Raw genomic sequence first — 56,081 nt, forward strand, 5'->3', positions numbered from 1 at the left:
GGCCCGCACCAGCGCCCAGCCGAGGAACGCCCCGAGACCGAGCCCACCGACCGTCCCGAAGGCCGCCACCAGGACGGACTCCCAGCGCACCATGCCCCGCAGCTGCGCCCTGGTCTGGCCGACCGCCCGGAGCAGCCCCAGCTCCCTGGTCCGCTCGTGCACGGCGAGGGTCAGGGTGTTGGCGATGCCGAGCAGGGCGATCAGCACCGCCAGGGCCAGCAGCGCGTAGACCACCGAGAGCATCATGTCGACCCCGCCGGCCGCGCTCGCCGCGTACTGCGCCCGGTCCTGCACCCGAGGGTTCCCGAAGGGGGCGGCGGCTTTCTCGACGGCGGCCCGGCCCGCAGCGAGCGGCACGGAGGCCTTGAGCCCGACGGCGACCATGGTGTCCGCGTCCTGCCCGCGGTGCGGCGCCCAGGCCTGGCGGGTGATCAGGTAGTCCCCGGCCAGACCGCTCTCGTCGTACAGGGCGCGGATCGTGAAGGGGCCGCTCGCGCCGTCCGTGAAGGCGACGGTCACGCTCTGGCCGAGCCGCCAGCCGCGCTGCTCCGCCTCGCTGCGAGCCACCGCCAGGCCGTCGGTGCCGAGCGCGTCGAGGGCGCCGTCGACGCGACCGAGGTCGACGATCCCCGCCAGTCGCGCCGGGTCGGTGACGTCCAGGACTCGCCCGTGACCGTCGATCCGCGCCACGCCCCGGCCGAGGCCCACCGTCTGCCGCACCTCCGGCAGTTGGGCGAGCGCGTCCGCCAGCTTGGGGCTGACCCCGCTGCCGCCCGCACCGAAGGAGGGCGCGGTGACGGCGAGGTCACCGGCGAAGGACGAGCTCACCGTGGAATCCAGGGTGGCCTTGACCGAGGCGCCGAACACCGTGAACAGCGTGACCACCGCGACGCCGATCATCAGGGCACTCGCCGTGGCCGCCGTGCGGCGCGGGTTGCGGGCCGCGTTGCGCCGGGCGAGCGTGCCGGACACCCCGCGCAGCCGTGGCAGCGGCGCGCCCAGCGCCCGGACGGCGAGTGCCGCGGCGACCGGACCGAGCACCACCACACCGGCCAGGACGGCCAGCCCACCCCCGGTGGTCAGGGCGACCGACGGCCCGTCCGTCGCGCCGAGAACGGTGACCGGGACACCCGCCGCTACCAGCAGGCCGCCGAGCCCGACCCGGGCCCTGCCGGACCACCCCTCGGCCGCTCGGTCCACTCCCGTCTCGCGCAGCGCCGCCAGCGGCGCGGTGCGCCCGGCCCGGACGGCCGGCAGGAGCGCCGAGCCGACCGCGACCAGCGTGCCCACGAGCAGCGGCAGCACGACCGCGGCCGTACTGATCACCATGCCGCCCGTCGGCAGCGAGAAGCCGAGTGCCGAGAACAGTGCCTTGAGCCCTGCGGCCACGCCGATCCCGGCGAGCAGCCCGCCGAGCGAGGCGAGCGCACCGACGACCAGCGCCTCCGCCAGGGTCGCCCCCAGCACTTGGCCCCGCACCGCCCCGAGCGCCCGCAGCAGGGCGTTCTCCCTCGTCCGCTGGGCGACCACGATCGCGAAGGTGTTGTGGATGGTGAAGGTCGCGACCAGCAGGGCGATCCCGGCGAAGACCAGCAGCAGGGTGGTGAACATCGTCAGGAACCGCCCCGAGACCATCGCGGTGCTCTCCTGGGTGGCCGCCGTACCGGTGATCGCCTCCACCCCGCCTGGCAGCTCCGGGGCGATCCTCCTCACCAGCTCCTGCTGGGAGATCCCGTCCGCCGCCCGGACCTGGATCGAGCCGGCCTGACCGGCGCCCTTGGGAGTGAGGTGGCGTTCGGCGTCGGCCAGCGTGAGTGCGGTGAAGGTGCTCGGGCCCATCCCGTCCGCGCTGTCCCCGAAGGTGGCGATGCCGACGACGGTGACGGTCACCGGGTCGGGGGTGCGCAGCACGGTGGTGGAGCCGATGTGCAGCCCGCCGGCCTTCGCCGCGCCGCGGTTGACCACGGCCTCGCCGGGCGCCTGCGGCGGGTGTCCCTCGGCGAGCCGGTAGGGGTTGAGCCGGCTGTCGGTGAGCCAGTTCCCGGCCAGGGTCGGCGGCCCCTGGCCGCCGACCGGCTTGCCGTCACTGCCGACCAGCTGGCCGGCGCCCTGGACCGACGCCTCGGCGGCGGCCACCCCGGGGACGGCCCGCAGCCGCTCGGTGAGCGCCGTGTCGACGGGTGCCCGGACACCTCCGGGCGTCCCGGGGGAGTCCAGGACGTCGGCGCTGCGGACCACCACGTCGGTACCGGCGTTGGCGTCGGCGAACAGCGTGTCGAAGTTGGAGCGCAGGGTGTCGCCGAGCACCATCGTCCCGGCCAGGAAGGCGACCCCGAGCAGGATCGAGAGGAAGGTGCCGACCAGGCGCCGCTTGTGCGCTCCCAGGGAGCGCAGGCTGAGCCGGGCGGCAGCGGTCGCGGCGGCCGTCGTGGAACTCATGACCGCCCCCGTTCGAAGGCCTTCATACGGTCCAGCACCCGGTCGGCGCTCGGCTGTTCCATCCGGTCGACCAGCCGGCCGTCGGCGAGGAACAGGGCCTGGTCGGCGTACCCCGCCGCGGTCGGGTCGTGGGTGACCATGACGACGGCCTGCCCCATCTCGTCGACCGCCCGGCGCAGCAGGCCGAGCACCTCGCCGCCGGTGCGGGAGTCGAGGTTGCCGGTCGGCTCGTCGGCGAAGACCACCTGGGGCCGCCCGGCGAGCGCCCGGGCCACGGCGACGCGCTGCTGCTGGCCACCGGAGAGTTCGCTCGGGCGGTGGTGCAGCCGGTCGCCGAGGCCGACGATGTCGATCAGCGCGTCCAGCCAGCCCCGGTCAGGTGCGGCGCCGGCCAGGTCGAGCGGGAGGGTGATGTTCTCCCGGACGGTCAGTGTGGGTACCAGGTTGAACGCCTGGAAGACGAAGCCGATCCGCTCCCGGCGCAGCAGGGTGAGGCGCCGGTCGCCGAGCGGGCCGAGCTCGGTACCGCCGATGTAGGCCCGGCCCGCGGTGAGGGTGTCGAGGCCCGCCGCGCAGTGCATCAGGGTGGACTTGCCCGAACCGGACGGCCCCATGATCGCGGTGAACCCCCCGGCCGGGAAGTCGACCGTGACGTGGTCCAGCGCCCGGACCACGGTGTCGCCGACGCCGTAGACCTTCACGGCGTCGACGACCCGCGCGGCGGTGTCGCGTACGACATCGAGTGTGCTCACTTCCCCGCGCCCCCTCGGCCCTGCTCGCGCCCGCGCCGGCTCTCGGTGAGGACGGCCCGCTTGGCGCGGTACTCCTCCGCGTCGATGGCGCCCTCGGCGTACCGGCGGCCGAGGACGGCCAGCGGGTGGTCCGCCCCGGCACCGCAGCCGCGGCGCCAGACCGTCCGGCGCAGCACGACGATCACAAGGAACACCACGGCGGCCCAGGCGAGCGGGATCAGCAGGATCCAGGGGCCGGGCCAATGCCCGTCGTGGTCGGCCAGCAGCGTGTACATGGTGGTTCATCTCCTCGGCGGTGGGCTTCAGCCGCTTCGGGGTGCGTCCCGAAACGCCTAGAGCGTCCCGCCGGGGAGCCTGCTCCCGCGTCCTCCGGGCAGCGGCCGTTGAAGTACTCCCGCAGGAGTACGGACGGCCCGGCAGCCGCGCGTGGGAAGTAGCGGACAGGCACGCGGAAGGGGTGTACGACGTACCGGCCCAGGGCGTGCGGGACGGCCCAGGGCATACGAGAAGGCCCGGGTCGGGACGTCGTCCAGACCCGGGCCCCCACCCGCCGGAAGCCGCGCTCAGCCCAGCCAGCCGGGCCGGACCAGCCCCGACTCGTAGGCCAGCACGACGAGTTGCGCCCGGTCCCGCACACCGAGCTTCACCATCGCCCGGCTGACGTGCGTCTTGACGGTCAGCGGGCTGACCACCAGTCGGCGGGCGATGTCCGCGTTGGACAGCCCCAGACCCACCAGCGCCAGCACCTCCCGCTCCCGCTCGGTGAGCGCCGAGACGTCCGAGAGCCCCGCCGGGGTCTGCTCCGGCGCCTTGGAGCGGGCGGCGAACTCGCCGATCAGACGGCGCGTCACCCCCGGCGAGAGCAGCGCGTCCCCCGCGGCCGCGACCCGGACGGCACGCAGCAGCTCGGCCGGCTCGGTGTCCTTGACCAGGAAGCCGGCCGCCCCCGATCGCAGGGCCTCGAAGACGTACTCGTCCAGCTCGAAGGTGGTCAGCACGACCACCCGCACCTCGGTCAGGGCCGGATCGGCGGCGATCCGCCGGGTCGCCTCCAGCCCGTCCGTGCGAGGCATCCGGATGTCCATCAGGACGACGTCCGGGCGGAGTTCGCGGGCGAGCCGGACGGCGGCGTCGCCGTCGTCCGCCTCACCGACCACCGTGAGGTCGTCCTGCTGGTCGAGCAGCGCCCGGAAGCCCGCCCGCACCAGCAACTGGTCGTCCGCCAGCAGTACCCGAATCACTCGTCCTCCGCCAGCAGTACCCGGATCACTCGTCCTCCGCACCGGTCGTGGGCAGCGTCGCCCGGACCCGGAATCCGCCGCCGACCAGCGGCCCCGCCGTGATGGCTCCGCCGAACGCGGCGGCCCGCTCCCGCATGCCGATGAGCCCGCTGCCGGTGCCACCCGCGTCGCCGACCGCGGCCGGACCGGGGTCGTCGACCGTGACGACCAGCGCGGTCGGGTCCGACCAGTCCAGACCGACCGTGGCCCGCCGGGCCACCGAGTGCCGGATCACGTTGGTCAACGCCTCCTGGACGATCCGGAACGCCGTGAGGTCGACGCCGGCGGCCGGTGCGCGCCGGTCGCCCGTCTCGCGCACCTCGACGGCCAGCCCGGCCCGCTGCGCCTGCTCGGTCAGCTCGTCGAGCCGGGCCAGCCCGGGCGCCGGACCGCGCGGCGCGGCCGTACCCGGCCCGCGCAGCGTCCCCAGCACCTGGCGGACCTCGCCGAGGGCCTCCTTGCTGGTCGCCTTGATCGTCGTGAGCGCCGTACGGGCCTGCTCCGGCCTGCTGTCGATCAGTTCCAGCGCGACCCCGGCCTGGACCGTGATCAGCGACAGGCTGTGCGCCAGGATGTCGTGCAACTCGCGCGCCATCCGCAGCCGTTCCTCGTCGGCCCGGCGCTGCTCCTGCTGCTGGCGGTACTCGCGGTGGGCGGCGAGCTGCTCCCGCCGGAACCGGACGATCTCGGCCACCGACAGCACCAGCAGCAGCCAGGCCACCAGCCCGAGCTCCTGCCACCAGGCGATCTGCTGCGGCTCCGTACGCAGCCAGTCGGCCGGCACCACGAAGGTGATCAGCACATGGGCGAGGTAGACCCCGCCGAGGCCCGCCCAGGCGGCCTGCCGGTGCCCGGAGGCGACCGCCACGCAGCAGGCGATCACCCAGCTGGCGAAGACCGGCCCGTACGGATAGCCGGCGGCCAGGTACAGCACCGTGACGGCCGAGCTCCCCGCCACCGCCGCCACCGGCCGCCGGCGGCGCAGCACCAGCAACGCCGGCCCGAGGAGCAGCAGCAGGTAGCCGAACGGGTCCAGCTGGACCCGTCCGCTCTGGTGGCCGGCGGCCGCTGTGGACCCCACCACCTGCACCGCCGCGACGACCAGCGCGGTGGCGACCGGCCAGCCGGCCTTCGCCGCCCGCACCCACGGCGGGCGCCAGGGCTCGGCCCGCCCGCCCTCGGGCATGGCGGACCCCGGCCGGGGATGCTCTCCCGCCCCAGGGGGCATTCCCGACACGGGCGGCTCCTCCGACGACGACGGCCCGGGGTGCGCCCGCGACGGCTTGGGTGTACGCGGCGTCATGCCCGGAAGGCTAGACCCCGGGCCCGGCCCACCGCGTCACCCCGGGGTGGCGTTCGGGCGTACTCCCGCGGGAGTACGCCCGAACCTCGCTGACCGGTCCGACCTGGTCCGCACCGGCACAGCCGACCGCACCGCTACTGCGGATCGGCGGCCTTCGCCCAGGCGTCCTCCGCCTTCGCCGAGGGCTCCGGCCGGGCCAGCGCCACCACCAGCTCGCCCCCGTCCACCTCCGCGATCAGCGTGTCCCCCTCCCGCACCGTGCCGTCCAGCAGCAGGTTGGAGATCCGGTTGTCCAGCTCGGACTGGATGGTGCGGCGCAGCGGCCGCGCCCCGAACTCCGGCTGGTAGCCCCGGTTGACCAGCCACTCCTTGGCCCCGTCGGTGATCTCCAGGTCGATGTTCTGCGCCTTCAGCCGGCGCCGGCTCCGCTCCAGCATCAGGTCGACCACCTTCAGGAGGTCCTTGCGGGAGAGCGCGTGGAAGACGATCACCTCGTCGATCCGGTTGAGGAACTCCGGCCGGAAGTGCGTCCGCAGGTCCCCCATCAGGTCGTCCCTGATCTCGTCCACGTCGCCCGCGTGCTCCAGGATCCGCTGCGAGCCGATGTTGCTGGTCATGATCACCACGGTGTTGCGGAAGTCGACCGTACGCCCCTGGGCGTCCGTCAGCCGCCCGTCGTCCAGCACCTGGAGCAGCAGGTTGAAGACGTCCGGATGCGCCTTCTCCACCTCGTCGAAGAGCAGCACGCTGTACGGCTTGCGGCGGACCGCCTCGGTGAGCTGCCCCGCCTCGTCGTAGCCGACGTACCCGGGCGGCGAGCCGACCAGCCGGGAGACGGTGTGCTTCTCCTGGAACTCGCTCATGTCGAAGCGGATCATGCGGTCCGGGTCACCGAACAGCAGCTCGGCCAGCGCCTTCGCGAGTTCGGTCTTGCCGACGCCGGTCGGCCCGAGGAACAGGAAGGACCCGGTCGGCCGCTCCGGGTCGCCCATCCCGGCCCGGCCGCGCCGCACCGCCTGGGCGACCGCCGTGACGGCCTGGTCCTGCCCGATCACCTTCCGGTGCAGGTGCTCCTCCAGTTGGAGCAGCCGCTCGCGCTCGGTCGCGTTCAGCTCCGCGACCGGGATGCCCGTCCGGCCCGAGAGCACCTGCGCGATGTCCTCCGCGGTGACCGCGACGACCTCCTCGCGCGACTCCCTGACCGCGGCCAGCTCGTCCTCGGTCTGCCGCAGCTCGGTCTTGAGGTTGGCGGCCCGCACGAACTCCTCGTCCGCGACGGCCTCCTCCAGCTCCCGGCGCAGCTTGGTGATCCGGTCCTGCACCGGCATCGCCTCGGTGGAGCCGCTCAGGCTGCGCAGCCGCACCCGCGCACCGGCCTGGTCCAGCAGGTCGATCGCCTTGTCGGGCAGGAAACGGTCACTCACGTAGCGGTCGGAGAGGCTCGCGGCGGCGTCCAGCGCCTCGTCGGTGAACCGCACCTGGTGGTGCGCCTCGTAGGCGTCACGCAGCCCGTGCAGGATCTCGACCGTCTCCTCGACGCTCGGCTCCGGCACCAGCACCGGCTGGAAGCGGCGCTCCAACGCGGCGTCCTTCTCCACGTGCTTGCGGTACTCGTCGAGGGTGGTGGCGCCCACCACGCTCAGTTCGCCGCGGGCCAGCGCCGGCTTGAGGATGTTGCCCGCGTCCATCGAACCCTCGCCGCCACCGCCGGCGCCGACCACGGTGTGCAGCTCGTCCAGGAAGAGGATCACGCTCTTCTCGGCCGCCGTGACCTCGTCGATCACGCTCTTCAGCCGCTCCTCGAACTCGCCCCGGTACTTGGAACCCGCCACCAGCCCGGTGAGGTCGAGGGCGACCACCCGCTTCTCCCGCAGGCTCTGCGGCACGTCCCCGGAGACGATCCGCTGCGCCAGACCCTCCACGATGGCGGTCTTGCCGACGCCGGGCTCGCCGATCAGCACCGGGTTGTTCTTGGTCCGGCGGGAGAGGATCTCGACGGTCTGCTCGATCTCCTCGGCCCGGCCGACCACCGGATCCAGCCTGCCCGCCCGCGCCTCCTCGGTCAGGTCCCGGCCGTACTCGTCCAGCGTGGGCGTCTGGCTCGGGCGCGCGCCGGTGCCGCTGCGCTCACCACCCGTCCCGCGCCCTTCCATCACCGTGCGCAGCGCCTCCGGCGAGGGCGCCGCGTTGCGCAGCGCCGTGCCGGCGCCGGAGCGCTCCTCGTCCAGCAGCGCGCCGAGGATGTGCTCCGGCCCGATGTACGACGCGCCGGCCTCCTGGGAACGGGCGTGCGCGGCGAGCAGCGCGCGCTTGGCGGACGGCGTGAGCGCCGGGCGGCCGCCCGGCGTCTGCGCCCCGCCCCCGGACGGCAGTTCCCTGCCCAGGTCCTCGGCGAGCTGCTCGGGGTCGATGCCGGCACGCTCCAGCATCCGCCGCGAGGCCTCCACCTTGGTGGCGGCCCAGACCAGATGAGCGGTGTCGAGGTCGCTGCTCCCGTCCTCGGTGGCGCGTCGCGCGGCGAGCGCCAGCAACTCCTGCGAGGACTCGCTCAGCAGCCGCCCGATCGGCACCCGCTGCACGGCGGGCGGGGAGGCCGTCGGACTCATGCCGAAGAACCGGCTGAGCAGGTCGGAGAACGGATCGCTCGATCCGAACGGGGGCATGGTCACCGTGGTTCACCTCTCCCAAGCAGTCTGCGCTCACACAAACACAGCCTCCCTGGCCCCGCACCCGCTCGGACGCCGGTCAGGTGCCGGTCAGCCGCCCGTCACCCGGTCGAGCAGGACACCGCCGCTGTAGGTGACGACCATCGCCAGCGAGCCGCCCGCCACGTTCCGCAGCACTGCCCGCAGCGGCCCCGCGCCGCCCAGCCGGGCGCTCACCCAGCCCGACGCGGTGAGCGCCAGCAGGACGGCCGCCACCGTCACGCCCAGCCGCCAGGACTCCGGCGGCAACAGCACGGCGAGCAACGGCACCAGCGCCCCCAGCGTGAACGCGGCGGCGCTGGCGAACGCCGCCTGCCAGGGGTTGGTGAGCGCCTCCGGGTCGATCCCCAGCTCGGTGTGCGCGTGCGCCGCCAGCGCGTCCCGCTCGGTGAGCTCCACGGCCACCCGACGGGCCAGGCCGTCGTCGAGCCCGGCGCCCCGGAAGAAGTCGGTCAACTCGTCCAGCTCCCCCTCCGGATCCTCCGCCAGCTCGCGCCGCTCCTTCGCCAACGCGGCCTGCTCGGTGTCACGTTGCGTGCTGACCGAGACGTACTCTCCGGCCGCCATCGACATCGCCCCGGCCAGCAGACCCGCCACCCCCGCCACCACCAGCGCCGTCCGCGAACCCGACGCCCCGGCGACACCGGTCACGATTCCCGCCGTCGAGACCACACCGTCATTGGCCCCGAGCACGGCCGCCCGCAACCAGTTCAGCCGCGACGACAGCTCGGCCCGACTCTCACCCTGCGCCGGCCCGTCGGCCTCCCCGGCCACCTCGGCCGAAGTCTGTCCGCCCATCAGCGATCACCTCCGATCATGCCCCGGGGCTACCCGCTCCCCCGATGATCAATCCGCCCACCCGCCCCCTCCCCGCAAACGCCTGCGGCCCAGACCAGAACAACCGTCCCGACCTGGGCCGACGATCGTCCCGGGCCCACCACGAGTCGTCCGGACTGGCCGCGAGAGCCGTACTCGGCCGCTCCGGGGGCGGGTTGAGCAGCAAGGTCCGTGCCGCTGTCGACTCCGCGGGCCGACCGGTGGATTGCGACATCTGCACCGGCGACCAGAAAGGCCTTGGCAGGGACTCTACGATGACGTCGCTTCCCTCTGAAGCCGCGCTGGTGGAGGAGTACTCCGTCGCCCGCACCACGGTGAAGCGCGCGCTCGATGTTCTGGCTGCCAAGGGCCTGATCCGATCGCAGCCCGGTGTCAGTTGGGTCGTCGCGGGCGCCGAGCCCGAGGTACCCCGGTGCTCGACCGACTCACCGCGATCGCTCAGACGCTCGACTCGCCCAGAGGACTGGTGCCGCTCGGGAAACTGTCCGGCGCGCGCTCGCGCAGCTGGAAGGGGCCGGCGTTCTCGATGTACGCATGGGAAGGGCGGACGGGACCGGGCTCTTCCCGCCAACCTCACCTGATCACGTGGCCCAGGACACCCAGCGCGAGGCGCTCGGGAACATGGACCGACTGCTCAAGCGTCGTCACTGATGTCGGTCTGAGATGTCAAATGCCCCGGACCATGATCGGTCCGGGGCATTTGGGCTGGTGGGCGCGGACGGTTTCGAACCGCCGACATCTGCTTTGTAAGGCTTGGCGTGGTGCACCCGCGCCGACCTGCTACCCGGTAGGCCTGGCCATCCGCCCGCCTCCACACCGCCAGCACCCCCGGCTTACCGCCACGTACCGCCCGATCTGGCGCGGCTACGGCACGGCCTGGAGACGGTGTGCGGATGCCAGCAGATCTGCAGTCTGCCAAGCGCAGCCCGTCCAGCTGGCATTTCCCGGATCGCTACGCCCCCGGTTCACTACTGAACTGTTCCACACACGAGGCAAGAAGCCTCCGCCACAATCGCGGTCACGTTACCGCAAACCACCCAAATGGGTGATAGAAGACGATTCAGCATATCTCCACCTGGCGAATCAGACTACAGTGCCTGCATCAGTCACCCCTTCGGTCACACAGGGCCATCGAGCCAGTGGTTGTGGTCACTATTGAAGAACGGTTGGGCCGCGCAGCTTCCTGCACCCCCCACCCTCCCCCAAGATCGGACGAGACCGCGTTGTCAGTGCAGTAGGCAACACTTGCTTGCGTCGGCTGTTGGGGGTTGTTCTTGGAGACTTGGCCCGAAAGCTTCCCTGAGGCTTGCCCCCCGATGGACGCCGTGCCGGCGACTGGGCACTTCTATCGGCTGGTCGACGGAAACCCCCCCACACGGGAGGACTTCCTCAACCATCATGAGATGCTCGCAGCTGGGCGCGTACGCTCTCGGTTCTGGCCTGACGACTGCACGGCCGCAGGGCTGAGTGTCTTCGCCGACGCTGCAGATGCGGAGAGCACAAGAGCGGCTGTAGGGCCCCTCAGGAAGAAGAAGATCGCAGTCGGAGATATCACCGGATCGGGAAGGCTGAAGCATACGCCGCGACATGCAAAGTGCACTCATCACACTTGGTGGCGCACATTGAATGATGCGTCGTGGGAGGGGTTCGAGGTAACGCCATGAATTGGATGCCAGACAAAACATTGCTTGGCGATCTCAAGATCCTAGAGACCTATGTCTTCTATGACGGACCCCGCGTCTTCAGTTGCATTTCACTCACCGATCAAATCTACCTCGCACTCTGGGCGGCCGAGGGCGAGGATGGGGATGACTGGCTCTATCTTCCGATCTCCAAATCTCGCCTGGAAATGGTCAGATCCGGAGGAATCCCGCTCAGGTCAGCTGTCGAGTCGCCAGAAGGATTCGTATTTCGCGCATTCCTTCCACACGACCCAGTCAACCGGGATTCAGTGACGCCAATTTCCCCTGCAGAAATCCCGGACGATTGGCTCCCTGAAAAGGGGCACTGCCTAGACCTAGCTACCCACACTCTGCCGCTTGCCGACCCCGAGAGCACCATCGAGACCAAAGCCCGGCAAGAGAGCCGGACCAGGCTGCGCTTGCGTGTGAAGCTACCTAAATTCTCCCGCAGCGAGGCGCCTGCGCGTTCGATCGGCTCTCTACTCATTCAGACCCAGGCCGTGTATGACAATCTCGGCTATGCACTGCGAGAGATCAATCCGGCCCAGCGAGGAAAGATCCCAGCGGACGTCACAGGTCAGACCGCGATCTCCGTGGTTGGGGCTTCTGCGGCCAGTTTTATGCTCGAAATGGCATCCAATGAACTCGACGACCTCCTGGGGGATTCTCTCTTTGTTCAGGTCACAGAGAAGCTCATCGAGCTTTTGGATACGAATCTGGAGTACTCAGAACTCTCGGGGAAGCTGACCGAGATCAAGCCTCGCGCAGCCAAGAGCTTTAGGGTTCTAATCGAGAAGTTTGTAGAAACCGGCGGCGACGTCACGGTTGCTGCAGCTGGCGCACATATCCCCTACGCCAAGAGGGAGCTCTCCTGGGAAAAGCTTCAGGAGTTCTCCAAGACTCTCAAACGCCTCGTGCCCGAAGATCAGGTAATCGAGATCCGACGCCGGATGATGCTATATAAGATCGACACCGAGCGCCGCACCTTCGGCTTTCGCGACGAATCATCAATCCCCGCATCCGACTACGAGGGAAAGATTGACGATCTCGCCTGGCCTCAAGCCTCACACGCGACCGTTCAAGACCACTACGACGTTCTCATCGTCGGTACGACGATAATCGACGAGACGGTGGGAGAACGGCGGACGAAGTATCGACTGATGCAGGTCTCCCACATAAGCGGGGAAGCGCACTAGGGCCGCCCAGGCACACTGCTCGCTCGGGCGGTGGAGCGGTTTTGGCCGGTGTCCTGTCTGGTCTGGGGTCGAGCATGATCGGGGGGCCGTAAGCTGTTGCGACTCGGTCAGGGCTTTTGGGCCTGACCGCAATTTGGCCGAGTGGCCCCCCGGTCTTGCTCGACGCGGGTCCCGGTCCTGGCAGGTGGGTAAAACCGTGGAGCCGCCCGTCACCAGCCACGGCCGGTAGTGACCTGTACCCATGTCCTCCCGCCTGGCGCGGCCAGCCGCCGCCGTCGTGGGGCGCAGACAGGAGCGGCGGCGAGCGGCAAGGCCGCGCGCTGGCGCGCCGCGCGCGCCCTTGAACCCGTAGAGAAGAGTTTTACGCACCCCTCCGCCCCTTCATCCCACCCCTCCTACCTCCCCCTCCCCTGCTCCTGGGCCCGCTGGCCGCCTATGATCGGCAAGCTCTGAACTGACGGTTCTTCACCATCCTGCGCGGGGGACATGGATACGATCACCCAGCTTGTGACCATCGCGGCCGTGGTTCTCGGTGGGCTCACGACGTACCTGACGAACAGCCTGATGGAGCGGAGCAGGCGCAAGGACGGGCTGCGGCTCCGCTGGGACGAGAAGAAGCTGGACGCCTACGCCGACTACGTCGGGCAGGTCCGAACCACGATCCACATCTCGGTCCTCCTGTACGAAGTCCGGGAAGAGATCCGGCAGATGCCTCGCACTGAACACGAGCTGTCGATGGAGCTGACCGAAGCAGGTGGGGACCAGGCCAAGGCGTTCGAGCGGGTCATGCTGCTCGCCGGCGACGAGGTGATCGAGGCAGCTCACGCGATCCAGGAGACCCTTGCAGCGATCGGCTGGCAGGCTCGTGGGATGGTCGACGGCTCTCTTGCCGACTGGCGGGCCTTGCACACCGAGGCGTTCAAGGCGATCAACCGGTTCCATGAGGCCGCTCGCGCCGACCTTGGTGTCGGGGGCCGCTTTGAGGGTGATCGACACACCGCTCGTGGGCTCCTGCTGCCTGGCGCCCGGACCGCTGGCGAGTCGACCGACCGAGCCTGAGCCCGGGCAGCAAAACGGCCCCAGCGAACTGCCAGGGCCGGTCCTGCCGCATCGCGCTCAGCCGGCGTCGATCCGCCAGTTCTCCAGCGCCAACAGCGCCTCCGCCCGGGCCTGGACGACAGCCATGCGAGCCGCTCGCTCCACCTCCTGGCTGTGCGCCGCCTGGTGGGTGCTCTGTCCGGGCCACTTCCGGTACAGCAGCCCGGTGTCCTCGATGAACCACCCGCGGCTGACCGCGTTGAGCGCCAGCAGCAGCCCGGTGTCCTCGGATGCCGGAAGCGCCATCCATCCGCCGAGCGCGAGCAGCAGGTCCCGCCGAACACACAGCGTCGCCGGGTGCACCTGGGCGCGGAAGTCGTGCGCCTTCCAGTGCTCCAGCACCTCGCCGCGCTCTACCGGTCCGGCCGGCGGGTCCTGGTCGAAGCCCACCATGCTGCCGTCCGGCAACAGGTCGAGCACGCGGGACGTCGTCCACGCCACGTCCGGCCGGCTGGTGAGCACGGCAAGATCCCGAGCCAGCGTCCCCGGCGGCAACATGTCGTCGGCGTCGAGCACCTTCACGAACTGCCCGGTGGCCCGGGACAGCCCCATCGTGCGCGCCATGCCCGCCCGCCCGTGTCGGCCCTGGCCGAAGCTGATCCGAGCGTCGTCCGGGACATGCGGGGCAACGTCGTCCGTCTCGCTGTCTTCCTGGATCACCCACTGCCAGTCCCAGCCGTCCGGCAAGTCCTGCTCCAGCAAAGACTTGTAGGCGTCCGCCAGATACTCGGCGCTCGGGCCGTGGACAGCCGTGATGACGGTAACGAGGTTGGTCATGCTCACCACCTGTTCAGCTTGGTTGTGTAGACCATTTCGGTACGGTCACCCGGGAGCACCACATCGGCGACCTCGACCACGCGGTCTGTCGTGTCGATGCAAGTCTTCCGGAGGACGATCACGGACACACCCATCGGCAGGCCGAGTTCTTCGGTTTCCTCCGGCGTCGGGGGCCGGGCACGGAAGGTCTCGACGATGCGGTCCAGCTCGATGCCGACGCTGAAGAGCTGGTTCTGCGTGCCGCCCGGCCACGGCTCCTGGTCCTCGCTGAGCAGGTCCGGATTCCCCGCGATCATGTCCAGCACGAGGTAGGACCGGGCGACGTTGAACGGTGCGCGCTCCTCGCTGTAGCGGGTGCGGTAGGTGCGCTGGAGCAGGATGGTCCCCTCGGGGACGCCGAACACGGCGGCGAGGTCGGCATCCGCCGGCATCTGCTCGTACTTGGCCGCGAACACGAGATCGTTCACGGTGAGCCCGGTGTCGTGCTCGGTGGCGCCGGTCTTCAGCCGCTCCGTCTCCGACTCTCGGGCACGATCCTTCTCCCACTGGTGCCGCAGATTGTCGCGCGTGACCGGGGTCGGCTGCCGGCGGACGAACGTGCCCCGGCCGTGCTGCTTGTCGACCAGCCCTTGCGCCTGGAGCACTCCGACCGCCTGGCGCACGGTCGGGACGCTCACCTCGTAGATGTCGGCCAGCTCAGTCTCAGCGGGGAGCCGCTCGCCCGGGGGCAGGCTTCCGTCATCGATCTGGGCCGTGAGCTTGGCCGCGATCTGCTCGTAGCGCTTCGCCATGGTGCTGGTCACCGTCCTGTCGGGGTCTCCCGCTCATCCTAAGTCCTAAAGAGGTGTTGACGACTAGCTGATGAGCCGTCATAGTCATGAGGACAGCAACTCCTAATGAGGACTTGAAGACAAGATCTCATGAGGTGCTGATGACACCCGGTATCTGCCGTGGTGAGGCTGCTCCGAGGGTCGATAGCTCCCCCCGGACCAGATGAAGGAGCCCAGCTCATGCGCTTCATCCCCGTCGACACGACCGCCGCGCTGGTGATGGTCGCCCAGGCGCCCCGCCCGAAGCTCAAGGACCGCCGTACCGGCGAGATGGCTATGGACACCGAAACCGGCGCGCCGCTGGTCACCCTGGACGTCACCTTCGTGGCCAACGGCGAGGCTGACATCCTGTCCCTGACCGTCCCGCAGCCGGGCATCCCGGACGGTCTGGCGCCCGGCATGCTGGTCAGTGTCACCCGGCTCATCGCGCGGCCGTGGGAGAACGAGTTCAACGGTCAGAAGCGCTCGGGCATCGCGTTCCGCGCCGACGCCGTGACCGTCACTTCCGCTCCGGCCTTCGCCGGCGCGAGCGCCTGATCGCCATGGACGCCTTGACGACGGCGCTCCTGGAGCTGGGTGTCCCCGCCGCGGCTCTCGGCTCCGGCGCCCTCTACGCGAGGGCCAAGCTCCCGCGCACCTACTGGGCGACCATCGGTCTGCCGCTGACCGTCCACCGCATCCGGCGCGACTACGAGAACGTGATGGAGGCGTGCGGCCTCACCGTCGAGCCCTCGTTCTGGCGGGCGATGGCCTCCTCGGCCACCAACCGACCGGCGCGCCCCGCGATGCCCAAGATCCGCAGCATCACCGCCAGCTCGACCGGTCTCCGGATACGGCTCCGGCTCGCCCGCGGCCAGGAGACGGCCGACATGCTGAACGCCACCGAGCGTCTGCGGCACGCCTGGGGCGTCCACGCGGTGTACGCCTCGGAGGTCAAGCCCGGTGTGGTGGACCTGCGGGTGGTCGGCTTCGACGTACTGCGCAACGTCCGCATGCCGCGCCGGGCCACCGCCAAGTCCGCCGGCCTGCTGCGGGTCCCGGTCGCAGTCCGGGCCGACGGCACCGTCCACTACCGAGACTTCCGGCAGGTGCCCAACGGGCTCAACCTCGGCGCCAACCAGTCCGGCAAGTCGATGTACACCCGGAACCTGGTCCATGGCCTTGCCGCTCAGCCAGTCGCCCTGGTGGGCATCGACTGCAAGCGCGGCGTGGAACAGCGCCCCTTCGCCCCGCGGCTGTCCGCCCTGGCTACCGATCCGGGCGAAGCGCTCGGACTGCTGCTGGCGCTGCTGGTCGAGATGGACGACCGTTACGACCTGATCCGCGCTCATCAGGGTGTCCCCGGCTCGGTAGCTGCTGAGGATGTGACCGCCGACATCTGGGGCCTGCCCGCCAAGGTCCGACCGGTGCCGATCGTGGTCTTGGTGGACGAGATCGCCGAACTCTTCCTCGCCGCTGGCAAGGCCGATGAGGAACGCCGGAATCAGATCGTCATCGCGCTCATCCGGCTCGCCCAACTCGCCCGCGCCGCCGGCATCTACCTGGAGATCTCAGGTCAGCGCTTCGGCTCGGAGTTGGGCAAGGGCGCGACGCTGCTCCGTTCCCAGCTCACCGGCCGCACTGTCCACCGGGTCAACGACCTGGAGACCGCCCGCATGGGACTCGGCGACATCTCCGAGACCGCCATGCTCGCCGCTACCCGGATCAGCCCCGACATGCCCGGGGTTGCTGTCGCCGGCGACACCTCGGGCCGCTGGTCCGAGATCCGCACGCCGTACCGCTCGCTCTCCGAAGTCGCTGACCGCTGCGCGAACTTCGTTCACTTGGTGCCGAACCTGCCGCGCCTGGCGGCCTTCCGCCCGCTGGTCGCGCCGCCTGCCACCGCAGTGAGCATCCCGCCGGTGCCCTCGGCGCCGCCGGTCTTCGCGCCGGTCCCGGCCTCCGAGTAGCTCCCCGCCCACGGTCGGCGCGACCGCCTCGCGCCAAGTCCCTACCCCCACCATGCCTCGAACCGAAGGAGAACGTCCGTGTCCCACAAGCCCTCCATCGCCGAGATCGGCGCCTTCATCGGCCGGCTCAAGGCCAACGCCGAGAGCGGCGCCAACCCCGGTCCGCTGCTTGCTGAGAAGGCCGACCTGTTGGAGCGCATCGCCAAGGCCAACCCGGGCGACCGCGACGCCGCCGAGGTCGCCCGCGACGCCCGTACCGCCGCCCGCGCCCAGCGCGTGAACCGGTGACTTCCGTGGCCGCCCGCAAGCGCGCGTCGGCGACCAAGCCCGCGCCCTGCCAGCCCTGCGAGGGCACCGGTCAGATCACCGAGGTCGTCTACACCGGCCGCGGCCCGCACCACCGCCGACTCGCCGAGCAGGAAGCCACGTGCCTCGACTGCCTCGGCTCCGGGGTCGCGCTGGAGGTGCACCAGTGATCCGGATCCGCGTGACCTGCGACATCGACTCCGTGGCCGCTGTGGTCGCCGACCTGTGCCGCCTCTGGACGGTGCACGACGTCAAGAAGTACCCCGCCCGGGACCCCGGCCAGCGCCGCGTCTACATCGCCGCGTCCCGCCGCACGACCCGCACCAGGTAGCACCCACTCGCCGAGTCCGGGCGGTCAACCACTGGCTCGCCCGGTCTCCAACCCGCCGAACTGGAGGTGAACCGACATGCGCCGACTCCCCAAACTGGACGCCGTCCTGGCGCAAGCCGTGATCGCTGCCGCACTGTCCTTCGCCCACCTGCACGACCTCGCCGCGTCCGCCGGCCAAGCCGGCTGGAAGTCCTGGGCCTACCCGGTGTCCGTCGACCTGCTGCTCGTCGCCGGCTGGCGCCGGCTGCGGTCCGGGGCCTCGGTCCGGCTCGCCTGGTGCTGGTTCGTCATAGCCCTGGCCGCCTCACTCGGCGCCAACATCGGCACCGCCGGACTGCTCGACCTTGGCAATGCCCCGGCCTGGCTCCGCGTGCTCGTCGCCGGCTGGCCCGCTGCCGCATTCCTGGGCGGGACCCTGCTGGCCCACTCGACCGCCGTGCCCACGCCGGACGCCGCACCGGTTGAACCGGAGCAGGACGGCCCCGCGGCTGACGAACTGCCGCCGCTCTACTCCCCGACCGCCGAGCCGGTGACCGAGCCGCCCCAAGTCCTCCCGCCGCCTCCCGTCCCGGAGCTCGCGCCAGTTCCTGCACCGGACCCGGCTCCGGAACCAGCTCCCGCTGCGGCCCCGGCCGTCCCGTCCTTCCTCCTCGACCACGCCCGGAAGGTCGCCGACGACCACCGCATCCGTACCGGCAACCCGATCGACGCCGCGACGCTCCGTATCCGGCTCGGCATCAAAGATCCGCTCGCCTCGGCCCTCGTCGCCGAACTCGTCTGAAGGAACGGCCTGATGAACATCTCGCTGCACCTCCTCCCGGTGCTCGCGCTCGCCGCCTGGTTCATCGTGCGGAATCTCCGCCTGCGCTGGTGGGCCGTCGCCGCGCTCGTCCTCCTCGGCTTCCACCTCGCCAGCTCCTCGGCCGGCCCGCTGATCGACAAGACCACCCGCGACGGTGTCGAGGTCATCAACAAGACCGGCACCAAGTAGCCGACCAGATCGGAGAGTTCCGCATGAACATCACCCTTCTGAACCTGCCGCCGCTGGTCACGGTCGACGGCTCCGGCCTGGTCGCTGAGATCGAGGCGTACTTGGCCACGCTGCCCGCCCCGGTCCGCGTCCAAGTCCCGTACATCTCGCCGCTCGGCTCCACCGTGCAGCCCTGGAACGCCGGGTACCCGCTTCCGCACGCCACTCTGCTCGACCGTCTCACCCGGCGCCCTGCTCGTCCGGTCCCGGTGACTGCCAGCGACCACCTGCGGCTCGTCTCCCGGTACATCACCGCCGTGGGCTGGTTGCAGGGCGCCATGTGGGACTCCACCGGCCGGGTCTGCCTCCTCGGCGCCCAGACCGCCGTCCTCGTCCACGGCTACGGCACCCCGACCACCGTCCAGACCGCCCGGGTGCAGCTCATGGAGACCCTGCACGCCACCGGTCGCCCCGTGCGCTCCCCGGACGAGTTCAACGACCGGCCCACCACCCGGCAGGCCGACATCCACCACCTGCTCGACCGCGCCGCCGCCCGCGCTCTGTCGCTCGGCCTCTGACCTCCCCGGGGACGGCCAACACGCCGCCAGCATCCCGCCGCCCCGGAGATCGCAACCCTCCACAACCCATCACGAAGGACCGCTCATGGATCTGCCCACGATCTTTGCCGCCGGTGCGCCGCTGATCGGATGGACCACTCACAGCGCCTGGCTGAACCGCCGCCTGGCCACCGCCCGCCACGACCCGCTCACCGGGCTCCACACCCGCGCCGGCTTCACCGCCCGCGCCCACCGACTGATCGCGCACCACCCGGACCGCGCATCGGTGCTGCTGATCGACCTGGACGACTTCAAGGCCACCAACGACACCCACGGCCACGCCGCCGGCGACGCGGTACTCACTGCCACCGCCGAACGCCTCTCCATCTGGGTCGGCCGCTCCGGCATCGCCGCCCGCCTCGGCGGGGACGAGTTCGCTGCCGTCGTCCTGGACGGCCCCGGCCGCCTGCCCGGCCTGCTCGCGGCCCTCCACCGACCGGTCGCCTACGCGGGCTTCTCGCTTCTGGCCGCCGCCTCGGTGGGCATCTGCCCCGTCGCGGAGCTGCCGGTCGTCTCGCTCACGGACGCGCTCGCCGCCGCCGACCGGGACATGTACGCGCACAAGCGCGACGGCCGTACCTCCCGCCGCCGCTGACCTCAAGACCAGCCTCGGGGCGGCAACACGCCGCCAAGCATCCCGCCGCCCCGAGGCCGCAACCCCTTCCCGAACCGAAGCCCACGAAGGAGAGCACCATCATGCCCCAGCACAGTCACGCCCCGACTCGGATCTGCCCGGACTGCTCGGGTCACGCCACGGCGCACATCGCCACGGGCGTGCGCCTCCGCGACGGCTCCCGCGCGACCGTCCCGGTCACCTGCCCGACCTGCCACGGCGCCGGCACCGTCGCCCGCCTGCTGGCCCTGGTCGCGAGGTCCGTCTGACATGGCCCTCCTCGACTGGCGCGATTCCCGCCACTGGGCCCAGAAGCCCGCCCCCTGTGGCGTCTGCGACAAGCCGACCAACCTGCGCTCCGACCGCGACAAGCCCGTCCACAAGGCGTGCGCGGAGCAGTGGACCGAGCAGCACCAGAAGCCCGCCGACCAGTCCTGACCAGCACTGGCCCCGGGACTTGTGCCACCGCTCTGGTCCCGGGGCCTCCCCGGAGGTGATCCCCGTGTTCTTTCAGCTCCCCAACCGACCCGCCAATGGCCTGCGCGTCCTTGACCTCTTCTGCTGCCAAGGCGGTGCCGGCATGGGCTACTACCTCGCCGGATTCGACGTGACCGGCGTCGACTTCGCGCCGCAGCCCCGCTACCCCTTTGACTTCCATCAGTCCGACGCCCTCGCCTACCTTGCCGACAACGGCCAGGGCTTCGACCTGATCCACGCCTCCCCGCCGTGCCAGCGCTACACCAACGCCCAGAAGATCCGCGGCAACAACCACCCCGACCTCGTGGAACCGTTGCGCGATCTGCTCTCCATGCTCGGCCGCCCCTATGTCATCGAGAACGTGCCCGGGGCTCCGCTCCTGACCTCGGTGGAACTGTGCGGATCGATGTTTGGCCTCCGCACTTACCGGCACCGCCTCTTCGAGACCTCGTTCCCCGTGCCGGCCTTGCATCACCCGCGCCACCTCGCCCCGAACGCCAAGATGGGCCGCCCCGTGCGCGAGGGCGAGTTCATGCACATCGTGGGCAACTTCTCGAATGTTCCGCTCGCCCGAGAGGTTATGGGCATGCCCTGGGCCACCCGGGACGGCCTGCGCGAAGCCATACCGCCGGCCTACACCTCCCACGTCGCAGACGCCTACCTCACCAGCACCCTTCTGGTGGTGGCCGCTTGACCGCCACCACGTCCGCCCCGGTCGCCGAGCTGATCGGCCTCGCCCAGCTCGGCAGCATGCCCGCTCTCATGCGCCAGCTCTCCGGCCTCGCCGGCTGCACCTCGCCCATCCGGCTCGCCGGCTGGCGCACCGAGATCAACGAGACGACCGGGCAGGTGCTCCACCACCTGGAGTCCACCGACCTGCCCGCCGGGAACCTGCTCGTACGCTGCGGCAACCGCCGTGTCACTCGCTGCCCGTCCTGTGCCGAAACGTATCGCCGCGACACGTACCACCTGATCACCGCCGGACTCGTCGGCGGCAAGGGCACTCCCGAGACGGTCTCCACCCACCCCCGGGTGTTCGCCACCTTCACCGCCCCGTCATTCGGGCCCGTTCACAACCGGCCCGCCTCCGGTCGCTGCCGCTGCGGCACCGTCCACGCGGCTGACGATCCGACGCTCGGCTCACCGCTCGCCCCGGAGACGTACGACTACGAGGGCGCCGTCCTGTGGAACGCCCATGCGGGCAAGCTTTGGGCCCGCTTCTCGATCCACCTCCGTCGGGAAGTCGCCAAGCGGGCCGGGCTGACGCAGCGGGAGTTCCGTGACTTCGCCCGCATCTCCTTCGGCAAGGTCGCCGAGTACCAGAAGCGCGGTGCAATCCACTTCCACGCGGTCATTCGCCTCGACGGCCCCGAGGGTGGAAGCGACCGCCCGCCGGGTTGGGCCTCCGCCGAGCTGCTGACCGACGCCATCGGCGCCGCAGTCCGCCGGACCGAGATCCCCGGCCCGCTGATCGACGGCCGCGAGCACCGGTTCGCCTTCGGCAGGCAGCTCGACATCCGCACGATCCGCAATGCCGACTTCGCCGGGCCCGCCCCGATCACCGAACGGGCCGTCGCCGCCTACATCGCCAAGTACGCCACCAAGGGCGCCGAGACCGCTACCGGCACCCTGGACCGCCCGGTGCGCCTGCTCGCCGAGATCGCCCAGTACGACATCCCCGAACACGCCCGCCGGCTCATCCGAACCTGTTGGAACCTCGGCGCTCGGCCCGACTTGGCCGGTCTCCGACTCCGTGCCTGGGCGCACATGCTCGGCTTCCGCGGCCACTTCTCCACGAAGACCCGCAAGTACTCGACCACCCTCGGTGCGCTCCGCGGCGCCCGAACGGCCTGGCGCCGCGCTCAGACGCTCGAACGCCTTCACGGTCCCGATGCCCTAGCCGCTGAGGACACCACGCTCGTCCTCGCGCACTGGGTCTTCGCCGGCCACGGCCTCACCCGCGGCGAACAGTGGCTCGCCGCCGCTATCCAACCCGCACCCGGCACGGAAGGAGAACCAACCCATGCCTGACCCACTACTCGACGTCAACCAAGTCGCCGAACTCCTCGGCACCACAACCCGGTTCGCCCGCCGTCTCGTCGCCGAGCGGCGGATCGAGTTCATCAAGGTCGGTCGACACGTCCGCATCCGTCCCGCCGTCGTCGCCGACTACCTCGCCACCAACACCGTGCAGCCTGTCCGCGCCCGCCGGTCCACACTCAGGAAGGCGGCCTGATGGCCAACAGCAAGGGCAACCGCCGCCGCTTCGGCTCCATCCGCCAACTAGGCTCTGGCCGCTGGCAGATCCGCTACCCGGACCCGGTCACCGGGTTGACGCGCAAGGGTGAGGAGACCTACCCGACCAAGACGGACGCCGAGGTGGCACTCACGCTCATCGAGGCCGACATCAAGCGGGACAAGTGGACCGACCCGGACGCCGGGAAGGTGAAGCTTGGCGACTTCGCCTCGACCTGGCTCCGGGACCGGAAGCTGGAGGAGAGCACCCGGGAGCGGTACGCCATCACGCTCCGCAAGTACATCCAGCCCGGCCTGGGACGCCGAACGCTCTCCGAGATCACTCCGGCGCGGGTCCGCTCCTGGCGGTCGGGGCTTCTGGGCGACGGGGCGGGCGAGCCCTCGGTGGTCAAGGCGTACCAACTGCTGCGCGCCATCATGAACACCGCCGTGGACGACGAGCTGATCCAGCGCAACCCGTGCCGGATCAAGGGCGCCGACACATACGACGTCCCGGAGCGTCCCGTGCTCTCGGTCACCGAGGTGTTCGCCGTGGCCGAGGCGATCGGCCCGCGCTGGCGGGCCCTGGTGCTGCTGACCGCGTTCACTACGCTGCGCTTCGGTGAGCTGGCCGCACTCCGCCGTAGGCACGTCGATCTGGATGGCCGGTTCGTCCGGGTGCAGCGCAACCAGGCGGAGCTGAACACGGGACGGTTGTACGACAAGGCACCGAAGAGCCGTGCCGGCTTCCGCCCGGTGGCCTTCCCCGCCGAGATCGTGGCCGACATGGCAACCCACCTCGACCACTTCGCCGGCCCCGGCCCAGACGGCCACCTGTTCATCGGCCCCCGCGGCGGCAAGCTCCGCCGGAGCAACTTCCGGGACGACTGGATCCGGGCCCGCACCGCGGCTGGGGTGAGCGCGGAAGCCCACTTCCACGACCTCCGGCACACCGGGAACACCCTCGCCTCACAGAACGGGGCCAGCACCCGGGAGCTCATGACCAGGATGGGGCACAGCAGCACCCGGGCCGCGCTGATCTACCAGCACATGACCAGCGACCGGGACCGCGCCATCGCCGACCGCATGGGTGCAGCCGTCCGGAAGGCACTTCAGGGCGACGAAGAGCCCCCGGAAACCAGTGAGTAGGCGCGGAAGGCAGTGAGGCCGGTCCGATCTCCCGGGCCGGCCTCACTCGTGCCTCCTCTCCCGCCAGAACTGCCCCGGTGTCAGCGCTTGATCACGCACGCGAAAGACTCCCTGTTCGCACAGACGTACTGCCCGCCGAGCAGAAACGAGCCCGAGCACGTGCCCGCCCCCAGCACACCGTCACCACAGATCGAGCAGCACGCCGCAGCCTTCGAGGAGCTGGGCGGCGTCGACCTCCAGCTCGACGCCTTCTATCCGGGCGGCACGAGAGGTAACAGCTCGGACGACCCCATCAACCGGCTGATCCCCGGCGTAGGCAACCAAGGCGGCTTCCGCATGGCTGGCTCACCGTGGAAGCAGACCGTACGCCTGGCCGTCCTCTACACGACCGGACGCCAGCCTGACTGGCCGGACACGCTCGACGCCCAGACCGGCGCCTTCACCTACTACGGGGACAACCGGACTCCCGGCCACGAGCTGCACGAAACCCCGCGGGGCGGGAACCACCTGCTGCGGGACACCTTCGAGGCCTCTCATGCAGGGCCCGCGGAGCGGCGCCTGATCCCGCCGTTCCTCCTCTTCGAGAAGGCTGGCTCCAGCGGCCGCGGCGTGCGGTTCCGCGGGCTGGTCGCACCGGGCGGCCCGGCGCTGACCTCTGATGACGAACTTGCCGCTATCTGGCGTACAACCAGCGGCCGACGCTTCCAGAACTACCGGTCCCGCTTCACCGTCCTGGACCAGGCCGTCATTCCCCGAGGCTGGATCCAGCACGTCCTCGGCGGCGGCGACCCGCTGGACGGCGGATGCCCCGATGTCTGGCGGACGTGGGTCGAGGCCCGCGCTTACGTACCGCTCACCGCCCCGGCGACAACGGTCATCCGCACGCAGGCCGAGCAGTTGCCGGGCGACCCCGCATCCCAGGCCGTCCTGGAGGCAGTCCGCGAGCACTTCCGGGGCCGCGAGCACGACTTCGAAGCGTGCGCGGTCGAGCTGTGGCGGCTGCTTGCGCCGGCAACCGGGCAGGTGGAGGTGACCCGCCGCACCAGCGACGGCGGCCGCGATGCAGTCGGCCAGTACCACCTGGGCCCGCCCACCGACCGAATAGCGATCGACTTCGCCCTCGAAGCCAAGTGCTACTCCCCCAGCCACTCCGTAGGCGTCAAGGAGGGCAGCCGGCTGATCTCACGCCTGCGCCACCGCAACTTCGGTGTGCTCGTCACCACGTCGTACTTCCACCGCCAGATGCAGGAGGAGATCCGGGACGACCAGCATCCCGTCGTGCTGATAAGCGGGCGGGACATCGTCGACCTGCTCCGGGAGCACGGCTACGTCTCAAAGGAGGCAGTCGAGGCCTGGCTGGCCCAGCGGTTCCCAGCACCGGGATCTGGCACGCCGGTGGCACAGCCCGACTGAGACCCCGAAAACGATCAAGGGCCAGTTCGTGAGGATCGCTCCTCCGAACTGGCCCTTCTCGTCTGTGGGCGCGGACGGTTTCGAACCGCCGACATCTGCTTTGTAAGAGCAGCGCTCTACCACTGAGCTACGCGCCCCCCGTCGCGGCCCGGTGGGGGCACGACGACTGCCTAGAGTACCTGGTCCCGGGGGGTGGTGTGGTGCGGGCGCTCGGGGAGTGGGACGGGTGGGGGTGCCGGTGTGGTGGGGCGATCGGGAACAATGGGCAGTGGATCAGCGGTCGGAACAGGGAGCGCGCAGTGAGGGTGGCCGACGGGAGTGGGTGGGGGCGGCGGCCGGGGAGTGCGGTGGCCGAGGCCCTGGTGTTGCCGCTGGTGATCGCGGGCGCGCTGGGCGCCGCCGGGGCGGCGTCGTTCGGTACGGGCGGGGGCTGGTGGGGCCGGCGCGGCGGCGAGGGGGTGCGGGCGGACGCGAAGGCGGCCCGGGACGCGGCGCAGCAGGCGTTCTACGAGTTGGACTCCACCCAGCGCGAGGTGCGGCTGGCGGTGGAGACGGTGCGGGCGGCGGAGGACGGCGCGACGGCGCAGCGGGCGGCGGCGGATTTCGAGGCGATCTCCGGCCGGGTGGACCAGGTGACCGTGAACTACCTGGCGGCGCTGGACGCGCACGATCTGGATGCCGAGGAGCTGGAGTCCGGTGCCGCGGCGCGGGCCCGGCACCAGTTGCAGGACGTGAAGGGGCAGCTCGGGTCGGCGCAGGCTGAGCTGGACGGCTTCCTGCAGCGGTTGCAGCCGGTGCTGCAGCACGCCGAGTCGCAGCTGATGCGGGTGACCCCGGCGGTGGAGGGGGCGAAGCGGTCGTTGCTGACCGCGACCACCACGCTGGAGGCGGTGCGCGGCGCGGGGCTGAAGGCGGACGACCTGGCGGCCCGGTTGGCGGAGCTGAGCCCGGAGTTGGGCCGGCTGAACGAGGGCGCGGGCCGGCACGGGGTGGCGGCGACGCTGCAGCGCGCGGAGCGGGTGAAGGAGCGGGCCGACGCGATCACGGCGGACGCGGAGCACCTGCCGGAGCGGGCCCGGGAGATCGACCGGCGGGTGGCCAGCCTGCGGACCCGGATCCAGGCGCTGGAGACCAAGGCCGGCACGGTGGAGCCGGCCCTGAGCGAGCTTCGGCGGCGGTTCGCCACGGCGTGCTGGCAGGACCTCCAACGAGTGCCGGACCAGGTGGCGGAGGCGGGGCGGGCGGCGGAGCAGAAGCTCGCCGAGGCGGCGCGGGCGCGCGACGAGCAGCGCTGGCCGGACGCGACCGGCGCGCTCGGCACGGTGCGCGCGCTGCTGGACACCGCGGACGGCTCGGTGGTCGCCGTGAACGAGCGGCTGCGGCAGCTGAACGAGGTGCAGCACGATCCGAACCGGGAGATCGAGCGGACCCGCTTCGCGCTCCGGGACGCCCAGCGGCTCGCGATGGCGGGGCGGCAGGCGCCGGACCCGCGGCACGCGGCTCCGCTGGACGCGGCGGTCGGCCGGCTGGACCGGGCGGTCGAGGCGCTGGAGACGGCCGGCCGGCACCCCGACTACTGGCACTTCCTGACCGAGCTGGCGGCGGTGCGGGAGACGGCGGCGCAGGTGGTGGAGCTGATCCGCGAGGACCTGGGCGGCCACCGGTAGCGCGAGCCGCCCCCGGCCACCCCGCCAGCAGCCCCGGGGACCCCGGCGACCTTGGCGGCCCCCCACGGATCGTGCGGGCCCCCTGCACCGCCGGCCCGCGCCGGGCTACCCTGCGGGTATGCCACGCTACGACTTCCGCTGCCGCTCCTGCGGGGCCACCTTCGAACTCCGCCGCACGATGGCGCAGGCCAACGACCCCGCGGTCTGCCCGCAGGGGCACGAGGACACCGTGAAGCTGCTGTCGGCCGTCGCCGTCACCGGCGGCGCGTCCGGCGGCGCCGCGCAGCAGGCCCCGTCCGGTGGCGGGGGCGGCTGCTGCGGCGGCGGTTGCTGCGGCTGACCTGAGCGCGGAACGGCCGGCGGGCACGGGGAGCGGCTGACCTGAGCGCGGAACGGCCGGCGGCGCCGGCCTCAGCCCTTGGCCACGGACTCCAGCGAGCCGGCCGCCGGCCCGCCGTCCGAGTCGGCGGTCCGCGGGCCCTCCGTACCGACGGCCCGCGAGACCTCCGTACCGACGGCCCGCGGAACCTCCGGGCCCGCACCCACACCCACGCCTGCCCCGCCCCGGACACGGGCCAGGAACTGACGGATGATCTCCTCCCCCGCCGCCACGCCCACCTGGTCGAGCGCGGTGACCCCGGGGGCCGTCCAGCCGCTGTCGGCGAGTTCCCCGTGCCCGGGGCGCCAGGCCGCGTCGGCGGCCAGCAGCAGGTCCGCGTCGAGCAGCGAGTCGCCGGCGGCCAGCACGGTGGCGCCGCCGACGCGCCGCTCGACCTCGGCCAGCGCCGCGCTCTTGCTCAGCGGCGCCGGGACGGCGTAGACCTTGCGGCCCTGCAGCGAGACCGTCCACCCGCGCTCGGCGCACCAGCCGGTGAGTTCGTCGAGCCAGCCGGCCGGCAGCTCGGCGCGTTCGACGACCAGGTAGGCGAAGAGCTCGTCGGCGACCCGGCGCTTGTGGGTCCACTCCGGGTCCGCGCAGAGCGCCAGGTGTTCGACCACCTCGGCCAGCGGCACCGACGAGGTGGCCAGCCGGCCGGCCACCTCGGCCTGCCAGTCCTCGTCCGGGACGCCGTCGACGAGCAGCCGGCCGCCGTTGCTGCAGATCGCGTAGGCGGGGATCCAACCGGGCGTCGGGCCGGGCAGGTTGACCCGTTCGTACTGCGTTCTGGTCCGGGTGGTGGCGGGGACGAGCAGGGCTTCGCGGGCGAGTTCGACGAGCAGCCCGGCGGCCTGCTCGGTCATGAACGAGAGCGCCTTGCCGTCGTGCACCTCGACGGAGAGCAACCGCGGTGCGAGCCGGTCGGGCACGTCCAGGGCGAGGGCGCGGTTGCTGTAGATCAGGGTGCGGTCGAGGTCGCTCGCGACCAGGAAACCACTGGGGCTGCTCATCGGGTTCAGGACTCCTTCACCAGGACGGCCGTGCCGGAGGCGCCGGTCGCTCCCCGGCTGTAGCGGGGGTGGATCAGGCCGACGCACGAGTACGGCAGGTCGTCGACCTCCTCGACGGGGATGCCGCGCTGGGCGGCGAGCAGACGGACGTGGTCGAGGTCGGCGCCGGTGCCGCGGCGGGCCAGCACCCGCCAGGGGACGCGGCGAAGCATGACCCGGGTGGTCTCGCCGACGCCGGGCTTCACCAGGTTGACGTTGTCGATGCCGTACTCGGTGCTGATCCGCTCGACGGCGGCCCAGCCGGCCCAGTCGGGGGTGCGGTCCTCGGCGGCGAGCCGGTCGGCCGCCGTCCGCACCTCGCCCAGGACCTCGGCGAAGTGGTCGGCGACGGTGTCCAGGAAGGCGCCGGAGACGTCCCCGCCGGCCAGTTCGGTGTAGTGCTTGGCGCCGTGGAAGTCGTCCGGGCCGATCAGGTCGGTGCGCAGCACGGTGCGGGAGACCAGGCCGGAGACGGTCGAGTTGAGGCAGGCGGAGGGGATGAGGAAGTCGTCCCGGGTGCCGTAGGTGCGCACGCAGCGGCCGGGGTCGGCCAGGACGGCCAGTTCGGGGTCGAAGGCGGTGCCGGCCAGGGCCTCGGCGAGTTCGCGGGTGATCGCGCCCTTGCCGGTCCAGCCGTCCACGAACACCACGTCGGGGGCGTGGTGGTGGGCGTCCAGGTAGCGGACGGCGACCGGGTCCAGGCCGCGACCGCGGATGATCGAGACGGCGTAGTGCGGGGTGTCCAGGCCGTGTGCGAAGGCCAGCCAGCGGCGGATCAGAACGCCCACCGGGGTGCCGGCCCGGGCCAGCGAGGCGAGCACCAGGCCGCGGCCGCGCTCGCGGAGCAGCGTCTCCGCGACGGTGCCGACGGCGAGCGCGATCCGGCGGGCGGAGACCCGCAAGGCCTGGTGGAACAGCTCCTGGTACTCGGGGCTGGGCTGGTATTCCACCGGCAAGGACTCCGCGTAGTGGGCGCCGCCGTTCTGGACGGCCTCCTCGCGCTCCTCGGTCGGGGCCTCCAGCGGGACGTCGGAGAGGTCCTTGAGCAGCCAGGAGACCTCGTCGGCGCGGTAGGAGGAGAACTCCGGGCCGTGCAGCGGCGCGGGCAGCGCGCTCCGCTCCGGCCGGACGGCCGGGACCGGCCGGTGCGAGGGCAGCACGGCGAGCACCACCCGGTCGGTGACCTGCCGCAGCTGGGCGAGCAGAGAGCTTTCGCCATCGTGCAGTTCGGGGGTGTCGGCCACGTCGTCGACCACCAGCACCACCGCGTCGAAGCGGCGGGCCGGGTCGGCGCCGGGGGCGACGTTGTAGACGAAGCGCTCGCGCGAACCGCCGTCCTGCGCGTCCTGCGGATCGTCGTGGGCGGGGAAGGAGAGCCGGGTGCGGATGGCGTAGCCGGGGTCGTCCACCGCGAGGACGGGCGAGCGGGTGGTGGTGGAGTAGCGGACCCGCTCCTCGCCGTCGGGGAGGTGGTCCGCGAGGGCGCCGGCGAGGCGCAGCGGCGCGTACATCAGCTCCTCGCAGCCGAGGACCAGCACCCGGCCGGAGCCGGCCGCGCCGGACTCCCGGCCCTCGCCCGCCGCCGGGCCCTCTCCCGCCGCTGGGCTCTCTCCCGCTGCCGGGCCGACGTCGCCCGGCTCCAGCGCGGCGGCCAGCTGGGACGCCAACTGCGGGAGCGCCTCTTCGAGTTGTGCCCGGTGCGCGGCGCTGAAGCCGTGCCGTCCGCCGTCCGGCAGGCCCGCGGGCCAGTCGAGGGCGACCCGGACCAGCGGGGCGGGGGCGGCCGGGGGCGGCTCCGGCGCGGGGCCGACCTCGGCGATCAGCTCGGCGGCGCGGGCGAGGATGTCGGCCGGCAGCTCGACGCCGCCGCCGGCCGCGGCGACCAGGTCGAGCCGGGTGCCGAGTTCGGCGGCGGTGTCGACCAGTCGGCGGCGGTCGCTCTCGTCGCGCAGGTCGACCAGGGCGACCACGACGTAGTGGGCGCGCGGGTGGCGCGCGTGCAGCTCGCGGATGGTGTTGAGCACGGTGTTGCCGGTGGAGAACTCGTCGTCCACCAGGACCAGCGGGCCGTCACCGGCCAGCAGCGCGGGGTCGGCGGGCAGCAGCAGGTGGGAGGTGGCGTGCGAGTGCTCCTCCTCGAAGCCGCCGACCGGGGTCAGCCCGGCCACCGGGCGGCGCGTGGAGTGCAGGTAGGGGGCGTCCAGGGCGTCGGCGACGCTGTGGCCCAGGCCGGTGGCGGTCTCGGCGTAGCCGAGCACGACGGCACGGGCGGCCGCCTCCTCGCCCAGCAGCTCGCGCACCAGGCGGCCGAGGTCGAGACCGGCGCCGTGCACCACGGACGGGCGCTGCGGGACGTGCTTGCCGAGCACGGTGGAGACCAGCAGGTGGGCGCGCTTGGGGTTCTCGCGCAGGGCGAGGCCGACCAGGTCGGGGAGGCGGTCCGAGCCGGTCAGACCGACGCCCGCCCGGTCGGCCACCCAGCGACCGGTCCACTCTTGCTGTGCTGTCACTACTGGTCCTGCCTTCGATGGTGCGAGTCGTGCGGTCGGTACGAAGCGGTGCGAGTCGTGCGGTCGGTCCGAGAGGTACGGGAAACGCGAGAGGTACGAAAGGCACGAAAGGTACGAGCGGCCCGCGAGGTACGAGAAGCGCGAGAGACCCACGCGCCACGAGCCCCCGCGGTCAGCCGCAGAGGCAGGCCGAGAGCAGCTCCGCGAAGCTGACGTCCTCCCTCGCCACCCCGAACACCTCGGCGCGCAGCATCACCCGCTCGGCCCAGGCCCGGTGCGGCTTGGCCTCGTTCATCTTGTTGGTGTACGCCGAACGCAGCACCCCGCCGCCGCCTCGCTCCTGGTCCAGGATGTCCCGCGCGTCGCTGTACTCCTCATGGGTGACCACGGAGAGCGCGTGCACGGCGGGGACGTGGCTGGGGTGGATGCAGGTCTTGCCGAGCAGTCCGTTGGCCCGGTCGAGCTCGATCTCGCGGATCAGGCCGTCCAGGTCGTGGTCGATGATCCGCTGGCGCACGGCCACCCCGGAGGGCTCCGCCTCGGCGAACGGGGTGCGGCGCAGCTGCGGCTTGAACATCCGCTCCTGGACGGGGAAGTACTCCCAGACCGGACCGGTCACGGTGAACCCGGTGCCATCGGCCCGCCCGAGCACGTTGACCACGTCCCCGATCACCGACGCGACCAGCGCGACGTCGTACGCGGTCAGGTCGGGCGAGCGGCGCAGCCCGTACGCGGAGCAGAGGTCGGTGACTCCGAGCCGGACGGCGAGGACGCGCTCGCGGTACTTGTCGAGGAGCCGGGCGATGCCGAACAGCTGCTCGCGGCGGGTCTCCAGGTGGGCCAGTTCGGGGGACTCCAGGACGGGCATGGCGAACAGCCGGCGACCGGTGGCCGCCTCGGCGCCGGCGAGCGCCTCCAGGAACTCGCCGCCGCTCTCGTCGGTGAACTTCGGCAGGACGAAACCGGTGAGCAGCCCGATCGCCGGGCCGAGCCGGCCGGCCAGGTCGGTGATCTGGGAGGCTGCTCGGACCCTGATGAAGAGGAGGGGCAGATCCTGTGTGCGAGCCGTGGAGGTTTCGGCGGCCTCGACCGGCTCGGACGTCACTCCCCGCACCTTCCCGAGCCACCCGCCGGGCATCTCCGGGCGCACCTCGCCGCGCGCCCGCAGGTCGTCGCGGACCGCCGCCTCCCCGGCCGCGCCGGGTGCCCCGCCCCGCGACGGAAGCCCGCCGTGCGGCCCCTCGAAGAGCTCGCCGAGCTGCACCACCAGGTTGGCCTCGGCCGCGGTCACTTCGTGGTCGGCGATCGCGTCCTCCAGGCAGAGCACCATCGAGACCACGCCTCGACCCGCCTGCTTGCGGATGTCCTCACCCAGCGTGGGCCGGGTGGCGGGGCTGTAGAGGGTCGCGCCCAGCGCGGTGGCGAGGACGGCCGCATCGCTCTCCGCCGAGAAGGCCCCGGGCTGTTCGAGGAAGAGCCGGCCGCGTACGTCGTCGGCGAGGTGGCCGAAATGGCGCATGGTGCTCTCCTCAGGGGTTGCGGCCGCCGGTCCCGGCGGGGTTCGTGCTCAGGGGCGTGCGGGGTTCGTGCTCAGGGGCGTGCGGGGTTCGTGCTCAGGGGCGTGCGGGGTTCGTGCTCGGGGAGGTGCGGGCGGTGCTCGGGGGTGCGGAAGGGGGCCGGGAGGGGGTGCGGAGGCGGCTCGGGGGGTGCCGCGATCAGGTGGGGAGTCGGGCTGCGGGAGATCGGAGTGCGGGCCGTCGGGCACCGTTGCGGGGTGCGGGGCGTCACGATGGTTAACCGGTCCACCGGGCCCGGTGGTTCCCGGGCGCGCGCTGCTGATCCCCCTCGCCGAACCCCCCGGGGGCCCTCTGGCCGCCTATCGTACGGACGACTTCCGGTCGAATGCGATTCGGAAACATCGAATTCTCGGAAGATTACCCTCCGCTTCACAAACCGCAAGCATTGGCAAAGTCCGATGGCCGCGCCCCCTCCGGTCACGTTGTCCGAAGGGGTGGCGAACAGGCAGGATGGTCCGCTATGACGCACGTGATGGCCAAGGGCGCCAACATCGCACTGCCGGTGGCGGCGGTCCGCGCCGTGCTGCGCTGGAGCGCCACGCCCGGTGCGCCGGACGTGGACGCCTCCGCGCTGCTCCTCGGCGCCGAGGGCAGGGTTCGTTCGGATGCCGACTTCGTCTTCTACAACCAGCCGAGGCACCCGTCGGGCCTGGTGCGCCACCTGCCCAAGCAGCAGACCGCCGCCGGCGCCGAGATCGCCGACACCGTGGAGGCGGAGCTCGCCAAGCTGCCGCCCGAGGTGGACCGGGTGGTGCTGGCCGGCTCCTCCGAGGGCGGATCGTTCCGCTCCGTGACCGGGCTGCGCCTGCTGCTCTTCGACGCCGGCGCCGGCGAGGGCGCCGCCGCGCTCGCCGAGTTCGCGATGCCCGAGAACGACGACGTCACCGCGCTGGTCGCGGGCGAGCTCTACCGCCGGGCCGGGTCGTGGAAGTTCCGGGCCGTCGGCCAGGGCTACGCGTCCGGGCTGATCGGCCTGGCCACCGACTTCGGGATCACCGTCGAGGACGGCGCGGCGGACGCCCGCGGCGCCGGTCCGGCCGACCCGCGCGCCGCCGTGCCGGACCCGCGCCCCGTCGCCCGCCCCGAGCCGGGCACGTACACCCTGGCGCCCGCCGTCCCGCTCGGCGCCGCGCAGGCCGCCGCCCCGCAGCCGCCCGCGTCGGCCCCGGCCGTACCCGCCCGCACTCCCCCGCCGCCGCAGGCGCCGCCCGCGATGCCGACGACCGCGCCGACCGTCCCGCCCGCGCCCCCGGCCCGGCAACCGGGGTACGGGTACCCGCAGCCCGGCCCCCAGCAGGGCGGCTACGGCTATCCCCAGCAGGCCCCGCGCCCCGGGTACGGCTACCCGCAGCCGGCCCACCAGGCACCGCAGCAGCCCTACCCGCAGCAGCAGGGTACCTACGGGTACCCGCCGCAGCCCGCACCGCAGCAGCAGGGCGGCTACGGCTACCCCCAGTCGGCCACCGCGCCGCCGTCCCAGCACCCCGCGCCGCCGTCCCAGCAGCAGGCCCAGCAGCCCGCGCCGCCGGCCCCGCAGCCCCCGGCCGCCCCCGAGGAGTTCGCGCTGCCGCCGCAGGGCCCGCAGTTCCAGCCCCGCTGACCGCCGCGCGGGGCCGCTACTCCGGCCCGGACGGGCCCTTGTACCCGCGCTGCCACTGCATCCCGAAGCCGTACAGCCGGTCGATGTCCGCCTGGAAACCGTTGACGTAGCGCACCTCGCGGCGCACCGTCAGCTGGTTGTCCCCGGAGTTCTCGATCAGCACCACCGCGCAGGAACGGGCGGCCGGGGCGCGTTCCTCCAGCTTGATCTCGATCCGCGGACCGGTCTGCGGCACGATCGTCACCACCGCGTTGGCCTGCTCGAACGCGGGTGTGCCGTCGTAGATGTAGACGAAGATGAGCAGCCGCTTGAACTGGTCCTTCTTCTCCAGGTTCACGTACATCGTCTCGCCGGACGGCGCCCCGTACTGGTCGTCGCCGCTGAGCTTGACGAAGGGCGCGCGCTGGAGGTCCCCGAAGTAGCCGCCGAGCGGTTGCACCACGCCCCGGCTGCCGTCGGACAGTTCGTACATGCAGGCCAGGTCGAGGTCGACGTTGAGCTGGGCGCCCTGCTGCGTGTCCGGCTCCACCGGGCTGAGGATGCGCGGGCTGAACCAGCGCTTGAGCGCGTCCCGGCCGGAGGAGCGCGGCGCTCCTATCCGGGTGGTCCAGTGCAGGTTGACGTAGAGGTAGCCGGTGGTGGCCGCGGCCCCGGTGATCGCGTGCTGCGGCGTCGACTTGGTGAGTGTGATCTTGTGCTGCCCGCCCGGGTCCAGGGTGTTCCGCTCCCCGCGCAGGTACTCCCAAATCGAGGCCATCCCAGTCCTCCCCCAGGGCCGCCGGTCGGTCCGGCGGTCCGTCGCCCAATGATCCGGCATCAGCCCGCCCGCCGGGTACCCGAACTGCTTACCCAGCCACGTGAACCGGACACCGACGGTGCACCGGCGGGACACCGGCCGACCACCGGCCGACCACCCGCCGACCACCCGACGGCGGCCGGGAGCCGACGGCGGGTCGGCTGGCGGGACGAAGGTCCCCTCCCGTAACATGCCGCCCCTTCGGACGCGATATCGTCTAGCCGCACAGGTGTCCCGACCGCCCCTGCCCGGGCGCGGTGGGCGCCCGGCGGCAAGGACGTACCGTCAGGCCCTGTCCCGGCGACGGGATCTGATCGTCTGTGTCGCACTGTGACCTGTCCCCTGCGGAAACCCGAGGCCCGACCCGCAATGAACCTGACCTCCATACAGCTGGTCTGGACCGTCATCGGCGGCGCAGCCCTGCTGTTCACCGCCATCCTGGTGGCGACGCTGCGCTTCAAGAACACGACCAAGAACGAGGACTCGGGTGACTCCTGGGAGCGCACCGAGGAGCGCCGCCGGCGCAAGGAGATGATCTACGGAATCTCCTCCTACGTCCTGCTGTTCTGCTGCGCCGGAGTCGCCGCCGCGCTCTCGTTCCACGGCCTGGTGGGCTTCGGCAAGGAGAACCTGGGCCTGTCCAACGGCTGGGAGTACCTCGTCCCGTTCGGCCTGGACGGCGCCGCGATGTTCTGCTCCGTGCTCGCCGTGCGCGAGGCCAGCCACGGTGACGCGGCGCTCGGTTCGCGCCTGCTGGTCTGGGTGTTCGCGATCGCCTCGGCCTGGTTCAACTGGGTGCACGCCCCGCGCGGCGTGTCCCACGACGGCGCCCCGCAGTTCTTCTCCGGCATGTCCATCTCGGCCGCGATCCTGTTCGACCGGGCGCTGAAGCAGACCCGCAAGGCCGCGCTGCGCGAGCAGGGCCTCGTCCCGCGCCCGCTGCCGCAGATCCGGATCGTCCGCTGGCTGCGCGCCCCCCGCGAGACCTACGCCGCCTGGTCGCTGATGCTGCTGGAGAACGTCCGCAGCCTGGACGAGGCGGTCGAGGAGGTCCGCGAGGAGCGCCAGACGAAGGAGGCGGCCAAGCTGCGTGCCCGCAGCGCCGACCGCCGCGAGCGCGCCGAGCTCAAGGCCATCTCCCGCCAGAGCGGGATGCTGGCCCGGGCCCGCGGCGGCCGTCAGGTGCCCGCGCTCACCGCTGCCGGAGACGGCCCGAACGCTTCGGAGCCTGCCCTAGCCGCTGACGCCGACGCCACCTCCCAGACCGGCCGCTCCGTCCTGGAGCCCGCTTCGCTGAGCGCCCTGGAGGCCGGCCGCCGCCCGCGGGCCGCCGTCGGGTCCTCCTCGACCGACCCGTTCGGCGACTCGTCCTACCTCGGCAGCGGCTCCTCGTCGTCCTCCTACCGCAGCTCGACCATCGACCTGACGGCCGACGACGACACCCTGTCGATGCCCAAGCTGGACTCGCTGGAGCGCAAGCTGCGCGCCATCGAGCAGCAGCTCGGCTGACCCTCCCGCAGCGGGGACAACCGAACCGAGCACCGCGCACGCAGAACGGCCGCCCCTCACCGGAGGGGGCGGCCGTTCTCGTCGGGCCCCGGGGCGACGGCCCCGGGTGCGGAGCGCTACTTGCCGGCGCTCGCCAGTTCGTGGTCGTCCCCGCCGCCGCCCGCGGCGGCCTCCTTGCGGTTGCGCAGGATCGACGAGCCGAGGGCGAGGCCGATGAAGGCGACACCGATCAGGCCGGTGACGATCTCCGGGATGTGGTACTCGATGCCGACCAGCAGGATCACCGAGAGCGCGCCGATCGCGTAGTGCGCGCCGTGCTCCAGGTAGACGTAGTCGTCGAGGGTGCCCTGACGGACCAGGTAGACGGTCAGCGAGCGGATGTACATCGCGCCGATGCCGAGGCCCAGGGTGATCTGGAAGATGTCGCTGGAGATCGCGAACGCGCCGACCACGCCGTCGAAGGAGAACGACGCGTCCAGCACCTCCAGGTACATGAAGAGGAAGAACGCGGCCTTGCCGCCCACCTGGACGATGGACTTCCCGGACTTGCCGGACTTCTCCTCCTCCTCGGCCTCCTCCTCCAGGCCCGCCTCGAAGATCGAGGAGAGCCCGTTGACGGAGAGGTAGGTGACCAGGCCGAGCACTCCGGCGAGCAGCACCGTCTCGGCGTGCTCCCCGGCGAAGAAGTTGGACGCCAGCAGCAGCGTGACCAGCGCGACGACCGTCGAGAAGGCCTCCAGCTTGCCGACCTTCTCCAGCGGACGCTCGATCCAGGCCAGCCAGTTGTAGTCCTTCTCCTCGAAGATGAAGTCGAGGAAGATCATCAGCAGGAAGACGCCACCGAACGCCGCGATGGCCGGGTTGGCGGCCTCCAGGTACTGGGCGTAGGTGGAACCCTCGTAGGTCTTGTCGGAGTTGAGCGCGAGGTCGATGACGGTCGCGGGGCTGAGGTGCGCGGTGAGGCCGACGACCAGCAGCGGGAAGATCAGCCGCATACCGAAGACGGCGATCAGCACGCCGACGGTGAGGAAGATCTTCTGCCAGTACGGGTTCATCCGCTTCAGCACCGTGGCGTTGACCACCGCGTTGTCGAACGACAGGGAGATCTCCAGGATGGAGAGGATCAGCACGATGCCGAATCCTTCAGCTCCCCAGAGCAGGCCGGCTGCGATCAGCCCGATGACGGTGATCGCGAATGACCAGCCGAAGGTGCGGAGGAACACGGGACTTGGTTACCTTTCGAGTTCATGGCGCCGAGGACGTCGACCGCGTCGGACGCGGGTCTCGGGCCGCCGTTACTGTACGTTCACGCCGAAATCGAGGGCAATGCCGCGCAGACCCGAGGCGTACCCCTGGCCCACCGCGCGGAACTTCCACTCGCCCGCGTAGCGGTACAGCTCGCCGAAGATCATCGCGGTCTCGCTGGAGGCGTCCTCGGTCAGGTCGTACCGCGCGATCTCCTGCCCGTCCAGGGAGTTGACCACCCGGATGTAGGCGTTGCGCACCTGACCGAAGTTCTGCAGGCGCGACTCGGCGTCGTAGATCGACACCGGGAAGGCCACCTTGTCCACCTGCGGGGGGACGAGGTCCAGGTTGACCAGCACGACCTCGTCGTCGCCGTCGCCGTCGCCGGTGAGGTTGTCACCGGTGTGCTCGACCGAGCCCTCGGGGCTCTTCAGGTTGTTGTAGAAGACGAAGTACTCGTCACCGAGCACCCGGCCTCCCGAGCAGAGCAGCGCGCTCGCATCGAGGTCGAACGGCGCACCGGTGGTCGAGCGGGCGTCCCAGCCGAGGCCGATCTGGACCTGCGTCAGATTCGGCGCGGCCTTGGTGAGCGAGACGTTTCCACCCTTGGCGAGCGTGACACTCATGGCTGTCCTTCCTCCCTTTTCCTCCCGGGGCGCATCTCAAGGTCTATTCCCCCGTGGCCCCGCCCGGCCTCCTTCGGCCGGCTGAACTTCCTGAACTCCTATCCTTCCAGTGCGCCGGACCGGCTCGAAGCCGGGGCGCACGAACCGGTGACCCCGGCCGGGCCCCACCCGCCGCCCGCCCCGGGCGCCACCAAGCCGCACAGCGCGAACCCGAGCGACACGGCCCCGGACAGCACGAAGCCGGGGCGACCGCCGACGCCCTCGCGTCCGCGGCCGGCCCCGGCCCGGTGGTACTCCGTCAGGCCCGGCGGGCCCGCCGCCCGGCTCAGACGTTGACGCCGAAGTCCTGGGCGATGCCGCGCAGGCCGGAGGCGTACCCCTGGCCGATGGCGCGGAACTTCCACTCGGCGCCGTTGCGGTACAGCTCGCCGAAGACCATCGCGGTCTCGGTCGAGGCGTCCTCGGAGAGGTCGTACCGGGCCAGCTCCTTGTTGTCGGCCTGGTTCACCACGCGGATGAACGCGTTGCGGACCTGGCCGAAGTTCTGGGTCCGGTTCTCGGCGTCGTAGATCGACACCGGGAAGACGATCTTCTGCACATCGGCCGGCACGGTCGCCAGGTCGACCTTGATGGCCTCGTCGTCGCCCTCGCCGGCACCGGTCAGGTTGTCGCCGGTGTGCTCGACCGAGCCCTCGGGGCTCTTCAGGTTGTTGAAGAAGACGAAGTTGCCGTCCTTGTCGACCTTGCCCTGGTCGTTGCAGAGCAGGGCGCTGGCGTCCAGGTCGAAGTCCGTGCCGGTGGTGGTACGGACGTCCCAGCCAAGGCCGATGACCACGGCGGTCAGGCCGGGGGCTTCCTTGGTGAGCGAGACATTGCCGCCCTTGCTCAGGCTGACACCCACTTGTCCTCCAAGATTCGGGAGGCACGCGCTGGTGCCCCCGTGGTGCGGTCGGAGGTGCGGCGACGATTGCGCCGAGCCTCTGACCAGCCAACGGACCGATCGTAGTGCCGGGTTCCCGTCCTGGGCGGAGAACGGGCCCGGCGTGGCTGTTCGAATCCGCGCGGGGGCCCGCCCCGCGGTCCGTCCGCAGCCCGCCGGGCCCGTCGGGCGCCCCCGGGAAGGGGCGCGCGGGGGCCTCAGAGCGCGCCGAGGACCTTCAGGTACTCCTGCTCGTCACGGGCGTCCGGCAGGTCGTTGACGACGCTCCAGCGGACCACGCCGGCCTTGTCGATCACGAAGGTGCCGCGCACCGCACAGCCCTTCTCCTCGTTGAAGACGCCGTAGGCGCGGGAGACCTCGCCGTGCGGCCAGAAGTCGGAGAGCAGCGGGTACTCCAGGCCCTCCTGCTCGGCGAAGACGCGCTGGGTGAACGGCGAGTCGTTGGAGACGCCGAGCACCTGGACCTCGTCGTTCTGCAGGCGCGGCAGCTCCTTCTGGATCGCGCAGACCTCGCCGGTGCAGACGCCGGTGAAGGAGAACGGGTAGAAGACCAGGACGACGTTCTTCTCGCCCCGGAAGTCGGAGAGCCTGACCAGCTCGCCGTGCTGGTTCTTCAGCTCGAAGTCCGGAGCCTCGGTGCCGACCTCGATGGCCATGGTGGGACCTTTCTGACGCGACAGGGCCGCGCGGCGGGCGCGGCGAGCGCCATCCTTGCATTCGTCGACCCCGATTCGGCCGAACGGGTGAGGCGGCCGGCGCTCGGGGCGCCTGCTTTCGCCCTCGGCGAACGCGACCCCGGCAGGGGATCCAGCCCGGAACGCGAAACGGCCGGGCCCCGCTGGAGGAAGCTCCAACGGGGCCCGGCTCTGGATCGCGGCTCAGGCGCGAGGGGCGCTCAGCGCTTGCCCGCCTTGGCGGCCTTGGTCGCCAACCGGGTGGCGGCCCAGTCCTTGGCGATGGCGATCGAGCTGGTCTGCGAGAGGCCGGCGGTCCGGGCCGCGTCGGCGATGTCGGACGCCTCGATGTGGCCGTCCCGGCCGGTCTTGGGCGTCAGAAGCCAGATCAGGCCGCCCTCGGCCAGGTATTCCAGGGCGTCGACGAGGGAGTCGGTGAGATCTCCGTCGTCGTCGCGGTGCCACAGCAGGACGGCGTCGGCGACGTCGTCGTAGTCCTCGTCGACGAGATCTGTCCCGGTGATCTCCTCGATGCCCTCGCGGAGTTCCTGGTCACTGTCTTCGTCGTACCCCAGCTCCTGGATGATCTGGTCCTTCTCGAATCCGAGACGGTGGGCCGGGTTGGACTTGTCCGCGGGGTCCGCGGTCGCGCTCACGGGAATAACCTCCAGTATTCGGCTCGGCATCCATGCCGAGGCTGTGGCCGTAGTCCACACGGGCGCGGCGGTTCGCGCAAGTACCCGACCCCCGATCCCCTCCAAAGGTTGACGTGTCGCAGGGGGACACGCCGGTCGACGTGTCGTGAATCACACCGATTTGCCCTTCTCTGCATGGGACAAGGATGCTTCGGGTGACCCCGGTCCACAGGCCGTACGCGTGCCCGAGATGCGAACGGCATTCGGGTCCGCGCGTGCGCGGGCGTAGAGTCTCCTGTTGGCCCTCACCCCGACCGCCCGCCATCGGACGATCGGGCAACCAGGTCGGACCACCTCTGTTCGTAACACCCGGTGGTGCGGGGCGCAGGCAATAGCGCCTGCTCCGCGCGCCGCCAGACCGCTCCGCCTACCGGGCGCAGCGGTTACCGATCGGTAGAGATGACGGATCTCCGAGCGCGGTAGCACGATGGAGGCGGCGCGACACACCTCAGTTTCGACCGACAGTGAAGGAACAGCGTGGCTTCCGGATCCGATCGCAACCCGATCATCATTGGCGGCCTTCCGAGTCAGGTCCCGGACTTCGATCCCGAGGAGACCGCGGAATGGCTGGAGTCGCTTGACGCGGCCATCGACGAGCGGGGGCGCGAGCGTGCCCGCTACCTGATGCTCCGCTTGATCGAGCGCGCCCGCGAGAAGCGTGTCGCCGTGCCCGAGATGCGCAGCACGGACTACATCAACACCATCGCCACCAAGGACGAGCCGTTCTTCCCCGGCAACGAGGAGATCGAGCGCAAGGTCCTCAACGCGACCCGCTGGAATGCGGCCGTCATGGTCTCCCGGGCGCAGCGTCCGGGCATCGGCGTCGGCGGCCACATCGCCACCTTCGCCTCCTCCGCGTCGCTCTACGACGTGGGCTTCAACTACTTCTTCCGCGGCAAGGACGCCGAGGGCGAGTCCGGCGACCAGATCTTCTTCCAGGGTCACGCCTCCCCCGGCATCTACGCCCGCGCCTTCCTCCTGGACCGACTGTCCGAGCAGCAGCTCGACGCCTTCCGCCAGGAGAAGTCGAAGGCGCCGTACGGCCTCTCCAGCTACCCCCACCCGCGGCTGATGCCGGACTTCTGGGAGTTCCCGACCGTCTCGATGGGCCTCGGCCCGCTCGGCGCGATCTACCAGGCCCGGATGAACCGCTACCTGGAGCACCGGGGCATCAAGGACACCTCCGCCTCGCACGTGTACGCCTTCCTCGGCGACGGCGAGATGGACGAGCCGGAGTCGCTGGGCCAGCTGTCGCTCGCCGCGCGTGAGGGCCTGGACAACCTGACCTTCGTGGTCAACTGCAACCTGCAGCGCCTGGACGGCCCGGTCCGCGGCAACGGCAAGATCATCCAGGAGCTGGAGTCCCAGTTCCGGGGCGCCGGCTGGAACGTCATCAAGCTGGTCTGGGACCGCAGCTGGGACCCGCTGCTCGCACAGGACCGCGACGGCGTCCTGGTGAACAAGCTGAACACCACGGTCGACGGCCAGTTCCAGACGTACGCCACCGAGACCGGCGCGTACATCCGCGAGAACTTCTTCGGCGGCGACCTGCGGCTGCGCAAGATGGTCGAGAGCATGACCGACCAGCAGATCCAGCATCTGGGTCGCGGCGGCCACGACCACGCCAAGGTCTACGCGGCGTTCAAGGCGGCCCGCGAGCACACGGGCCAGCCGACGGTCATCCTGGCCCAGACGGTCAAGGGCTGGACGCTCGGCCCCAACTTCGAGGGCCGCAACGCGACGCACCAGATGAAGAAGCTGACGGTCGAGGACCTGAAGCGCTTCCGCGACCGCCTGCACATCCCGATCACGGACAAGCAGCTGGAGGAGGGCTACCCGCCCTACTATCACCCGGGCCGTGACTCGGAGGAGATCCAGTACATGCACGACCGCCGCAAGGAGCTGGGCGGCTACGTGCCGACCCGCAAGGTGCGGCCGCGTCAGCTGGAGCTGCCGGGCGACGACGCGTACAAGGCGGTCAAGAAGGGTTCGGGCAACCAGACCATCGCCACCACGATGGCGTTCGTCCGGGTGCTCAAGGACCTGATGCGGGACAAGGGCATCGGCAACCGCTTCGTGCCGATCGCGCCCGACGAGTACCGCACCTTCGGCATGGACTCGCTGTTCCCGTCGGCGAAGATCTACAACCCGCTGGGCCAGACCTACGAGTCGGTCGACCGCGAGCTGCTGCTGGCGTACAAGGAGTCCCCGACCGGCCAGATGCTGCACGACGGCATCTCCGAGGCGGGCTGCACGGCCTCGCTGATCGCCGCGGGCTCCTCCTACGCCACCCACGGCGAGCCGCTGATCCCGGTCTACGTCTTCTACTCGATGTTCGGGTTCCAGCGCACCGGTGACCAGTTCTGGCAGATGGCCGACCAGCTGGCCCGCGGCTTCGTGATCGGTGCCACCGCCGGCCGGACCACGCTGACCGGCGAGGGCCTGCAGCACGCGGACGGCCACTCGCACCTGCTGGCCTCGACCAACCCGGGCGTCGTCGCGTACGACCCCGCGTACGGCTTCGAGATCGCGCACATCGTCCAGGACGGCCTGCGGCGGATGTACGGCTCGTCGGCGGAGTTCCCGCACGGCGAGGACGTCTTCTACTACATGACCGTCTACAACGAGCCGATCAAGATGCCGGCCGAGCCGGAGAACGTCGACGTCGAGGGCATCCTCAAGGGTCTGCACCGGTACGCCCCGGCGACCGCCGGCCAGATCCCGGCCCAGATCCTCGCCTCCGGCGTGGCGGTGCCGTGGGCCCTGGAGGCCCAGCGCGTCCTCGCCGAGGAGTGGAACGTCAAGGCCGACGTCTGGTCCGCGACCTCCTGGAACGAGCTGCGCCGCGACGCGGTGGAGGCCGAGGAGTTCAACCTCCTGCACCCGGAGGAGCAGCAGCGCGTCCCCTACGTGACGCAGAAGCTGCAGGGCGCCGAGGGCCCGTTCGTCGCCGTCTCCGACTGGATGCGCGCGGTGCCGGACCAGATCTCGCGCTGGGTGCCGGGGCAGTACCAGTCGCTGGGTGCCGACGGCTTCGGCTTCGCCGACACCCGTGGCGCGGCCCGTCGCTTCTTCCACATCGACGCGCAGTCGGTCGTCCTGGGCGTGCTCACCGAGCTCGCCAAGCAGGGCAAGATCGACCGCAGCGCCCTGAAGGACGCGATCGACCGCTACCAGCTGCTGGACGTGGCCGCGGCCGACCCGGGTGCCGCCGGCGGCGACGCCTGAGCGCTCGGTGAGCCGGTGAACCGGTGAACCCAGGGGCCGGACCTCCTCCGTGGAGGTCCGGCCCTTCGCCGTTCCCGCCGCCGGATCCCCGGTATGACCTCCGTCACATCCCCTTGAACCTCACACAGGTGTGAGCTCCTAGGGTCGTTCCCAGACGAACCGGACCACCCCAGGAGGTCTCCCATGAACGCCGTCCACCCCGAGCCCGCCGCCGGCGGCAACGCGTACAACCGCGGTGTGATCACCGAGTTCCGGGCCTCGGCCGGCACGGTCGGCGGCTCCTTCGCGGGCACCCCGCTGCTGCTGCTCACCACCTGGGGCCGACGCAGCGGCGAGCCGCGCACCACCCCGCTGGTCCATCTGACGGAGGGCGGCCGACCCGTCGTCTTCGCCTCGAACGGCGGCGCCCCGGCCGATCCGGACTGGTACCGCAACCTGGCCGCCCGCCCCGAGGTCACCGTCGAGCTCGGCGCCGAGCGCTACCCGGCGCTGGCCGTCCCGGTGACCGGCGGCGAGCGGTACGAGGCCCTCTGGGCGGCCCAGATCGCCGCCCAGCCGGCGTTCGCCGCCTACCGGGCGCGGGCCGGGCGCGTGGTGCCGCTGGTGGAGCTTCGCCGCGCGGCGGGCTGACCCGGAAGGCCGGCGCGCGAAGCCGGTGGCCCCGGACTCCCTCGGGAGTCCGGGGCCACCGGCTTCGCGGTGCGCGGGCGGTCAGATGTGGACGGCCGGGCCGGCCTCGCCCTTGCCCCGGCGGGCGAGCAGCCCGAGCAGGGCGGCGGCGAAGGCCACCACGGACGCCACCGCGAAGGCGAGCGACATCCCGCTGAGGAAGGACTGGTGGACGGCGCCGGCCATCGCGTCGACCACCTCGGCCGGGGTCCCCTCCGGGGCGGGCGGGGCGAAGCCGAGCTGGGCCGCCTGCTTGAGGCCCTCGGCCTCGGCGCCCTGGACCGGCGGCAGGCCGGCCTCGGCCCACTTCCCGGGCAGCACGTCGCCGACCTTGGCGGCCATCAGGGCGCCCAGCGCCGCGGTGCCGAGGCTGCCGCCGACCTGCATCGCGGCCTGCTGGAGGCCTCCGGCCACGCCGGAGAGCTCCATCGGCGCGTTGCCGACGATCACCTCGGTGGCGCCGACCATGACCGGGCTCATGCCCAGGCCCATCAGGACGAACCAGAGCGACATCACCCCGGCGCCGGAGCCCTCGTCCAGGGTGGACATCCCGAACATCGCCACGGTGGTGATCAGCATGCCGGCCACGATCGGGACCCGCGGGCCGAGCCGGCCGATGGCCAGCCCCGCCACCGGCGAGCCGATGATCATCATGCCGGTCATCGGCAGCAGGTGGACGCCGGCCTCGACCGGCGCCATCCCGTGGACGTTCTGCAGGTAGAAGGTCACGAAGAAGATCGCGCCGAAGAACGAGAAGGCCATCAGCACCATCAGCAGCGTGGCGGCCGACAGCGGGACGGAGCGGAACAGGCTGAGCGGGATCAGCGGCTCGCGGGCGACCCGCTGCCAGAGCGCGAAGGCCGTCATCAGGACCAGCGCGCCGCCCAGGAAGAGCAGGGTGCTGGTGTCGCCCCAGCCCCACTCGGGCGCCTTGATGATGCCGAAGACCAGCGCGAACATCGCCAGCGAGAGCAGCACGATGCCGGGGACGTCGAAGGATTTGGCCGCCTTCTCGGCCCGGACGTCCCGCAGGATCCAGATGCCGAGGGCCAGCGTGAGCAGGCCGACCGGGATGTTGATGAAGAACACCGACTGCCAGCTGACGTGCTCGACCAGCAGACCGCCGACGATCGGACCGGCCGCCGAGGACGCGCCGATCACCCCGCCCCAGATGCCGATCGCCATGTTGAGCTTCTCGACCGGGAAGGCCCCGCGCAGCAGGCCGAGCGCGGCCGGCTGGAGCAGCGCGCCGAACAGGCCCTGCAGGACGCGGCAGGCGATCACCGTCTCGATGTTGCCCGCGAAGGCGATCGCGGCCGAGGTGGCGGCGAAGCCGGCCGCGCCGACCAGGAAGGTCCGCTTGTGGCCGAAGCGGTCGCCGATCTTGCCGGCGGTGATCAGGAAGACCGCGAGGGCGAGCAGGTAACCGCTGGTCACCCACTGGATCTCGGACGGCGCGGCCTTGAGGTCGGCCTGGATGACGGGGTTCGCGATCGCGACGATCGTGCCGTCCAGCGCGACCATCATCACGCCGACGGCGACGGTCAGCAGGGTCAGCCAGGGATGTCCCTTCAGGCCGCCCCCGGAGGACGAGTCGGGCTGCGGCGGGTCGTCCGCCTTGGTGCTCTTGACGACGGACTGGCTCATCTGGGGCCCTCCGGGGGCATGGCAGCGAACAGACGTGGTCGTGGCGCCCCGGGCCCACCCGTCCCCACGAGTTACCCGGCCTGGGGGCGCCACGCTCCGGAGATTATGTCAGCAACTGACATTTGGCAAACTCTGCCTTGTTACGGGGACTGACATTTGTCAGACCGCTACAGTTGTGCACCAGTACCCCCCTCCGCCTCGCCGTCCGGAAGGCCCCCGCCATGGCCGCTCAGCGCTCGCCCCTCGCCACCGCCCCGGCCCTCCGGCCGGCCGAGGGCGCCGGTCCCGGCCTGCGCGAGCGCAAGAAGCAGCGCACCCGGGACGCCCTGATCGAGGCCGCCCACCGGCTCTTCCTCAGCCAGGGGTTCGCCGGCACGACGGTGGACGAGATCGCCGCCGCCGTCGACGTCTCGCAGCGCACCTTCTTCCGCTACTTCGCCAACAAGGACGAGGTCGCCCTCGCCGTCATGGCCGACGCCGAGGACTACTTCATCGACCGGCTGCGGGCCCGCCCCGCCGAGGAGAACCCGCTGCAGGCACTGCGGGCCGCGATCGTCGAGTCCTGGCACGACCTCGGCTCCCGGCACCGGACCGGCCCGGGCTCGGTGACCAGCGCGCTGGAACTGATGCAGATGATCGAGGACACCCCCACACTGCTCGCCGCCCACCTGCGCCGGGTCACCGAGCAGGAGCGGGTGGTGGTCCAGGTGCTGGCCGCCCGCGAGGGCCTCGACCCGGCCGAGGACCTGCGCCCCACCGTGATGGCCGCGGTCTTCGGCAGCGTGCTGCGCGCGGCCCACCTGTCCTGGAGCGCCGACCACGAGGCGTCCGGCCTGGAGGGCATGATCGCGCTGATCACCCGTCACTTCGACCAGCTCGGCCCCGCCCTGGCCGGCGACTGGCGGCACTAGCACCCCGTCCGGGAGCGGCCCCGGCGGCCACCGGGTCATACCGGAGTACTACGGCGGAGGCCGGTCCCCGGTCCGACGCCCGTCGGCACGGGCCGCCCTAGGCTGACGGGATGATCGATCCGCCCACCGGGCCGGCCCGGGGCGGCCTGCTCCCCGGTCTGCTCGCCCCGCTCGCCCGCCCGTCCACCGACCACACCCCGCTGCTGGCCCACGCCGCCGCCCGCTGGGCCCGCTGGCTGCCGTACGTCCTCGCGCTGGCCGCGATCAGCTCCCTGCTGCCCAGCGCGACCAACGTCCTGGCCACCGACTACGGCCTCAACGTCGGCCTCGCGGCGGCCCTCTCGATCGCCCAGACCGTGCCGCTGCTGCTCGCCGTGAGCCGCCCGCTGCCCGCCTGGTGGATGATCGGCGCCGCCGACCTGCTGACCTCCCTGCTGATCCTCACCACCGGCCGGGACACCTCCTCCTCCTGGCCGTGGCCGGCCCCCGGCGTGGTCGGCTACCTGCTGCTGATGCTGCCGCTCGCGCTGCGCGAACGGCGCCGCACCCTGCTCTCCGTCTGGCTGGCCACCACCGCCACGAGCCTCGCGCTGTCGCTGCTCGGCATCGGCGCGGACGTCGGCAGCGACAACAGCCTGCTCGCGGTGGCCCTGACCGGGGCCGTCCTGGTCCTGGGCGGCGCCCTTCGGGAACGGGCCGAGGCCCAGCGGCTGCTCGCCGAGCAGGAGCACATCAGCGAGGCCGAGCGCGAGCGCCGCACCCTGCTGGAGGAGCGCGCCCGGATCGCCCGCGAGCTGCACGACGTGGTCGCCCACCACATGTCGGTGATCGCCGTCCAGGCCGCCAGCGCCCCGTACCGGATCGCCGGCGTGCCGCCCGAGGCGGCCGAGGAGTTCGGCGCCATCGCCGGCACCGCCCGCGACTCGCTGTCCGAGATGCGGCGGCTGCTCGGGGTGCTGCGCAGCGAGGAGTCCGGCACCGAGAAGGCGCCCCAGCCCGGGATCGCGCAACTGGCCCAGCTGGTCGAGACGGTCGGCCGGGCCGGGGTGCCGGCCGAGCTGGCGGTGCTCCCGGAGCTGGTCGACGCCCTGCCGCAGGCCGTCGACCTCTCCGTCTACCGGATCGTCCAGGAGGCGCTGGCCAACGTCGTCCGGCACGCGCCCGGCGCCGAGGCCTGGGTGTCGCTGGCCGTCGACGGCCCGGCCCTGCTGGTCACCGTGGTGAACGGGGCCCCGCCCGCGCGCGCCGAGTCGCTGGAGGCCGCCGCCGAGGGCACCGGTCACGGGCTGGTCGGCATGCGGGAACGGGTGCGGCTGCTGGATGGGAAGCTGGACACCGGCCCGCTGCCCGACGGCGGCTTCAAGGTGGCCGCCGTCCTGCCGATCGACACCCCCCGGGAGCCCTCCGCATGACCATCCGCGTGATCATCGTCGACGACCAGGCGATGGTGCGGGCGGGCTTCGCCGCCCTGCTCGGCGTCCAGAGCGACATCGACGTGGTGGGCGACGCGGCGGACGGCGCGCAGGCCCTGGAGGTCTGCGGCCGCACCCACCCCGACGTCGTGCTGATGGACGTCCGGATGCCCGTGATGGACGGCCTGGAGGCGGCCCGCCGGCTGCTCGACCCGGCCGTCCCCGGGGCCCACCGGCCGAAGGTGCTGATGCTGACCACCTTCGACGTGGACGACTACGTGTACGAGGCGCTGCGGGCCGGGGCCAGCGGCTTCCTGCTCAAGGACGCGCCCCCCGCCGACCTGATCGCCGCGGTGCGGGTGGTGGCGGCCGGCGACGCGCTGCTCGCCCCCTCGGTCACCCGCCGGCTGATCGAGGACTTCGCCCGGACCAGGCCGGCCCGGCGCCGCGACCCCAAGCTGCGGCTGAACGGCCTGACCCCCCGGGAGACCGAGGTGCTGGAGCTGATCGCCCGCGGCCTGTCCAACCAGGAGATCGCCGCCGGCCTGGTGCTCGCCGAACAGACCGTCAAGACCCACATCGGCCGGATCCTCGCCAAGCTCGACCTGCGCGACCGCGCCCAGGCGGTGGTCCTGGCCTACGAGTCCGGCCTGGTGACGCCGGGTCAGTGAGCGGCCCGGCCGCGGCCGGTCCCGTTCCCCTCCTGCTACCCGGGTAGTACCCGGGAGTTGGCCCCGCGGAGTGACGTCCGCGGGGCCGCCGCGTTTCTACCTTCCTCTCCGTCGACACCCGACGGACAAGGGAGAACACGCACATGCGGCAGCCTCGCACCGAGCACCGACCCCGGCCCCGGCGCTTCGCCCGCACGGTCGCCGCCGCCGCGGTCGCCCTGGCCGCCGTACTGGGCGCCGGGGGCTGGGCCTGCGACACCCAGCACCCGGTCACCGGCCCACCGCCCGGCACCGCCGGCTGGGTCGCCGACACCACCCTCGGCCTCCGGCTGCCCGACCCGGCCACCGCCTCCCCCGCCGCGGTGGCCGCCTTCCTCGCCGAACTGCCGACCGCCCGTCAGGACGCGCTGGCCGTCCGCCACCCGCTGGTGGTCGGCAACCTCGACGGCGCCCCCGTCGGCCTCCGCTACCGGGCCAACGCCCTGGCCCTGGCCGAGGAGCGCGGCCGCGAACTCGCCCGCGCCGCCGACCCGGCGCTCACCCCGCAGGACCGCACCACCGCCCGCGAACGCGCCGAGCGCTACCGCACCCTGCTGGACGGCGACCGGCGGATCCTCGCCTTCGACCCGCGCGGACGCGGCCAGGTCGCCGAAGTCCTCGGCGACCTGGCCACCGCACTCCGGACGGCCGTCGTCGTGCCCGGCTCGGACATCGACCTGCGGAGCTTCGACCGGCCCACCGACCCGTACGGCACCCCGGCCGGGATGGCCCGCGCCCTGTACGAGGCCACCGGCCGGCAGACCGCCGTGATCGCCTGGGCCGGCTACACCACTCCGGTCGGCCTCGGCCCGGACGCCGCCACCGAGACCCTCGCCCGGGCCGGCGCCCGGCGGCTCACCCGGCTGCTGGACGGGCTCGCCGTCACCACCCGGCCGGCCGCGCCCGCCACGGTGTTCTGCCACAGCTACGGCTCGGTGGTCTGCGGCCTGGCCCGCCCCGGGCCGGAGCAGGCCGCCGCCCTGGTGGTGCTCGGCTCCCCCGGCATGGGCGTCGGCTCGGCCGCCGACCTCGACCCCCGGGTGCCGCTCTGGGCCACCCGGCGCAACGGCTCCGACTGGATCGGCGACGTGCCCAACGTCTCGCTCCTCGGCCTCGGCCACGGCGCCGATCCGACCGGTCCCGCGTTCGGCGCCCGCCCGCTGCCCGCCACCGGATCCCACGGCCACACCGGCTACTTCACCCCGGGCACCGCCTCGCTCGCCGCCTACGCCGCCCTCGCGCTCGGCCGCTGAGCCCCACCACCTCCCGAGGAGCAACGCCATGCCCCACCCGCTGACCGCCCTGCGCCGCGCCGCGCACCAGGTCGACACCCGCACCCCCGAGACCCGCGACCGCGCCCTGGACGGGCTGCGCGCCCTCGCCCTGCTCGCCGTCCCCGTCGGCCACTGGCTGCTCGGCGGCTTCACCCTCTCCGCCGACGGCGCCCTGCACAACGCCAGCCCGCTCGGCTCGCTCGGCTTCCTCGCCCCGGCCAGCTGGGTGCTCCAGATGCTCGGGGTGTTCTTCCTGGTCGGTGGCCACTCCTCGGTCCGCTCGCTGGAGCGGGCCCGCGCCCGCGGGGTCGGCCACGCCGGCTGGCTGCGGGCCCGCTCGGTGCGGCTGCTGCGCCCGGTCCTCGGGGTGGCGGCCGTCTGGGCGCTGCTGATCCCGGTGCTGGGCCGGCTCGGCGTCCCCGGCGACACCGTCCGGACCGGCTCGGTGCTGGTGGTGCAGCCGCTCTGGTACATCGGCGTCTACCTGGGGCTGACCGCGCTGACCCCGCTCTGCGTAACCGCCGCCCGGCGGCTGCGCGGCTGGTCGGCGGGCGTCCTGGCGGCCGTGGTCGCGGTGGTCGACCTGCTGCGCTACGGCCCGTGGGCGGACGCGGTGCCGTCCTGGGTCGGGCTGCTGAACATCCTGCCGGGCTGGCTCTTCGGCTATCAGCTGGGCGTGCTCTGGGCCCACGGGCGGCTCGGCCGTCCGGCCGCGCGCCTGCTGCTGCTCGGCGGCGCCGCGCTGTTCACCGCGCTGCTGCTGGTCTTCCACTACCCCGCCAGCATGGTCGGCGTGCCCGGCGCCGGGCGGACCAACTCGCACCCGCCGTCCCTGCTGGTCCTGGCGCTGGCGGCGGTGCAGATCGGCGCCGCGGTGCTGCTGCGCGAGCGGCTCGGCCGGCTGCTGCGCCGCCCGCTGCTCTGGCTGCCGGTGGTGGCGGTCAACCTCTCGGCGATGACGATCTTCTGCTGGCACCAGAGCGCGATGCTGGCCGTCGCGGTACCGGGCGCGGCCGTCCTCGGCACCGTGCCCGGCCTGACCGGCGCCCCGGACTCGCTGGCCTGGGCGGCCGCCCGGGTGGCGCTGCTACCGCTGTTCGGCGCCGTCCTGGTCGCGATCGGGTGGTTCACCCGCCGCTTCGACGGCCCCTGGACGGCGTTCTCCCGCCCCTGGAAGACGGTGGCCGGCGCCGCCGCGGCGCTGTTCGCCGCGTACGCGCTGGGCGTGGTGTGAGCCGGTCGGCGCAGCCGGGGAACTGACGGGGCGTGAGCCGCACACGGGGGCCCACGCCCCGTCCGCCGGCGACACGCACCCGGCCGGGGGGATGGATCCGCATGCGAACCGACACGCACTGTGATGTCCTGTGACGGTCGGCGACGATCGGTCGTCCCCGCCCGCCCACGGCCGGGCCGTCCGCACCCGCCGGCTTCTCCCCCACACCCCCTTCCGAGGAGTCCCATGTCCCTGTCCCGACCACGGCCGAGATCCGGCCGCCGGCTCGCCTCCGTCGCCACCGCCGTCGTCTGCGCGCTGACCACCGGCACCGTCCTGACCGCCGCCACCCCCGCCGTCGCCCTGGTCCTCGCCCACGGCGGCGGCCACGACGAGGCCGCGGTCCCGGCCGACACCGCCCCGCACATCACCGCGCCCCGGGTGCTGGCCGAGATGCGCGACGACGAGGTCGCCGCGCTCGGCCCGGAGCACGCCGAGGAGCACGCCCGGATGCGCGCGGCCGTCCGCGGCGTCGGCGACTACCCGCAGACCACCCGGACCAACCGGCTGAAGGCGCTGACGGACTCCCAGACCGCCGCCAACGCCGGCTTCGACCCGGCGACCTTCGGCGCGTTCAAGGCGTACTTCCCCTCCCCCGACTTCGGCGACCACATCGCCCTGCTGCCGACCGGCAAGGTGCTGCTGTTCTCCTTCGAACGGATCGAGACCAACCCGGAGAAGGAGCCGGCCCCCACCCAGACCATCGGCCGGGAGAACGCCGGCCGGGCCTTCCTCTGGGACCCGGCCAAGGGCACCGGCACCGCCGCCTTCAAGCAGGTCACGCCGCCGGTCGTCGACATGCCGGACGGCCTCGGCCAGGAGCGCCCGGCGCCGTTCTTCTGCGCCGGGCACTCCTACCTGCCCAACGGCATGCTGGGCGTCTTCGGCGGCAACCTGGGCGGCAACGGCGGCACCGGCGCCAAGCTCTCGCTGATCTTCGACCCGTGGACCGAGACCTGGACCCGCAACCCCGACATGTCGGTCGGCCGCTGGTACCCCTCGGTGGTCACCGGCGCCGACGGCCGGCAGCTGATCATGTCCGGCCAGTCCGAGCTCGGCTGGGGCACCCCGACCCCGGTCGTCGAGCGCTTCCCCGCCAAGGGCCACCCGGTGCCGCACCTGAAGACCGAGACGCCGAGGAACACCCCGGTGGACCGGTTCAAGGCGGACGCGCCGTTCACCCTGGACTACCCGCACCTGTTCTCGCTCAACGACGGCAACATCTACGGCTTCGGCCGCCAGGCCGCCGAGCAGTGGAAGTTCGACCCGGTCAACGAGACCCGCAGCGACCTGACCGCCCGCCCGGACGGCCGCAAGCGCAACTACGGCTCGGCCGTCATGCTGCCCGGCGGCGTCAACGGCCCGGACTCCGCGCTCGTCCTCGGCGGGGACCGCGACAACCCGAGCACCCTGCGCTTCTCCAACGGCAGTTGGACCGCCGAGAAGTCCCGCGCCTTCGGCCGCACCCAGGACGACACCGTCCTGCTGCCCGACGGCAAGCTGATGACCGTCAACGGCGCCTACGACATCCGGGACTACGGCAACGGCCCCTACAACCCGAACGCCGACCTCAAGTACCGCCAGGTCGAACTCCGCGACGACCAGGGCAACTGGAAGCTCGGCCCGGTCCAGCGGCTGCCGCGCGGCTACCACTCCAACGCCGTCGTGCTGCCCGACGGACGGGTCATGGTGACCGGCGACGAGCTGCAGCAGATCGCCAACAACCCGGACATCGACGGCACGGTGAGCGGCATCCCCGGCACGACCGGACCCGTCACCATGAACGGCACCATCGAGATCTACGAGCCCGCCTACCTGCACCAGGCCGACCGCCCCTCGCTCGACCGGGGGCCCACCTCCCCGGTCGGCTACGACAAGAAGTTCCTGGTCACCACCTCGACCCCGGAACGGGCCGCCAAGGCCGTCCTGTTGGCGCCGACCACCGCCACCCACTCGGTCAACACCAGCCAGCGCCAGATCGAACTGCGGCTCAGCAGCCGGGCCGGCAACCGGCTGGAGTTCCAGGCGCCGCCGGACGCCAAGGCCGCGCCCCCCGGCTGGTACATGCTCTTCCTGCTCAACGACAAGGGCGTGCCCAGCGTCGCGCAGTGGGTGCAGCTCGGCTCCCCGGCCTGATCCCGGCCTCCCCCACCCACCCCACGGAGGAACCCCATGGCAACGGATCTGAGACTGCGCCGGAGCGAGGAGATCCAGGGCGACATCGTCGCCGGCTTCAAGAAGGACAACGTCACCCTGCTGTTCCTGAAGTTCGAGGACGCCGCCAGGGCCCGCGACTGGCTGCGCGCGGTCGCCCCGCAGATCGCCACCACCCGGCAGGTCGCCGAGTTCAACGCGGCGTTCAGCGAGGCCCGCAAGAGCTCGGGCGGCGACGACCCCAAGACCCTCAAGGCCACCTGGCTGGGCCTCAGCCTCACCTACGAGGGCATGCGCCAGCTCTCCGCCACCGACCCGTTCGAACAGGCCCCGCCGGTCGGCAGCGGCCTGGAGGCGTTCAAGGAGGGCTCGGCCAAGCGGGCCGGCGCGCTCGGTGACACCGGCGACAACTCCCCGGAGAACTGGCTCTTCGGCAACGGCAGGAACCAGCAGGTGCACGCCGTGCTGACGATCGCCTCGGACACCGAGCAGGACCTCGCCGCCACCGTCACCGCCCAGCGCGAGGCGGCCGCCGAGGCGAAGATCGTCACCATCTTCCAGCAGAACGCCAAGACCCTGCTCGGCAGCCGCCGCGGCAAGGAGCACTTCGGCTTCAAGGACGGCATCAGCGAGCCCGGCGTCCGCTTCTTCGACCCGCCGAACCCGGCGAACGAGGAGGAGGTCGAGGGCCACCCGGGCACCCGGATCATTCCGGCCGGCGAGTTCGTCGTCGGCGAGCAGCCCGCCCCCGGCAGCTTCACCGACTTCCCCGCGTGGGCCCGCGACGGCTCCTTCCAGGTCGTCCGCCGGCTCTCCCAGGACGTCCCCGGCTGGTGGTCGCAGGTCTCGGTCAAGCTGAAGGAGCTCAAGCAGGCCAAGGCCGTCCCGGACACCGCCACCGCCGAGTGGCTGGCCGCCCGGCTGGTCGGCCGCTGGCGCTCCGGGGCGCCGGTCTGCAAGCACCAGGACCGCGACGTCCCGAACGACCCGAAGGCGTCCTCGGACAACGACTTCGACTTCCGGGACGACCTGGAGGGCCTGGTCACCCCGCTCTTCTCGCACCTGCGCAAGTCCAGCCCGCGGGCCGGGCTGCAGGCCCCCGACCCGAGCCGGCCGCCGTTCGACGCCAAGGAGCTCGACGGCCGGCGGATCATGCGGCGCGGCGCGCCCTACGGGTTCCCGTTCGACCCGGCCTCCGAGGGCCCCGGCGGGCCCGACGACCCGCGCGGCCTGCTCTTCGTCTGCTACCAGGCCGACATCGCCCGGCAGTTCGAGTTCATCCAGGCCGACTGGATCGACCAGCCGGACTTCCCGCCCGGCCGCAACCCCGTGCCCGGCAAGGACCCGGTGATCACCGAGGCCGACGACGTCGACTTCGAGAGCCGCGGCCCGGACGGCGCGATCAAGCACACCCCGCTGCACTTCCAGCAGTTCGTGCAGACCCAGGGCTCGGTGTACGCCTTCGCGCCGTCCATCAGCACCCTCAAGGCGCTCGCCGAGGGGCGACTCACCGGGCAGTCGCAGGGCCGGCAGGGCGGCCAGACCTCCTCGCGACAGGACAGGGGCTACCCGTGCGACGACTTCGTCGCCGTCCCGGACCAGTGGCGCAAGGGCGGCCGGAGCCAGTTCTGGGCGTTCCACGGCCCGCAGTGCCGCCGGATCGCGGTCGAGGACGGCGCCGCGCACACCGACCACCCGGTCGAGCGCGACGCCGCGCTGACCACCTGGCCCTGCCTGCGGGGGGTCGAGCGGATCGACTGCGTCCTGCCGATGGCCGATCTGCAGAACCCGGCCGGCAAGAGCTGGTACTGGGTGTTCCACACCACCGGCGGCCGGCAGCAGTACCGGTCCGTCTCGATCACCTGCGGCGGCGGGACGTACACCGACGCCCTGGAGCGCCCGGACCGCGGCCTCTCGGCCTGGAACTCGCTCGTCGGCGTCGAGCGGATGGACTGCTTCCTCCCGGTGCCCGACCAGCAGCGGGTCGGCGGCAAGAGCTGGTACTGGGCGTTCCACACCACCGGCGGCCGCCAGCGGTACCGGCTGATCTCGGTGGCGGACGGCGCCGCGCACACCGACGTCTGCGAGCGCACCGACCGTGAACTCTCGCGGTGGAGTTCGCTGGACGGCATCACCGAGGTGGACTGCTTCCTGCCGGTGCCCGACGTCCAGCGGGTCGGCGGCCGCAGCGAGTACTGGGTGTTCCACGGCGAGAACTACCGCAAGATCTCGGTGGCCGACGGCAGCGGCCACCCGGACCGCAAGATCGCCGACGACCGCTCGTGCGACGGCTGGGCCTCCCTGGTCTGAGCCGGTCACCGCGCCCCCGCCCGTGACGCGTGCCGGGGGCGCGGTGTCGGTCCACTGCCCTACGCTGCCGCCATGGTGACGTTCGATGAGTTCCGCGCGATGGCGCTCGCCCTGCCGGAGGCCGTGCAGCAGCCGACCTGGGAGATCGAGACCCTGCGGGTCCGCACGAAGATCTTCGCGATGGGCTCGCCGGACGGCACCGGCGTCAGCGTCAAGGCCTCCCCGGAGGACCAGAGCGAGCTGCTCGCCGCCGCGCCCGAGGTGTTC

Annotated in this window: 52 protein-coding genes and 1 tRNA gene (2 of these 53 running past the window's edge); 33 read left to right on the top strand and 20 right to left on the bottom strand. The window is 72.0% G+C overall.

Annotated features, from left to right (window positions below; translation table 11 throughout):
- The 7 genes from ACZ34W_RS01765 to ACZ34W_RS01795 form a co-directional block, all read right to left on the bottom strand.
- A protein-coding gene (locus tag ACZ34W_RS01765) for an ABC transporter permease (RefSeq protein ID WP_465600739.1) crosses the window boundary here: on the bottom strand, positions 1–2,439 show its 5' portion. The gene continues 153 nt to the left of window position 1, outside the view; the window shows 2,439 of its 2,592 coding nt (coding positions 1–2,439); it begins with the start codon at positions 2,437–2,439; its stop codon lies off the left edge, out of view.
- Positions 2,436–3,191: an ABC transporter ATP-binding protein gene (locus ACZ34W_RS01770; protein ID WP_329487458.1), complete on the bottom strand. Its 756-nt coding sequence runs from the start codon at positions 3,189–3,191 to the stop codon at positions 2,436–2,438. Before ACZ34W_RS01770 ends, ACZ34W_RS01765 begins: the two co-directional genes overlap by 4 nt.
- Positions 3,188–3,466 (bottom strand): SHOCT domain-containing protein, encoded by a 279-nt coding sequence (locus ACZ34W_RS01775; protein ID WP_329487459.1) that lies wholly within the window; start codon positions 3,464–3,466, stop codon positions 3,188–3,190. The genes ACZ34W_RS01770 and ACZ34W_RS01775 overlap by 4 nt, the downstream gene beginning before the upstream one ends.
- 288 nt (positions 3,467–3,754) lie before the next feature.
- Positions 3,755–4,432 (bottom strand): response regulator transcription factor, encoded by a 678-nt coding sequence (locus ACZ34W_RS01780; protein ID WP_329487460.1) that lies wholly within the window; start codon positions 4,430–4,432, stop codon positions 3,755–3,757.
- Between the two features lie 25 nt (positions 4,433–4,457).
- Entirely contained in the window at positions 4,458–5,657 is a 1,200-nt protein-coding gene (locus ACZ34W_RS01785) for a sensor histidine kinase (RefSeq protein WP_465600744.1), read from the bottom strand.
- Between the two features lie 251 nt (positions 5,658–5,908).
- Entirely contained in the window at positions 5,909–8,437 is a 2,529-nt protein-coding gene (locus ACZ34W_RS01790; RefSeq protein ID WP_442906939.1) for an ATP-dependent Clp protease ATP-binding subunit, read from the bottom strand.
- 93 nt (positions 8,438–8,530) lie between these two features.
- On the bottom strand, positions 8,531–9,277 hold the full coding sequence (locus tag ACZ34W_RS01795; RefSeq protein ID WP_329487463.1) for a VIT1/CCC1 transporter family protein: 747 nt from the start codon (positions 9,275–9,277) through the stop codon (positions 8,531–8,533).
- A 293-nt stretch (positions 9,278–9,570) separates the two neighbouring features.
- Here ACZ34W_RS01795 and ACZ34W_RS01800 point away from each other — a divergent pair, with 293 nt between their 5' ends.
- From ACZ34W_RS01800 to ACZ34W_RS01810, 3 genes are all read left to right on the top strand, one after another.
- Positions 9,571–9,897 (top strand): GntR family transcriptional regulator, encoded by a 327-nt coding sequence (locus tag ACZ34W_RS01800; RefSeq protein WP_465601164.1) that lies wholly within the window; start codon positions 9,571–9,573, stop codon positions 9,895–9,897.
- Between the two features lie 1,088 nt (positions 9,898–10,985).
- On the top strand, positions 10,986–12,194 hold the full coding sequence (locus tag ACZ34W_RS01805) for a DUF6575 domain-containing protein (RefSeq protein WP_465600748.1): 1,209 nt from the start codon (positions 10,986–10,988) through the stop codon (positions 12,192–12,194).
- A gap of 486 nt (positions 12,195–12,680) precedes the next feature.
- Entirely contained in the window at positions 12,681–13,253 is a 573-nt protein-coding gene (locus ACZ34W_RS01810; RefSeq protein ID WP_465600751.1) for a hypothetical protein, read from the top strand.
- Positions 13,254–13,310: 57 nt separating this feature from the next.
- Here the strand turns inward: ACZ34W_RS01810 and ACZ34W_RS01815 are convergent, their stop codons facing one another.
- Both ACZ34W_RS01815 and ACZ34W_RS01820 read right to left on the bottom strand, forming a co-directional pair.
- Complete coding sequence (locus ACZ34W_RS01815) at positions 13,311–14,069, bottom strand: glycosyltransferase (RefSeq protein ID WP_465600754.1); 759 nt, start codon at positions 14,067–14,069, stop codon at positions 13,311–13,313.
- Between the two features lie 2 nt (positions 14,070–14,071).
- Positions 14,072–14,860 carry a GntR family transcriptional regulator gene (locus tag ACZ34W_RS01820; protein ID WP_465600757.1) on the bottom strand — a complete coding sequence of 263 codons (789 nt, stop codon included), beginning with the start codon at positions 14,858–14,860 and terminating at the stop codon, positions 14,072–14,074.
- 219 nt (positions 14,861–15,079) lie between these two features.
- On the opposite strand from ACZ34W_RS01820, the gene ACZ34W_RS01825 reads away from it, so the two are divergent.
- The 16 genes from ACZ34W_RS01825 to ACZ34W_RS01900 all read left to right on the top strand — a co-directional run bounded on the left by ACZ34W_RS01825 (position 15,080) and on the right by ACZ34W_RS01900 (position 24,959).
- Entirely contained in the window at positions 15,080–15,436 is a 357-nt protein-coding gene (locus ACZ34W_RS01825; protein ID WP_352289669.1) for an SCO3933 family regulatory protein, read from the top strand.
- A gap of 5 nt (positions 15,437–15,441) precedes the next feature.
- On the top strand, positions 15,442–16,848 hold the full coding sequence (locus tag ACZ34W_RS01830) for an FtsK/SpoIIIE domain-containing protein (RefSeq protein WP_465600762.1): 1,407 nt from the start codon (positions 15,442–15,444) through the stop codon (positions 16,846–16,848).
- Positions 16,849–16,926: 78 nt separating this feature from the next.
- Entirely contained in the window at positions 16,927–17,136 is a 210-nt protein-coding gene (locus ACZ34W_RS01835) for a hypothetical protein (protein WP_465600765.1), read from the top strand.
- Positions 17,137–17,141: 5 nt separating this feature from the next.
- Positions 17,142–17,324, top strand: a complete 183-nt coding sequence (locus ACZ34W_RS01840) for a hypothetical protein (RefSeq protein ID WP_465600768.1) — start codon at positions 17,142–17,144, stop codon at positions 17,322–17,324.
- Entirely contained in the window at positions 17,321–17,485 is a 165-nt protein-coding gene (locus ACZ34W_RS01845; RefSeq protein ID WP_465600770.1) for a hypothetical protein, read from the top strand. Before ACZ34W_RS01840 ends, ACZ34W_RS01845 begins: the two co-directional genes overlap by 4 nt.
- A gap of 76 nt (positions 17,486–17,561) precedes the next feature.
- On the top strand, positions 17,562–18,266 hold the full coding sequence (locus tag ACZ34W_RS01850; RefSeq protein WP_465600773.1) for a DUF2637 domain-containing protein: 705 nt from the start codon (positions 17,562–17,564) through the stop codon (positions 18,264–18,266).
- Between the two features lie 12 nt (positions 18,267–18,278).
- A complete protein-coding gene (locus ACZ34W_RS01855) occupies positions 18,279–18,476 on the top strand; it encodes a hypothetical protein (protein WP_465600776.1) in 198 nt (65 codons plus the stop codon).
- Between the two features lie 23 nt (positions 18,477–18,499).
- Positions 18,500–19,033, top strand: a complete 534-nt coding sequence (locus ACZ34W_RS01860; protein WP_465600779.1) for a DUF6197 family protein — start codon at positions 18,500–18,502, stop codon at positions 19,031–19,033.
- 85 nt (positions 19,034–19,118) lie between these two features.
- Entirely contained in the window at positions 19,119–19,667 is a 549-nt protein-coding gene (locus ACZ34W_RS01865; protein ID WP_465600782.1) for a GGDEF domain-containing protein, read from the top strand.
- 101 nt (positions 19,668–19,768) lie between these two features.
- Positions 19,769–19,954: a hypothetical protein gene (locus ACZ34W_RS01870; RefSeq protein WP_465600785.1), complete on the top strand. Its 186-nt coding sequence runs from the start codon at positions 19,769–19,771 to the stop codon at positions 19,952–19,954.
- A 1-nt stretch (position 19,955) separates the two neighbouring features.
- Complete coding sequence (locus ACZ34W_RS01875) at positions 19,956–20,123, top strand: hypothetical protein (protein ID WP_465600788.1); 168 nt, start codon at positions 19,956–19,958, stop codon at positions 20,121–20,123.
- A gap of 64 nt (positions 20,124–20,187) precedes the next feature.
- Positions 20,188–20,856, top strand: coding sequence for a DNA cytosine methyltransferase (locus ACZ34W_RS01880; protein ID WP_465600791.1), 669 nt, complete (start codon positions 20,188–20,190; stop codon positions 20,854–20,856).
- Positions 20,857–20,912: 56 nt separating this feature from the next.
- Positions 20,913–22,193 (top strand): replication initiator, encoded by a 1,281-nt coding sequence (locus tag ACZ34W_RS01885; protein ID WP_465601167.1) that lies wholly within the window; start codon positions 20,913–20,915, stop codon positions 22,191–22,193.
- Positions 22,186–22,398 (top strand): helix-turn-helix domain-containing protein, encoded by a 213-nt coding sequence (locus ACZ34W_RS01890; protein WP_465600794.1) that lies wholly within the window; start codon positions 22,186–22,188, stop codon positions 22,396–22,398. The genes ACZ34W_RS01885 and ACZ34W_RS01890 overlap by 8 nt, the downstream gene beginning before the upstream one ends.
- Complete coding sequence (locus ACZ34W_RS01895; protein WP_465600797.1) at positions 22,398–23,546, top strand: tyrosine-type recombinase/integrase; 1,149 nt, start codon at positions 22,398–22,400, stop codon at positions 23,544–23,546. The genes ACZ34W_RS01890 and ACZ34W_RS01895 overlap by 1 nt, the downstream gene beginning before the upstream one ends.
- Positions 23,547–23,633: 87 nt before the next feature.
- Positions 23,634–24,959: a restriction endonuclease gene (locus ACZ34W_RS01900; RefSeq protein WP_465600801.1), complete on the top strand. Its 1,326-nt coding sequence runs from the start codon at positions 23,634–23,636 to the stop codon at positions 24,957–24,959.
- Between the two features lie 65 nt (positions 24,960–25,024).
- On the opposite strand, the gene ACZ34W_RS01905 is transcribed toward ACZ34W_RS01900, so the two are convergent.
- A tRNA-Val gene (locus ACZ34W_RS01905) sits at positions 25,025–25,096 on the bottom strand.
- 210 nt (positions 25,097–25,306) lie between these two features.
- On the opposite strand from ACZ34W_RS01905, the gene ACZ34W_RS01910 reads away from it, so the two are divergent.
- Both ACZ34W_RS01910 and ACZ34W_RS01915 read left to right on the top strand, forming a co-directional pair.
- Positions 25,307–26,626: a coiled-coil domain-containing protein gene (locus ACZ34W_RS01910; protein ID WP_329487464.1), complete on the top strand. Its 1,320-nt coding sequence runs from the start codon at positions 25,307–25,309 to the stop codon at positions 26,624–26,626.
- 118 nt (positions 26,627–26,744) lie between these two features.
- Positions 26,745–26,966, top strand: a complete 222-nt coding sequence (locus ACZ34W_RS01915; protein ID WP_329487465.1) for an FmdB family zinc ribbon protein — start codon at positions 26,745–26,747, stop codon at positions 26,964–26,966.
- 71 nt (positions 26,967–27,037) lie between these two features.
- Here ACZ34W_RS01915 and ACZ34W_RS01920 read toward each other — a convergent pair whose 3' ends face one another.
- The 3 genes from ACZ34W_RS01920 to ACZ34W_RS01930 all read right to left on the bottom strand — a co-directional run bounded on the left by ACZ34W_RS01920 (position 27,038) and on the right by ACZ34W_RS01930 (position 32,083).
- Positions 27,038–28,015 (bottom strand): HAD family hydrolase, encoded by a 978-nt coding sequence (locus ACZ34W_RS01920; RefSeq protein WP_465600806.1) that lies wholly within the window; start codon positions 28,013–28,015, stop codon positions 27,038–27,040.
- Between the two features lie 5 nt (positions 28,016–28,020).
- A complete protein-coding gene (locus tag ACZ34W_RS01925) occupies positions 28,021–30,564 on the bottom strand; it encodes a phosphoribosyltransferase (RefSeq protein ID WP_465600810.1) in 2,544 nt (847 codons plus the stop codon).
- Between the two features lie 172 nt (positions 30,565–30,736).
- Positions 30,737–32,083, bottom strand: coding sequence for an HpcH/HpaI aldolase/citrate lyase family protein (locus ACZ34W_RS01930; RefSeq protein WP_465600813.1), 1,347 nt, complete (start codon positions 32,081–32,083; stop codon positions 30,737–30,739).
- A gap of 518 nt (positions 32,084–32,601) precedes the next feature.
- Here ACZ34W_RS01930 and ACZ34W_RS01935 point away from each other — a divergent pair.
- The gene (locus ACZ34W_RS01935; protein ID WP_465600816.1) at positions 32,602–33,741 is read left to right on the top strand and encodes a TerD family protein; all 1,140 of its coding nucleotides are present in this window, start codon (positions 32,602–32,604) and stop codon (positions 33,739–33,741) included.
- A 16-nt stretch (positions 33,742–33,757) separates the two neighbouring features.
- Here ACZ34W_RS01935 and ACZ34W_RS01940 read toward each other — a convergent pair whose 3' ends face one another.
- Complete coding sequence (locus ACZ34W_RS01940) at positions 33,758–34,498, bottom strand: Tellurium resistance (protein ID WP_329487470.1); 741 nt, start codon at positions 34,496–34,498, stop codon at positions 33,758–33,760.
- Between the two features lie 408 nt (positions 34,499–34,906).
- Between ACZ34W_RS01940 and ACZ34W_RS01945 the strand changes: the two genes are divergently transcribed.
- Positions 34,907–36,046: a DUF2637 domain-containing protein gene (locus ACZ34W_RS01945; RefSeq protein ID WP_329487471.1), complete on the top strand. Its 1,140-nt coding sequence runs from the start codon at positions 34,907–34,909 to the stop codon at positions 36,044–36,046.
- A 116-nt stretch (positions 36,047–36,162) separates the two neighbouring features.
- Here ACZ34W_RS01945 and ACZ34W_RS01950 read toward each other — a convergent pair whose 3' ends face one another.
- From ACZ34W_RS01950 to ACZ34W_RS01970, 5 genes are all read right to left on the bottom strand, one after another.
- Entirely contained in the window at positions 36,163–37,269 is a 1,107-nt protein-coding gene (locus ACZ34W_RS01950; RefSeq protein WP_465600821.1) for a DUF475 domain-containing protein, read from the bottom strand.
- Between the two features lie 72 nt (positions 37,270–37,341).
- Positions 37,342–37,917, bottom strand: coding sequence for a TerD family protein (locus tag ACZ34W_RS01955; protein WP_329487473.1), 576 nt, complete (start codon positions 37,915–37,917; stop codon positions 37,342–37,344).
- Between the two features lie 325 nt (positions 37,918–38,242).
- Positions 38,243–38,818, bottom strand: coding sequence for a TerD family protein (locus ACZ34W_RS01960; protein WP_329487474.1), 576 nt, complete (start codon positions 38,816–38,818; stop codon positions 38,243–38,245).
- A gap of 236 nt (positions 38,819–39,054) precedes the next feature.
- The gene (locus ACZ34W_RS01965; protein WP_329487475.1) at positions 39,055–39,513 is read right to left on the bottom strand and encodes a peroxiredoxin; all 459 of its coding nucleotides are present in this window, start codon (positions 39,511–39,513) and stop codon (positions 39,055–39,057) included.
- A 239-nt stretch (positions 39,514–39,752) separates the two neighbouring features.
- On the bottom strand, positions 39,753–40,187 hold the full coding sequence (locus ACZ34W_RS01970; protein ID WP_329487476.1) for a DUF3052 domain-containing protein: 435 nt from the start codon (positions 40,185–40,187) through the stop codon (positions 39,753–39,755).
- A 516-nt stretch (positions 40,188–40,703) separates the two neighbouring features.
- Here ACZ34W_RS01970 and aceE point away from each other — a divergent pair.
- Together aceE and ACZ34W_RS01980 are read left to right on the top strand one after the other, a co-directional pair.
- Entirely contained in the window at positions 40,704–43,454 is a 2,751-nt protein-coding gene (gene aceE / locus ACZ34W_RS01975; protein ID WP_359802907.1) for a pyruvate dehydrogenase (acetyl-transferring), homodimeric type, read from the top strand.
- Between the two features lie 183 nt (positions 43,455–43,637).
- Positions 43,638–44,084 (top strand): nitroreductase/quinone reductase family protein, encoded by a 447-nt coding sequence (locus tag ACZ34W_RS01980; RefSeq protein ID WP_329487478.1) that lies wholly within the window; start codon positions 43,638–43,640, stop codon positions 44,082–44,084.
- 81 nt (positions 44,085–44,165) lie between these two features.
- Here the strand turns inward: ACZ34W_RS01980 and ACZ34W_RS01985 are convergent, their stop codons facing one another.
- Positions 44,166–45,770: an MFS transporter gene (locus tag ACZ34W_RS01985; RefSeq protein WP_329487479.1), complete on the bottom strand. Its 1,605-nt coding sequence runs from the start codon at positions 45,768–45,770 to the stop codon at positions 44,166–44,168.
- Between the two features lie 221 nt (positions 45,771–45,991).
- Between ACZ34W_RS01985 and ACZ34W_RS01990 the strand changes: the two genes are divergently transcribed.
- The 8 genes from ACZ34W_RS01990 to ACZ34W_RS02025 form a co-directional block, all read left to right on the top strand.
- Complete coding sequence (locus tag ACZ34W_RS01990) at positions 45,992–46,681, top strand: TetR family transcriptional regulator (protein ID WP_329487480.1); 690 nt, start codon at positions 45,992–45,994, stop codon at positions 46,679–46,681.
- 110 nt (positions 46,682–46,791) lie between these two features.
- A complete protein-coding gene (locus tag ACZ34W_RS01995; protein ID WP_465600832.1) occupies positions 46,792–48,093 on the top strand; it encodes a sensor histidine kinase in 1,302 nt (433 codons plus the stop codon).
- Entirely contained in the window at positions 48,090–48,764 is a 675-nt protein-coding gene (locus ACZ34W_RS02000) for a response regulator transcription factor (protein WP_352289714.1), read from the top strand. The genes ACZ34W_RS01995 and ACZ34W_RS02000 overlap by 4 nt, the downstream gene beginning before the upstream one ends.
- A 143-nt stretch (positions 48,765–48,907) precedes the next feature.
- The gene (locus tag ACZ34W_RS02005; protein WP_465600836.1) at positions 48,908–50,056 is read left to right on the top strand and encodes an alpha/beta hydrolase; all 1,149 of its coding nucleotides are present in this window, start codon (positions 48,908–48,910) and stop codon (positions 50,054–50,056) included.
- A 28-nt stretch (positions 50,057–50,084) separates the two neighbouring features.
- Complete coding sequence (locus ACZ34W_RS02010) at positions 50,085–51,311, top strand: acyltransferase family protein (protein ID WP_465600839.1); 1,227 nt, start codon at positions 50,085–50,087, stop codon at positions 51,309–51,311.
- A 225-nt stretch (positions 51,312–51,536) separates the two neighbouring features.
- Positions 51,537–53,486, top strand: coding sequence for a galactose oxidase-like domain-containing protein (locus ACZ34W_RS02015; protein WP_465600842.1), 1,950 nt, complete (start codon positions 51,537–51,539; stop codon positions 53,484–53,486).
- Positions 53,487–53,522: 36 nt separating this feature from the next.
- Positions 53,523–55,814 carry a Dyp-type peroxidase gene (locus ACZ34W_RS02020; RefSeq protein WP_465600846.1) on the top strand — a complete coding sequence of 764 codons (2,292 nt, stop codon included), beginning with the start codon at positions 53,523–53,525 and terminating at the stop codon, positions 55,812–55,814.
- Positions 55,815–55,886: 72 nt separating this feature from the next.
- Positions 55,887–56,081 carry the 5' portion of an MmcQ/YjbR family DNA-binding protein gene (locus ACZ34W_RS02025; RefSeq protein ID WP_329487489.1) on the top strand. The gene runs 153 nt beyond the window's last position, so the window shows 195 of its 348 coding nt (coding positions 1–195); the start codon lies at positions 55,887–55,889; its stop codon lies beyond the right edge, outside the window.

It is taken from the genome of Kitasatospora sp. NPDC022856, from assembly GCF_055561235.1.

Excerpts from the sequence above, each read along its gene's own strand:
- ACZ34W_RS01995 (WP_465600832.1), top strand. The coding sequence starts at position 46,792 with ATGATCGATCCGCCCACCGGGCCGGCCCGGGGCGGCCTGCTCCCCGGT.
- ACZ34W_RS01850 (WP_465600773.1), top strand. The coding sequence starts at position 17,562 with ATGCGCCGACTCCCCAAACTGGACGCCGTCCTGGCGCAAGCCGTGATC.
- ACZ34W_RS02000 (WP_352289714.1), top strand. The coding sequence starts at position 48,090 with ATGACCATCCGCGTGATCATCGTCGACGACCAGGCGATGGTGCGGGCG.
- ACZ34W_RS02005 (WP_465600836.1), top strand. The coding sequence starts at position 48,908 with ATGCGGCAGCCTCGCACCGAGCACCGACCCCGGCCCCGGCGCTTCGCC.
- ACZ34W_RS01815 (WP_465600754.1), bottom strand. The coding sequence starts at position 14,069 with ATGACCAACCTCGTTACCGTCATCACGGCTGTCCACGGCCCGAGCGCC.
- ACZ34W_RS01965 (WP_329487475.1), bottom strand. The coding sequence starts at position 39,513 with ATGGCCATCGAGGTCGGCACCGAGGCTCCGGACTTCGAGCTGAAGAAC.
- ACZ34W_RS01805 (WP_465600748.1), top strand. The coding sequence starts at position 10,986 with ATGCCAGACAAAACATTGCTTGGCGATCTCAAGATCCTAGAGACCTAT.
- ACZ34W_RS01985 (WP_329487479.1), bottom strand. The coding sequence starts at position 45,770 with ATGAGCCAGTCCGTCGTCAAGAGCACCAAGGCGGACGACCCGCCGCAG.
- ACZ34W_RS02015 (WP_465600842.1), top strand. The coding sequence starts at position 51,537 with ATGTCCCTGTCCCGACCACGGCCGAGATCCGGCCGCCGGCTCGCCTCC.
- ACZ34W_RS01820 (WP_465600757.1), bottom strand. The coding sequence starts at position 14,860 with ATGGCGAAGCGCTACGAGCAGATCGCGGCCAAGCTCACGGCCCAGATC.
- ACZ34W_RS01800 (WP_465601164.1), top strand. The coding sequence starts at position 9,571 with ATGACGTCGCTTCCCTCTGAAGCCGCGCTGGTGGAGGAGTACTCCGTC.
- ACZ34W_RS01860 (WP_465600779.1), top strand. The coding sequence starts at position 18,500 with ATGAACATCACCCTTCTGAACCTGCCGCCGCTGGTCACGGTCGACGGC.
- ACZ34W_RS01920 (WP_465600806.1), bottom strand. The coding sequence starts at position 28,015 with ATGAGCAGCCCCAGTGGTTTCCTGGTCGCGAGCGACCTCGACCGCACC.
- ACZ34W_RS01935 (WP_465600816.1), top strand. The coding sequence starts at position 32,602 with ATGACGCACGTGATGGCCAAGGGCGCCAACATCGCACTGCCGGTGGCG.
- ACZ34W_RS01945 (WP_329487471.1), top strand. The coding sequence starts at position 34,907 with ATGAACCTGACCTCCATACAGCTGGTCTGGACCGTCATCGGCGGCGCA.
- ACZ34W_RS01795 (WP_329487463.1), bottom strand. The coding sequence starts at position 9,277 with ATGGGCGGACAGACTTCGGCCGAGGTGGCCGGGGAGGCCGACGGGCCG.
- ACZ34W_RS01890 (WP_465600794.1), top strand. The coding sequence starts at position 22,186 with ATGCCTGACCCACTACTCGACGTCAACCAAGTCGCCGAACTCCTCGGC.
- ACZ34W_RS01915 (WP_329487465.1), top strand. The coding sequence starts at position 26,745 with ATGCCACGCTACGACTTCCGCTGCCGCTCCTGCGGGGCCACCTTCGAA.
- ACZ34W_RS01980 (WP_329487478.1), top strand. The coding sequence starts at position 43,638 with ATGAACGCCGTCCACCCCGAGCCCGCCGCCGGCGGCAACGCGTACAAC.
- ACZ34W_RS01810 (WP_465600751.1), top strand. The coding sequence starts at position 12,681 with ATGGATACGATCACCCAGCTTGTGACCATCGCGGCCGTGGTTCTCGGT.
- ACZ34W_RS01930 (WP_465600813.1), bottom strand. The coding sequence starts at position 32,083 with ATGCGCCATTTCGGCCACCTCGCCGACGACGTACGCGGCCGGCTCTTC.
- ACZ34W_RS01830 (WP_465600762.1), top strand. The coding sequence starts at position 15,442 with ATGGACGCCTTGACGACGGCGCTCCTGGAGCTGGGTGTCCCCGCCGCG.
- ACZ34W_RS01885 (WP_465601167.1), top strand. The coding sequence starts at position 20,913 with ATGCCCGCTCTCATGCGCCAGCTCTCCGGCCTCGCCGGCTGCACCTCG.
- ACZ34W_RS01775 (WP_329487459.1), bottom strand. The coding sequence starts at position 3,466 with ATGTACACGCTGCTGGCCGACCACGACGGGCATTGGCCCGGCCCCTGG.
- ACZ34W_RS01865 (WP_465600782.1), top strand. The coding sequence starts at position 19,119 with ATGGATCTGCCCACGATCTTTGCCGCCGGTGCGCCGCTGATCGGATGG.
- ACZ34W_RS01785 (WP_465600744.1), bottom strand. The coding sequence starts at position 5,657 with ATGCCCGAGGGCGGGCGGGCCGAGCCCTGGCGCCCGCCGTGGGTGCGG.
- ACZ34W_RS01990 (WP_329487480.1), top strand. The coding sequence starts at position 45,992 with ATGGCCGCTCAGCGCTCGCCCCTCGCCACCGCCCCGGCCCTCCGGCCG.
- ACZ34W_RS01870 (WP_465600785.1), top strand. The coding sequence starts at position 19,769 with ATGCCCCAGCACAGTCACGCCCCGACTCGGATCTGCCCGGACTGCTCG.
- ACZ34W_RS01955 (WP_329487473.1), bottom strand. The coding sequence starts at position 37,917 with ATGAGTGTCACGCTCGCCAAGGGTGGAAACGTCTCGCTCACCAAGGCC.
- ACZ34W_RS01855 (WP_465600776.1), top strand. The coding sequence starts at position 18,279 with ATGAACATCTCGCTGCACCTCCTCCCGGTGCTCGCGCTCGCCGCCTGG.
- ACZ34W_RS01895 (WP_465600797.1), top strand. The coding sequence starts at position 22,398 with ATGGCCAACAGCAAGGGCAACCGCCGCCGCTTCGGCTCCATCCGCCAA.
- ACZ34W_RS02020 (WP_465600846.1), top strand. The coding sequence starts at position 53,523 with ATGGCAACGGATCTGAGACTGCGCCGGAGCGAGGAGATCCAGGGCGAC.
- ACZ34W_RS01875 (WP_465600788.1), top strand. The coding sequence starts at position 19,956 with ATGGCCCTCCTCGACTGGCGCGATTCCCGCCACTGGGCCCAGAAGCCC.
- ACZ34W_RS01790 (WP_442906939.1), bottom strand. The coding sequence starts at position 8,437 with ATGCCCCCGTTCGGATCGAGCGATCCGTTCTCCGACCTGCTCAGCCGG.
- ACZ34W_RS01940 (WP_329487470.1), bottom strand. The coding sequence starts at position 34,498 with ATGGCCTCGATTTGGGAGTACCTGCGCGGGGAGCGGAACACCCTGGAC.
- ACZ34W_RS01825 (WP_352289669.1), top strand. The coding sequence starts at position 15,080 with ATGCGCTTCATCCCCGTCGACACGACCGCCGCGCTGGTGATGGTCGCC.
- ACZ34W_RS02010 (WP_465600839.1), top strand. The coding sequence starts at position 50,085 with ATGCCCCACCCGCTGACCGCCCTGCGCCGCGCCGCGCACCAGGTCGAC.